The sequence below is a fragment of the Marinobacter aromaticivorans genome (assembly GCF_002806975.1).
GTDB lineage: Bacteria > Pseudomonadota > Gammaproteobacteria > Pseudomonadales > Oleiphilaceae > Marinobacter > Marinobacter aromaticivorans.
Window position 1 is genome coordinate 114572 of record NZ_NIHD01000007.1, and the last position, 57671, is coordinate 172242.

The following is a 57671-nucleotide window of genomic DNA, read 5'->3' on the forward strand; positions in this document are numbered from 1 at the left end:
GGCATCTGTTGTTGCAACAAGGCCAGCTACAAACTCCTACAAAGCAGTGACAACTGCACCTTGAATTTTGTAGGATGCTACGCTTTATTGTTGATCAATAATTTCCGCATCCAAACAGTCTGTTGTATGCAAGAACCAGCAGGGGAATACAGCCCAACCGCTTCCCTTACTGTTCGCAGCAAACTCCGGACCAGAAAGAGATTCCCAGGACCTGAATTATGCGCACTGCTTCCCGCTTCCTGATCGCAATCATTTTCCTTGGCGTAGTGCTTGGCGGCATCTTCGGCTACAAGTTTTACCAGTTTGGCCAGATGAAAGAAATGCTGTCGCAACCACAACCGCCTGCTGAAGTCTCCGCCACCGAGGCTCGCACCGAGAGCTGGACACCGTCTATCAAGGCCGTGGGCAGCATCAAGGCGGTTAACGGCATTGAAGTGGCCAACGAGGTGCCTGGCGTTATCGAGAGTATTAATTTCGAGTCCGGCGATACCGTCAAACAGGGCGATGTACTTATTCGCCTGAACACCTCAATCGATGAGGCCGCTGTGCGCACCCGCAGGGCAGAGGCACAGCTTGCGGAGCAGGAATTCAAGCGCATCTCCGATCTGCTGCCAAGACGTGCGGTTTCCCAGTCCCAGTATGACGAATCCAAGGCAAATTTTGACGCTGCCCAGGCCCGGGTTAACGAAGCCGAGGCTCAGTTGAACAAAAAAATAATCCGCGCGCCGTTCGACGGTACCCTCGGTATTCGTATGGTGGACCAGGGCGAATACCTTGCCACAGGCACACCGATTGTCGAGATCAACATGCTCGACCCGATCTACGTGGACTTCACACTGTCGGAAAAGAATCTGCAGAATGTTGCCCGTGACTACTCCGTGGTCACGACCGTTGCCGCTGTTCCTGAGCAGGAATTCAAGGGCAGGATCAGCGCCATCAACACCTCGGTCAATCCGGAAACCCGCACGGTGCGTGTGCGGGCAACGCTGAGCAACCCGGAGAACCTGCTGCGGCCAGGCATGTTTGCAACCATACAGACCCTGCAGCCCGAGGATAACGAAGTGGTTACGGTTCCCCGCACCGCAGTCTCCTACAACACTTACGGCGATTTTGTATTTGTCATCGAGGAGAACGAAGAAGGCGACCTGATTGTCAATCGGCGCAGCATCACCGCAGGCCAGACCCGTGACAAACGCGTTGCTGTTCTTTCAGGCCTTGAAAGTGGCGAGAAAGTGGTTTCCAAAGGACTGCTGAGACTCCGGGCCGGCCAGAAGGTCAAGATTCAGGATGAGAGCCCTGAGCAGAGCCAGGAAAAGCAGCCGCAGGAGGCATCTGAGTAATGCGATTCACCGACATATTCATTCATCGCCCCGTGCTGGCGACGGTGGTCAGCCTCCTGATCCTGCTGCTTGGTGCCCGGGCCGCCATGGAAATGGAAATACGGCAATATCCGGAGCTCGAAAGTACCACGGTAACGGTAACAACGGCCTACCCCGGCGCCAGCTCGGACCTTATCAAGGGCTTTATCACCACGCCGTTGCAACAGGCCATTGCTGAAGCCAGCGGTATTGACTACCTCACATCTACCAGCTCGCAGGGCAAGTCGACCATTGAAGCCAAGATGGTGCTGAACTACGACGCCAATGCTGCGCTGGCCGAAATACAGGCGAAGGTGGCCAGCCAGCGCAACGTTCTGCCGGCTGATGCCCAGGATCCGGTGATCACCTCCACCACCGGTGATTCCACCGCGCTTATGTACATTGCCTTCTACAGCTCGAACATGGCGGTTCCGCAGATTACCGACTATCTGACCCGGGTGGTGCAGCCCAGACTGCAGGCTTTACCCGGCGTTGGTAAGGCACAGTTGCTTGGCCGCAAGTTTGCCCTGCGGGTGTGGCTGGATCCGGAACGACTGGCAGCGGTGGATATGACCCCCACAGAAGTGGTGGCCAAGCTACGCGCCAACAACTATCAGGCGGCCGTCGGCAACACCAAGGGCGTCTATACCGAAATCAGCATGACCAGCGACACGGATGTGGCGGATCCGGACGAATTCCGAAATCTCGTGGTGAAGGAGGCGAATGGAACCCAGATCCGGCTGCAGGACATCGCCAGGGTTGAGCTCGGCTCTGAAACCTACGACGCACTGGCCCTCTATAAAGGCCAGCCGGCAACCTATGTAGCCATCGAGCTGGCCCCGGGTGCCAACCCCCTGACAGTAGCGGGCCTGGTTAAAGACGACCTTCCGGAAATCGAAAGCCAGCTCCCTGGGGACCTGGACGTGCGTCTGGCTTACGATGCATCAGACTTCATTGAAGATTCCATAAGCGAGGTTATTCGTACCCTGATTGAGGCTATGGGTATCGTTCTTGTGGTGGTGTTCCTTTGCCTTGGCTCAATCCGCGCTTCCATCGTACCGTCCGTTGCGGTTCCGCTGTCGCTGATTGGCGGCGCCTTCATCATGCTGATGTTCGGGTTCTCCCTGAACCTGCTTACGCTCTTGTCCATGGTTCTGGCTATCGGCCTGGTGGTAGACGATGCCATCATTATGGTAGAGAACGTGCACCGTCACATCGAAGCCGGCGAATCCCGGTTTGAAGCTGCGCTGAACGGTGCGCGGGAAATGGCGGTACCGATCATTGCCATGACAACCACTCTGGTTGCGGTTTATGCGCCTATCGGTTTTATGGGCGGCCTTGTTGGCTCGCTGTTTACCGAGTTCGCCTTTACGCTGGCCGGCACAGTGGTGATCTCTGGCATCGTTGCGCTCACTCTCTCCCCCATGCTTTCGGGCAAGGTACTCAAGCCGCACGGTAACCCCGGCAGGTTCGAAAGCCTGGTTGAGCGCACGTTCAACGGCATCTCATCAGGTTATAAAACAGCCCTCAGATCACTGATGCAAACCAAGTCCGTGGTCGTGTTTTTCGCGCTGGTGATACTCGCCTCCATTTACTTCATGGCGATGATGAGCCAGAACGAACTGGCTCCCACAGAAGACCAGGGCATTCTGTTCTACCAGGGCCTCGGCCCCCAGACAGCCACCCTGGATTACCTGCTCGAACACGGCCATGAAGTTCAGGACCACCTGGCGTCGGTACCCGGCTACGCCGAAGATTTCATGATTTTGGGTATCACGGCGCCCAACGCCGTATTTGGTGGTTTCAAGATGGAGCCCTGGAGTAAGCGGGACGTCACCCAGTTTGAGGTTCAACCCCAGCTTGATGCCAAACTCAAGAAAGTCACAGGCTTGCAAACAGCGGTATTCCCGCCGCCTGCGCTGCCTGGTTCAGGGGGCGGCTTGCCGTTCCAGTTCGTGATCACTACCGGCAGCAGCTATGAGCAGCTTGACCAGGTGGCTGATGACTTGCTGGGCAAGGCGATGGGCAGCGGCAACTTCATGTTCCTGCAGAAGTCCATCAACTTCGACCGCCCGGTTACCCGCATCAAAGTGGACCGCGACCGGGTTGCCGATCTCGGCCTTTCCATGCAGGACGTAGGGCAGTCGCTTTCCAGCATGCTTGGTGGCGGTTACATCAACCGCTTCAGCATGGAAGGCCGCTCCTATCAGGTAATCCCGCAGGTGGATCAGAAGTTCCGGCTGGATGAACAGGCGCTGAACGATTACTACATCCGCACGGGTACCGGCACTCTGGTGCCCCTGGGCAGTGTGGTGAGCTTTACCCGGGATGTGGAGCCTTCCAACCGCACACAGTTCAACCAGCAGAACTCCCTCACCCTGCAAGGTGTGGTCATGCCGGGTGTGGCTGCGGGTACCGCCATGGATTTCATGGAGCAAACGGCTGAAGAAGTGTTCCCGCAGGGCTTCACCTACGACTACACCGGCCAGACCCGGCAGCTGGCCAATCAGGGCAGCGCGCTGGTGGTCACCTTCTTCCTGTCGCTGCTGGTTATTTACCTGGTGCTTGCAGCGCAGTTCGAAAGCTGGCGCGATCCCTTTATTATTCTGGTTTCGGTTCCCATGTCGATTGCGGGTGCAATGGCGTTTATCGTGCTTGGTTTTGCAACCATGAACATCTACACGCAGGTGGGCCTGATTACGCTGATCGGGGTTGTTTCCAAGAACGGCATACTGATCGTGGAATTTGCCAACCTGCTGCAGAGAGACAGAGGCCTGAATAAAGTAGATGCGGTTATTGAGGCCGCCGCCATCCGTCTGCGGCCGATCATAATGACCTCTCTGGCGCTGATCTTTGCCATGGTGCCACTGCTGCTGGCGGCCGGGCCCGGCGCAGAAAGCCGCTTCGCCATCGGCCTGACCATCAGTGCCGGCCTGGGCATTGGCACCCTGTTCACCGTGTTCGTGCTGCCAGCGTTCTATATCCTGCTGGCTCGTGATCACAACGAGGCACGGGAAGAACAGGCCTAAGAGCAAAAGCCCGGCTAACCAAAAGGCTGGCCGGGCTTTTACGTTGTCAGCCCTGGATGGGCTCTTCGCAGAACACCCGGTCCGTCTCCACGCCGTGCAATAGGTCACACTCTCCTGGCCACATGTTGCAAACTACTCGGGAAACAAACGAAAAGTCTGAATTTTATTGATATGGATCAATTATTGTCTGTCGCGCCTGGCTCCATGGCTGAGGCCTGGCCATCAGGTACCCTTGCCCGCGCTCACACCCCAATTGGCGAAGCTGCTGATACTGGGCCTGGCTCTCTATGCCTTCAGCAACCACCTGTAGCTCCAGTGCCTCGGCGATCCCCAAAATGGCCGACACAATCCGCGAATCACGGTTTGTCGAGGCCACATAGCTGATAAACTGGCGATCGATCTTGAGCACCTGTACGGGTAGATTCTGCAAATAAGCCAGGGAGGAGTAGCCGGTTCCAAAGTCATCAATGGCGATCACCACGCCCTGGTCCCGGAATTCCCGGAGGCACGCGAGGCATTGGCTGGACAAGTGCATGATGTGAGTTTCGGTAATTTCGATTTCCGGCTGCCAACCTATCTCACGGATACGGGCAAACAGGGGACCAATGGCCGTGCGCAGGCGCGAATCTGTAATCTGGCGGGCGGATATATTGATCGCCAGCCGAAAACTGCCGGGCATATCGGGGGGATCGTCTCGCAAGTCGGCCAGAATTGCGCGCACCAGTTGCTGGGTCATTTCATGGATCTGTCCACGGCGTTCTGCAAGCGGCACAAAATCGCCGGGTGATACCGGGCCAAACTCCGGATGATTCCAGCGCAACAACGCCTCCATGCCCACAACCTGCCCCGAATCAAGATCATACTGGGGCTGATAGACCACATGAAACTCATCCGGTGAGGTTTTGAGCGATGCGGTCAAAGCTTCTGAGAGCTGCTGCTCCCGGCGCCCCTGTTCGTCGTCCGCTTCGCTGTATATGCGGTAACAGGAACGGCCCGCAAGCTTTGCCGAATACATGGCACGATCGGCTTTCTGCAAAAGTTCAGCACCACTTTGCCCATGTGAGGGATAAATCGCCGCCCCTATGGAAGCAGACAGAAAATGCTCCCGTTGGCCCACGATTACCGGAGCGCGGAATGCCTGGATCATGCGCTCACAGACCTCATGCAGATCACCAGGCCCCGACAGCTCAACAATGACAGCAAACTCGTCACCTGACAGCCGAGCCACCACATCATCCGCTCCTACCACGCTCTGAATGCACCGGGCGGCCTGCTGCAGCACCCCATCCCCAAACTCGTGCCCATGTAGATCGTTAACAGACTTGAAGAAATCCAGATCAACAAACAAAACGGCAAACCAGCCGTCGCCATGGGAACGCTGACTTACCCGGGCCTTCAGAAACTCCTGGAACAGGGAGCGGTTGGGGAGTTCAGTGAGCGGATCGTAGTATGCCAGAGAAGCAAGATGTTCATCTGCACCGGTTCTCTCCCCCATATCCATAAACATGCCCACATAGGCCTGCTGGTTCTCGTACTCCATGGGGTAAATGCTGAGCCACTGGGGGTAGATCTCACCACTTTTTTTCCGATTCCAGACCAGCCCTTCCCACCGACCGTCGCTGGTCAGAGATTGCCACATGGCCTGATAAAAGTCAGGTGAATGCAGTCCCGAGCTCAGAACCGAAGGTGGCTCGCCCATTACCTCATCGGGCTGGTAACCGGTAACGGCGCGGAACATACGGTTTACATAGGTGATTCTGGGTTCTTTGGTGGCAATCATGATGGCGCGTGGATACTGATCCACCAAAGCCCTGAAATCTTGTTGTTGTTCAAACTGCATGAATAACCTGCTCCCGATCTTCCCGTCTGTCAGCCTCCTCACGCATTATTAGCGTAGTGGGAAACCTGCGCCCATCTATCCACATTACGCAAAAGTGCGCGGTTCAGGTCGAATAATAATTAAATTTGAACATTAATTCACCAACTGCATTATATGGATATTCATTAAAGTGCTTTTCATACCAAACTGAGCGCCATCAGATGCGCTTGAGAGCGGCGCCTGCCTGCACATCACTATTACAACAAAAGAAGAGCAGGATGCGGTATGCGGAGAAACGAACCAGTCACCCAAAAAGAGCGAACTTACCCTGATGACTTCAACCTCATCACAACGACAGACCTGCAAGGCAGGATTACTGCAGCCAATGAAGCATTCGCAGAGGTCTCGGGTTATACCGAAGACGAGCTGATCGGGCAGCACCACAACTTAATACGACACCCCGACATGCCGGAGGGTGCGTTCGGGGATTTGTGGCAAACCATTAAGAATGGCGAATCGTGGCGTGGCATCGTCAAGAATCGCTGCAAAAATGGCGATCATTACTGGGTCGATGCTTTTGTAACCCCCATTTTTGATAACGGCAACATTGTTGAGTATCAGTCAGTGCGGGTACTGCCCCACAGAGACCAGATACAAAGAGCAGAAGCGGCCTACGCAGCCTGGAACCGGGGTAATATTCCCCGCCGGTTTCTGGCCACAAGCCCGGCATTACCCTGGAAACTGATTTGTCTTTACGCTGCGCTGGCGACTGGGCTCCTGGCCCTTGGCCTGACGACACTACCCGCTCAGAACATGGTAATCCTGCAGGGATTACTACTGGTGGCTTTTCTGACCCTGCAAGGGCTGACACAACCGATGGTTCGAAGCGCAAAAGCCGCCTGCCGGCACGCACACCCTGTTATGCCATGGATCTACACCGGCCGCCGGGATGAAAGCGCATGGATCGAGTTCGACCGGCAAAAACGCAACGCAGTCCTGCGCGCGGTATCGGCCCGCATGCACACCAATGTAGGGTACCTGCACGGCAGCAAACAACGCACGATTGATTGGGTTTCGCAGTCAGTTGCCAGCATTCGCAGCCAGCGTGAAGACATCCAGAGCATTACCCGGGCATTTGATGAACTGGCGCGCAGTGTCAAAGGCGTAAGCGAACTGACTAGCCGCACCCATGACGCAACCATGGATGCCAGTAAATCAGCCGGCCACTGCCAGCAACAAATGCAGGTCATGAACGACGATTTGTCCGGCCTGCATAACCAGCTTTCCGCCGCCAACGAGAGAATAACCGCACTGTCGGAAAAAAGTGATGCCATCGGTCTGGTGCTTGATGTCATTTCAGACATCGCGGAACAGACCAACCTGCTGGCGCTCAATGCAGCGATTGAGGCCGCAAGAGCGGGCGATGCCGGTCGCGGCTTTGCGGTGGTTGCGGATGAGGTCCGCGGGCTGGCCCGGCGTACTCACGAATCCACCCGCAAAATCGAAGAGATTATCGACGCCTTGCAGAATGAAACGCACAGCGTTGTTGATGTTATTAACCGCGGAGCCAGTGCCTGTGAGCAAACCACATTCATGGGAAATGAGGCCAGTAAAGCACTCGCCTCCACCCTCAGGGATATCGAAATTATTACCAGCTGCACCCATGAAGTGGCGAGTGCTACCAAAGAGCAATCCGCCCTCAGCCTGCAGGTACAGAAGCAGGTGGATCGATTGCTCGCGCTGGGTGACGAGTCAGTCCGCAGTAGCGAGAGTGTCCGACTGGAATCCGAGGATCTCGGTAACAGCGTGGACCAGGCTCAACTACTCACCAGCCACTTCCTGAAAATGCTTTCTGGCCGGTTAACGGCAGGCAAAGTCGGGGCAAAAGCACAGCCATAGCGATTCCCCAGGCTCCCACAATGCGGTAGTCTGACGACCTCACCCGGTATTCGTTGCGGAAAATCGTCACTATCATGTTGTTATCATGACTCTGGGAACTCTGTTCTGGCTGTTTGTTGCAGCCTTTGCCATCTGGTACTGGTGGCGCGCCAAGGCCATCAAGGACTCTGTCCTCCAGGCTGCCCACCGCTACTGCAAAACCATGGACGTCATGCTGCTCGATGACGCCATCTACCTGCGGGGCATCTGGTTCAAGCGCGACGAAAAAGGCCAGATCCGCGTGTGGCGCCGCTTCCTGTTCGATTTCACGGCCACCGGCGAGGAGCGCTATAGCGGTCGGGTTATCATGCTCGGACCGCGGATCCTGCACATGGAGCTGGACCCGCACAGGTTCCCCTGAGTTTCCCGCACACACGCCCCCCCCTCAACCACAGGCCTCGGCAATCACTTATGCGCGATTCCCCCAAAGATATGTTTGGGTTTTCTATACTGTCCGGGTCATTCTCAACCAACAGACCGGAACAATGGATATCCATCACGACCAGCGCTTTGCAATTAACCTGAACGTTCGCGGCATCCAGCCTTCAGCTACCCTGCGAATCAACGAACTGAGCAACCAGCTAAAATCCGAAGGCAGGAACATCATCAAGCTTGGCCTCGGGCAATCGCCTTTCCCGGTTCCTGAGCGTGTTGTGAGTGCACTCAGGGAACACGCCCATGAAAAGGACTACTTGCCGGTCAAGGGCCTCAGAGGCCTGCGCGAATCCATTGCCGGTTACATTAACCGCCGGGAGCGTATGCGGTGCACCTGGGAAGACGTGCTGATCGGCCCCGGCTCTAAAGAACTGCTGTTCATTCTGCAGCTGGCTTACTATGGCGATCTTCTGATTCCACGCCCGAGCTGGGTGTCCTATGCGCCCCAGGCCCGCATTATTGGTCGTTCCGTACACTGGCTGCCCACTCACGCAGAGAACAACTGGCAACTGACCGCCGAGGAACTGGACATCATTTGCCGGGACGACCCCTCGCGCCCACGTATCCTGATTCTCAACTATCCGTCCAACCCGACCGGCTGCAGTTACACCGACGACCAGCTTCTGGCCATCGCCAATGTCGCCCGCAAGTACAAACTGATCCTGCTTTCGGATGAAATTTACGGCGAAGTACACTTTGAAGGAAAGCACAAATCCATCGCCCGCTACTACCCGGAAGGCACTATTATCAGTACCGGTTTGAGCAAGTGGGCGGGTGCCGGTGGCTGGCGCCTGGGTACTTTCATATTCCCTAAAGAACTCCGCCCCCTGCAGGACGCCATGGCCATCATCGCCAGCGAAACCTACACCGCCACCAGTGCCCCCATACAGCATGCTGCAATCACTGCCTTTAACGGTGGCGACGATATAGATGAATATCTGAAACAGTCACGCCGTGTGCTGAAGGTGGTAGGTGAGTACATGCACCGGCGCCTGAGTGATATGGGTGCTGTGGTGCAGAAGCCTGAAGGCGCTTTCTACGTGTTCCCGAATTTCGAGAACTTCCGCGACCAGCTTGCCAGAAAGGACATCAAAACCAGCCAGGCCTTCTGCCAGTCGTTACTGGAAAGCACAGGCGTTGCCATTTTACCGGCCAGCGATTTCGGCTTTGTGCCGGATCATCTGGGTGCGCGCCTGGCGTTCGTGGATTTTGATGGTGCGGAAGCTCTTCAGTTGGCTGGCGGGGACTATGCCGATCGGGAGCTTGCTGATGATTTTGTCGACACAGCCTGCCCTCGTCTGGTGACAGCAATGGACAAGATGGAGGCCTGGCTGAACAGCCTCTGAGTTTGTCGTGTTAGACTGGTGCCTCTACTTTTCAAAGGCTATGACGGGGGCACCATGTCTGACTCTGTTTCCCTTCAGGGTATTACCGATTTTGCAGAGGATCTGGCCCGGAAGGCCGGAAAGCTGATCCGCAAAGAGCGTGACCACAGCACGCTGCGCACCGACTACAAGCAACACTCTGAGCTGGTCACCCACGCGGACATCGTTGCCGATGAATTTATCACCAGCGCCATTCGCAAACGCTTTCCTGATCACCGCATACTTTCTGAAGAAACCATGCCGGATCTCAGCCAGGCTGAGGAACTGGAAACGCCACTGTGGATCATTGATCCCATCGATGGCACGGTAAACTATGCGTACGGTCACCCGCAGGTTGCGGTGTCCATTGCCTACGCGGAAAATGGCCGTGTGCAGGCCGGTGTGGTGCACGCGCCCTTCCCGCGCCCGCGCGAAACCTTTCGCGCCACACTGGGCGATGGTGCCACGCTTAACGGCAAACCCATACGCCACAGCGGTGCCACGGTTCCAGGGGAGTCACTCTTTGCAACCGGTTTCCCTTACACCAAAGACAACCTCGCCCCACTGGTCAGCCGCCTGGACGCAATGATTCATCAGTGCCGCGATCTGCGGCGCATCGGTTCTGCGGCCCTGGATATCTGCTGGGTAGCCTGCGGCAGGCTGGATATCTACTATGAAAACGTCAGCCCCTGGGACTTCGCCGCCGCCCGCCTGATTGCCCTGGAAGCCGGCGCCACCGCCGGTCACTTCAGCGAGGTTCCCGAGGGCTACCCGGTCGACCTCTGGGGCCGCGACATCCTGATTTCGGCGCCGGCTATCTGGGAACCTGTTCGTCAGATTCTTCGGTCTGCTTCTGGGTATGAGTGAGCTTTGGTGCTCTTTTTCTTTGTAGCCTGTTGGTTTTGGGGGGTGGCACGGGCAGGAAGGCCCTGTCCCGGAACCGCTACAAGCACGTCCGTGTGCGCTTGACGTAGGCCATCCATGGCCTACGACATTCCGGGACAGGGCCTTCCTGCCCGTGCAACTAACTAAAGCGAAATCTCGTCAAAAAGACACACTGATATCTTTCCGATTGCTGCCACAAAATCTAACGCAAACCGAAGAAAAGTCAGATATATCTGAGTTGTCTGAAAGAGGTCGGTGGGATCGGTCTGCACAGAATGTTGGAGGCCATGGATGGCCGGAAACAAGCGCACATGGATGTGCTCGTAGCGGTTCTGTGCAGACCGATCCCGCCGGCCTCCTGCACCAAGACCATCAGGCTACAAAGAAAAAGAGCACCAATCTCAGCCCCAAACTGAATCAGCAACCAACCCCCAGCTCTCGTCAAAATCGGCTGTCGGCAACCGCGTAAAAGACGAGCGGATGAACCGCTGAATGCGGCCTTCCATAAACACCAGAACAAAATCCGCACTGCGCGTGGCACTGGTGCGTGGCCGTAAACCCTGGCGAATTTCGCCTTCTTTGAGGGTTTGCCGTACCTGGGTTTCCAGGCGCTCGAAAAACTGGGAAGCGCGCTTGCGTAAGGCCTCGTTTTCGCCCACCAGAGCATCACCGGTGAGCACACAACACAGCCCTGGATTGCGCTCGCCAAACACCAGAACCAGATGCACCAGCTGCTGCAAACGAACCCGCACATCCTCCTGCTCCTGCAGGATGACCTGACAGCGGGAGAACACAGCTTCTTCTGCAAACTCCAGAAGCGCTTCGAACATTTTCCGTTTGCTGGGAAAGTGACGGTACAGCGCCGCTTCCGTTACACCAACGGATCTGGCGAGAACAGAAGTGGTAATCCTGGCGCCCGGGTCTGTTTCCAGGAGTTCCAGAAGGGCGTGGAGAATCGCCTCCCGGCGACTGCTGGGTTTCTGATCGGTCATGGTAATACCGCAGCGCTCTCAGTAAGAATCTGTATCAGAAAAATGTGCCATCAAGAGGCGACGACGCGCTCGCGTAGAGCTTTTTGGGCATTCGCCCTGCAAGGTAGGCTTCACGACCGGCTTCGATGGCAAGGCGCATGGCATTGGCCATTTTGATGGGGTCTTTGGCCTGGGCGATGGCTGTATTCATCAGCACGCCGTCGCAGCCCAGCTCCATGGCTATGGTGGCGTCGGATGCTGTTCCTACGCCGGCATCCACTAACACCGGAACCTTTGAGTTTTCGACGATCAAGCGGATGTTGTAGCGATTCTGGATACCCAGACCGGAGCCAATGGGTGCGCCCAGAGGCATGATGGCGATGCAGCCCATTTCCTCAAGCCGCGTGGCCAGCAAGGGATCATCGGAGCAGTAGACCATGACTTTAAAGCCGTCTTTGATCAGCGCCTCCGCAGCCACCAGGGTTTCCGGCATATTCGGGTACAGGGTTTTGTGTTCACCCAGCACTTCCAGTTTCACCAGATCGCGGCCATCGAGCAGCTCGCGCGCCAGTTTGCAGGTACGTACTGCGTCTTTAGCGGTATAGCAGCCGGCTGTGTTGGGCAGGATGGTGTAATGTTCCGGGGAGATAACGTCCAGAAGATTGGGTTCATCCCTGTTCTGCCCCAGGTTGGTGCGGCGAACCGCTACGGTCACTATTTCGGCGCCGCTCATTTCAATGGCGTGGCCGGTCTCCATCAGGTCGCGGTATTTGCCCGTGCCAACCAGCAACCGTGACTGGTAAATACGGCCTGCAATTTCAAGCGGTTTGTCTTCGGGCAGTTGGATCTCTGGCGTTTCGGTCATAGTGTTTCCGGGTTGGTAAAACGTAATAATAAAAATTCCTGAAATCATGCATCAGGCTTAGGCCTGAACATGCGCGGTTTTAACCGCCGCCGATCGCATGCACCACTTCAACGCGATCGCCGTTACTCAAGGCAAATTCGGTGTGCTGGCTGCGCGGGACTATGTCCTCATTCACCTCTACCGCCAGCCGCTTGCCCGCCAGCGCCATTTTTTCCACCAGGGCGGCCACGGTGGCGCCCTCCGGCAGCTCCATGGTTTCACCATTTACCTGAACTTGCATATCACCCTTAACCTCTGCTTTTACTCACTTGCCGGCGGGCGCCGGCGGTCAGCAACAAGGCCCAGCCGATCATGAAACACACTCCACCCATGGGCGTAATCGGGCCAACCCAGCGTATGTCTGTCAGTACCAGTGTATACAGGCTGCCACTGAACAGAAGTATGCCGGCAAAAAAGAAGCCGCCGGCCAGCGCCAGTAGTCGCCGCGACAGGCCAAAACCCGACAGCAAGGCAACCAGCACCAGCGCGATGGCATGATACATCTGATAACTGGCCGCGGTCTGGAAGACTTCCAGGCTGCGCCCGCTTACAAGATTGCGCAGCCCGTGTGCGCCGAAAGCACCGGCCATTACCGCCGTAAGCGCGAAAAAAGCACCTGTTACCAGGGGCAGGCGCATGAAGCCGGGGCTCTGTGGCTTTACAGGTTCAGCAGTCACAGTGGATCTTCTCGCCGGTATCCAGATTCATCATTGTAAGTGCCCCTCCCCAGACACAGCCTGTATCCAGCGCGATAAACCGGTCACTACCAGTCTCGCCTTCAATAGCCGCCCAGTGCCCGAAGATCACGCGCAGGTTGTCAGGACGGGGGTATTCGAACCAGGGAGCAAAACCTTTGGGTGCGCTGCCAGCGTGCTCTTTTGTGGTGAGTTCCAGCCTGCCGTCCGGGGCAATAAAGCGCATCCGGGTGAAATAGTTGGTGATCACCCGCCAGCGATCCATGCCCGTCAGCTTTTCACTCCAGCCTTCCGGCTCGTTGCCGTACATCAGCCTGAAGTATTCCGGGGCGTCAGTGCCGCGAATAACGTCTTCCACTTCCCGGGCTCGCGCCAGGGCCTGCTCAACACTCCAGATATGGGGCACCCCGGCGTGGGCCATCATGATGTTGCGCTCGGGATCGTGCACGCACAGATTCTGCTGCCGCAGCCAGTTCACCAGTCCGTCGCGATCGGGCGCCTCCAGTATTTCGGCAAGGGTATCCTTGCGTTTTGGCGCGTGGCCGCCAAGCGCTACCGCCAGCAAATGCAGATCATGATTGCCCAGAACCACCACGGCAGTATCGCCCAGGTTTTCCATGTAACGCAGGGTTTTGAGGGAGGACGGACCCCGGTTAATCAGGTCGCCCGCCACCCACAGTCGATCCCGGGAAGGTGAGAAGCCCACCTTTTCCAGCACGTCCCGAAAGCGATCATAACAGCCCTGAATATCGCCTATGGCGTAATCAGTCATGGGTGTCTCCGCTCACGTCTTTTGCGCGACTCTCGTCTGCCTGGGCACTGCCTTGCCCGCTCTCTTTTTCGGCGGTTATCAGGTCTGCAATGCTCACGTAATCCGCCAGGCTGAGGTTTTCCGGCCGCAGGCCATCGTTGATGCCCAAAGCCAGCAACTGTTCAACCGTTACAACACCTGCCAGCGCCTTGCGCAGGGTTTTGCGGCGAGCGTTAAATGCTGTTCTGACCACGGCCTGCAGTGTGCCCAGATCCTTCGCCGGGTGTGGAAGTTCGGTATGGGGAACCAGCCGCACAATGGCTGAATCCACTTTTGGCGCAGGCCGGAATGCGCCGGGGCCCACCTCAAACAGGGGCTGAACCTTGCAGAAGTACTGGGTCATGATACCCAGTCGGCCATAGTTGTTGTCACCAGGTACAGCAGCCATGCGCTGCACCACTTCTTTCTGCAGCATGAAATGCATATCCTGCACTACGCCGGTCTGTGACAGCAGGTGGAAAATCAGTGGCGTGGAAATGTTATAGGGCAGGTTACCGATAATGCGCAGGGGCTTACCGTCTGTAAGCTGGCTGAAATCAAACGTCAGGGCGTCCCCTTCGTGGATACGAAAGTCGGGGTAGTTAAAAAACTTGGTGCGCAGCACCGGAATCAGATCGCGATCCAGCTCCACCACCTGTAGCTTCGGGTTTACTGCGAGAATCTCCTCGGTAATGGCTCCCAGTCCCGGGCCGATTTCAACAATGGCGTCGTCCGGCTTCGGGTGAATGGCGCGGATGATCCGCTCAATCACCCCGGGATCGTGAAGAAAATTCTGGCCGAACCGTTTCCTGGCCTGATGACCTGCTTTTTTGCTCACTCCGATTTCTCTTTACCGGTGACTTTGCAACTAGGGATGGCGTTACTGTTATTGGCCGATTTGCGCGAGCGCGCCATCTGCTCACCCACGCGAATAGCGGTGTGCAGGCTGCCCGCATCGGCCTTGCCAGTACCGGCAAGGTCCAGGGCCGTGCCGTGATCCACGGAGGTACGCACAATGGGTAGCCCAAGCGTGATATTCACCGCCCGGCCGAAACCCTGGAATTTGAGAACCGGCAAGCCCTGATCGTGGTACATGGCCAATGCCGCATCGGCTTCGTTCAGCCAATGCGGCGTAAACAGGGTATCCGCTGGCAAGGGCCCGATCAGTTGCATACCCTCCGCGCGAAGTTTCTCAAGGGTCGGCCCGATCACCTCGATTTCTTCCCGGCCCAGATGTCCGCCTTCTCCGGCATGGGGGTTCAGGCCGGCAACCAGGATCCTTGGCTGTGCAATTCCGAAAAACGTTTTCAGATCGGCGTTGAGAATGCGGGCAACCTGGGTCAGCCTTTCCGGCGTAATCGCGGCAGGAACGTCTTTGAGGGGTAAGTGCGTTGTTACCAATGCAACCCGTAACTCCTCGGTAGCCAGCATCATGACTACCCGGTCCACACCACACAGTTCCTGCAGAAACTCGGTGTGGCCGCTGAATTCAATACCCGCGTCGTTGATAACGCCTTTGTGTACCGGCGCCGTAACCATGCCGTCAAAGTCACCTTTCAGGCAACCTTTTGCCGCAAGGGTGAGGGTTTCCAGAAGATAACGGCTGTTACCGGTATTCAGTTTGCCCGGTTGAAAAGATGCACAGCCCTCAACGTGCAATACCGAGAGCTCACCCGCGCCCTTCGCTGGCGCCCTGCCGGGCTGCCAGGCATGCAGGGTTACATCCAGACCCAGCAATCTGGCCCTTTGTTCCAGCAATGGCTGGCTGGCGATAACCACCAGGCCGGCAGCACGCTGCTCCAGCGCCAGTTGCAGGCACAGCTCAGGCCCCACGCCGGCGGGCTCGCCCGCGGTCAGGGCCAGGACAATATCGTCAGTCATTATTCTGCGGATTCCTGAGCATCGTCGGGCTCGTCTTCAGCTTCCTGTGCATACTCGCCCTTGAACTCGACAAAGGCTTCATCCCGGATTTCCCGCAACCAGTTCTGCAGTTCGGTCTCAAACTTGCGACGGTAGATGGCCTGGCGTGCCTCGGCCTCTTTTACGTCACCACTGATGTCTTTCTGGCGGCGCTCCTCAACCTGAAGGATGTGCCATCCGAACTGGGAGCGAAACGGACCCTTGTACTCGCCAACGTCCGCCTCCTGCATGGCTTGCTCAAACGCCGGCACCATCTGGCCCGGGCTTACCCAACCAAGGTTTCCTCCGTCGGAACCGGATACCGGATCGTCTGAATACTCGCGAGCCAGTACGGCAAAATCGGCACCATCCTGCAACTGTTCATATATCTCCCGGATAGTGTTTTCTGCCTCCCTGTCCGTTACTGCTTCGGAGGGCCTGATCAGAATATGCCGGACACGGTTTTGCTGGATAACCTGTTGCTGTGAACCGCCACGCTTGTCCATCACCATCACCATATGGAAGCCACTGTTGTTCTCCAGCACCTCCGAAGGCTGCCCAACCTCCAGCTCCGGCACAACCGGCGCCACCAGCGATGGCAACTGGCTTTCGCTGCGCCATCCCATATCACCGCCCTCAAGGGCATTACTGGCATCGGATTCGGCAACCGCCACTTCCCGGAAATCCCGGCCATTCACGATGGCCGCCCGAAGCTCTTCCGCTTTTTGCCGGGTGGCGTCTACGGCAGCATCATCGGTGGGGTTGTCCAGTTCGATAAAGATATAGGCAAGCCGGTATTCCGCATCGTTACCACCGCCGGACTCCAGGGCCTGCAGATAGTTTTCAACTTCACGCTCGGTAACACGAATGCGGCTGCCCACCTGGCGCTGCTGCACCCGACCGATGATCATTTCCTGGCGAATCTGCTCTCTGGCCTGGCGATAACTGACCCCTTCAGCAGCAAGCTGATCCTCAAACTCGGGCAGGCTCATTCCATTACGCTCGGCGATATTAGCCAGGGTTTCGTTCAGTTCGTTATCGCTGATACGCATGCCCATCTTTTCCGCCATCTGCAGCTGAACGGATTCGGTAATGAGCTGTTCAAGGACACGTTGTTCAAGAAGACTGCGCGGTGGCAGCCCGGTACCCTGAGCGCTCAGGCGGCTGACAATCGTGTTGATACGCGCCTCCAGCTCCGTCTGCAGGATCACCTCGTCATCAACAATAGCAACCACCTGATCGAGTAGTTTGCGCTCAGCCTGGGCTGAAAAAGAAAGAGCCACTGCCAGCAGCATCAGCAGTGTCTGTAAACCCTGGCGAATCGTCGCCTTCATAATCACCTCTTAATGAAGATAGTAGCCTGCATACAGGGTACCGGAATGGCACCGCTGCCGTCAGGGGAATACAATGTGAAGCATCAATAAGCAGCGCCGGTCAGGGAGTTCCGAAACGGCGTCGCTCGCGCTCATCAAATCCATAAATGGCGTTGGAGATCGACGTGGACGCTCCTCCGCTGCCACCCAGGCCTTTTAACTGAACCTGGAACAGTATACGGCTGTCCAGCTCCTGGTCATCGGTCAGATAATTCTGGTGAACCAGCTGAACGCTCCAGCAACAGTTGTTGTACTCAATTCCGGCAAGGGAGCCAACCGTGCGGTCAAGCGTCGAATCGTAGACCCAGCGGCCAATCAGGCTAACACGGTCTGTTGCCGGCAGAACTGCCGCAATGTCCGACTGTTCCAGATTATCCTTGCTATAGGTGTGCCCGACGCTGGCCAGGTAACGGTAGTCCTGTGAGTGAAAAACAAGCTGGCTGCGCCCCTCTTCTGTTTCCCCGGTGTCCGGATCCCAGAGCCCGGACGATCGAATTTGCAGATTCTGCAGCGGGTTGAGTACCACCTCCCCTGCCAGCGGTGAACGACTGCGGGTTCCCCCACCTTCACCAAACAGAGTTACTTCGCGATCATCAAAATACTGCACCTGGCCAATACTGACGCGGGCCCGCTCGGCCCCGGTCAGCAGATCATTGAAGCGGCTGGTCAGGGCCACGGTCAACTGGTTGGCGTCGCCTACCCGGTCGCCGCCGACAAAACGATCCGGCTGGAACAATTGCTCAAAACGGAAGGTCTGCACGTCCGTATCAAACGATGGAATATAGTTCTGGTCTTCTTCCGCATCCGCCCAGGCATAATAAAGCCGGGGCTCAAGGGTCTGATTGTAGGGCACATCAAACAGGCTCGACTGGCGATCAAAATACAGGCCATTATCCCATTCCACCACAGGAACCGTGCGATCAAACGCACCGTCCCCGGCACTGTAGTCGTCCAGCTCGTAGCGGGTGTAATCCAGGCTGACCGAGGGGCGGCTGAAGCCCCAGAGTGCCCGCATGGGCAGAGCCAGCTCCGGGCGGGCACGAAAACGCTGACCATTGGCCCGGTCGAGCCCGGTCAGTGTTTCGTTATCCCGGTAGAACCAGGTGTACTGGCTCTCCAGCCCGGCCTCAAACCAGCCCGCCTCAGCAGTACCGGCATAAATCACTTCTGGCAGCTGGGCATAAGGCCTGTCCGCCTGGGCAATGCGGTCGCTGACGGTCTGGTAATCATTGATGTACACATCAAAATACTGGTTCGGCCCCTGATAACGCACACCGCCTTTACGCTGCAGATGTGTGGCCTGATTGATATCCAGGCTCCGGTTCAGATCGCCCAGGTAATCCTCATCACTGACTGAAGAAAAATCGCCGTAGCCGTTCCAGCCACTGCCCAACGCCGCCCGGGTGGAGGCATCCAGAGCCCAGCGCTGCCCGTTCTCACCGGGGTTTTCATCTTTGTAGGTGGAATCGTTGTCTATATAGCCAAGCTGCAATGTCGTTTGCCCGAGAGTGCTGAGATACCGGCCCTCAAGCTCATTGAACAAACCGCGGCCGTGGATGTATTGCGGTGTGAGCGTGGCATCGTAATGGGGGGCCAGGTTCAGATAATAGGGCACCGCGATAAACGCACCGCTGCCGGCGCTGGACGAACCAAACTGCGGATACAGGAAACCGGTTTTGCGACGGTCATCAATGGGGAAACTGGCGTAGGGCCAGTAAAATACCGGAACATCAAGAACCTCGAGGCGAACATGCTTTGCCGTGCCGAAGCCCTCGGCCTGATCCAGCTTGATATCGGAGGCTACAATTGCCCAGTCGTTTTGCTGCGGGCCACAGGTCGTCAGCATACCGTCACGGATTTCTACCAGCGAGTCATCGAACCGGGAGAGGCTTCCGGCCCTGCCCCGCATTTCCGGCCCGTGCAACAGAAACGTTGCGGTATTGATATCAAAACGACCGGACTCCACGCTGTACTTCGCGCGCTCGCCGGTCAGCACAAAGCCTTCACCACGGCTGACCAGAGGACCTTGAATCGAAACCAGGCCGATACTCTGATTGTAACGGGCTTCCGGGCCCGTCACCTGAAAACTTCCCTGGCTCAGTCTTACATCGCCCTGAAGATACAGCTCCTTGTCGATTTCATAACGAGCAGTCAGGCCACTGGCATGCAAGGGGACAGCTTCTCCATCACTGGCGGCGGCATCGCCGGATGCGATCAGGCCACCATCGCCGGTGCCCGATGGCAGGTAACCACCTTCGCAGAATACCGGCAGGGAATTCCGGACGGACTCCGGAAGCTGGCTTTTCCAGCGCCAGTCCAGCTCAGCGGCAGAGGGCGCCTCCTGGGCGGCTGAAAGTCCGGCTCCTGAAGCCATAAGAAACCCGGCCAGCAAGCCCGCAACCTGGCGCTGCAATGTGCCTTTCTGCGCCTGCAGATAACGCTCGGACACTGACACGATAGCTGGGTTCCTGTTCCGGGTGCATAAAAGGGACTGTGAATAGCGCGGCAGGGCACACATACACAACCGACAGCGGTGTAGTTTACACGTGGCCCCGAGGCTTGTTAACGGAAACAGGCCGCTAAACAAAACTCCGCTGCAAAACCGGCTTACCCTCTTTATACTCCGTACAGGGTGCCTGCTGAAAAATCCCGTTGTGGATCCGGTTCAGGGCCTGCCCGTTTCTGCTTCAAATGTATCACTTACGTCAGGATAACAACCCAAGCTATGGACAACCGCCTGCAGCAGCTGACCGTTTGGGTCAGACAGTTCCCCGGATTTGAGAATACCGAGGTCAGATCCGTCTCGGGCGACGCCAGTTTCCGGCGCTACTTCCGGGTCTGCAAAACCGATATGGACGGCCGCAAAACGCCGTTCATTGTTATGGACTCCCCGACGGAGCTGGAAGACTGCACACCCTTCGTTCTCATTGGCCGCCACTGGCGCCAGGCAGGAATCAACGTTCCACAAATTTTCGAAGCCGACCCGATGCACGGCTTTCTGTTGCTGGAAGACTTCGGTGACCAGCTGATGCTGGGACAGCTCGGGCCCACCACCGCAGACTCGCTGTACCAGGGCGCCCTGGACGAACTGGTTCTCATCCAGCAGCTGTCCTCCCCTTCCGACTACCCATTGCCGGTTTACGATGCAGCCCTGCTTAACCGCGAAATGGCACTGTTCCGCGACTGGTTGCTGGAAGGCTATCTTGAGCTGGAACTGGATAACATGGAGAAATCCATGCTCGATACCACCTTTGCGCTGCTTCGCGAGAGCGCACTGGCCCAGCCCACCGCCACCGTGCACCGGGATTACCACTCCCGGAACCTGCTGGTCCTCGATGAGCACCCCCGGCCTGGTGTTATTGATTTTCAGGACGCAGTAACCGGCCCGGTAACCTACGATGCGGTTTCACTGCTCAAAGACTGCTACATTCAATGGCCCGAGGACAGGATTTGTGAATGGCTGGAAAATTTCCGCCAGCAGACTCTGGAGGCGGGCCTGCACCATGCCGATGCCGATACCTTCCGCCAGTGGTTTGAACTTATGGGCATGCAGCGCCACCTGAAGGCGGCTGGCATTTTTGCCAGACTGGCCATGCGTGATGGAAAAACACGCTATCTGGAGGATATTCCCCGCACTGTAAGCTACCTTGTAACCGCAAGCAGCCGGCAACCGGCCCTGAGGCATTTTCATGATTGGCTGGAAGCGGTCGCTGTGCCCCGGATTGAAGAGCGGATCGGCCCACTTCCAGGTAAGGAGCAGGCGACATTGTGAAGGCGATGATTCTTGCTGCAGGCAGGGGGGAGCGTATGCGGCCACTTACGCTTACTACCCCGAAACCCCTGCTCATCGCAGGTGGCAAGCCCCTCATTGAGCACCACCTGGAACACCTGCGCAATGCAGGCTTTCAGGATGTGGTTATCAACCATGCGTGGCTTGGGGAACAGATTGAGTACACGCTGGGCGATGGCGGGCGCTTCGGGCTGGCACTGCATTACTCCCGGGAAGGCGAACCGCTGGAAACAGCCGGCGGCATTGTGCGCGCGCTGCCGTTACTCACGAGCCCCGAGACAGACTGGTTTGTGGTTATAAACGGTGATATCTGGGCAGATTTTGATCTGGCAAGACTGCAGCCACTGGCATCTGCCGGGCAGGCTCACATTGATGCGGTTCTGGTGATGGTGGACAACCCACCGCACCACCGCCACGGCGATTTCTGCCTGAATGACCAGGGCGTGATCTACGAAGACTGTGTGAACAAAGAAGGCGAAAAACTGACCTTTTCCGGTATCAGCCTGCTGCACCGCAGGCTGTTTGAGGGACTGACCGACCAGGCCGGGAAACTCGGCCCCGTCCTGCGCGACGCCATGAGTAAAGGCCGGGTAACCGGGCTGCACCATCGTGGTCTCTGGGTTGATGTGGGAACGCCGGAGCGGCTGCGCAATCTGGATCAGCAACTGGCGATCCGGGAGCCGTAGCGCCATGGCGACCCGCCCCGCACAACCGGCCTTGCCGCCAAGAATGGACGCAGTATTTTCCAGGCTGCTGCGCAAGCTTTCAAACTCTGGCCATCAGGCGCACGAATTGATTGCCCAGACCCGCCTGCCCCGGTGGTGTCGGCGCCCCCTGTTTTTCTTCCTGGGCTATATCGCAAAAGCAGAGGGGCGCGTATCGGAGCAGGACATACGTTTTGCAGAAAGCCTCATCACAGCGCTGGGGTTATCAAAGAGCCAGAGACACAAGGCCATACGCAGCTTTGAACAGGGCAAAACCTCCCAAAATCTGCCACCGCTTACCGGCCTCACACTAAGGCTCAGCCACCACCTCTGGCCCGCCCCGGCCCTGAAAATTGCCATTTGCCTGTGCCACGCCGCACAAGTAAGAGGCCGCCCGACAAAGCCCCGCCGATATCGCTGCGAAGACGCCATTGACCAGATTGGACTGCCGGTATCCGTCAGCGAGGACATTTTTGACAGCTATGCCGCCCGGGTGTGGGACGACATCAGCAGTACGCCGCTAAAACCCGCGAACCTGGAACAGGCATGCGCTCTTCTTGGCGTTACCCGAAGGGACCCGGTGGCCACGATCAAACGGGCATACCGGAAAAAAGTCTCCGAATACCACCCGGACAAACTGGCCCAGCAGCAGCTCAGCGACGCCGAGCGCGCACTGGCCAAGGAGCGCCTGCTGGTTTATCAGCAAGCCTGGGAGCTTATCCGGCGGCACTACTGACGAACGGTCCTGATGCAGCACCCATTGCCATGGCTATCCCTGCTCTCGAATTTTTCTGCTGTTAACGTGCATCCGGCTTTAACCAGGCCGATATTCTGCTCGCCAGGGCCTTCCCGTCTGGCGGTATGCTTGCAGAGCCTGGAGCCACGGGCTGCAAGCTGAAAGCTTCCATTCCCGCCCGTTGCAAACGGGCCTTGCGCCGCACCCGGTCTTCCGATGAAGACAACTCCAGAATGCGCGACACAGAAGCGCTTTCCAGCGCTTCCGCCAACCGATCGCTATCCCGGGGATAGAACGCGGGCTCAACCCAGATCAGTGCCGCAGGTGTTTTCAATCCTGCAACAAAAGGCACCACATGGTTGCTGCCACGACCTATCCCGACCACACCTGCAAGCTGGTACCCGCGCTGCTCAAGCAGCGTTTCAGCCGCTGACAGTTCGTTCCGGATTCGGGAGCGGTACACAGCTTCCATCTCCACCGGCGTTTCCGGTGCCATGACATCAATGGTTGCCGGACTGGCGGCCTTCCGGCCCGGCTCTGTGGCTTCTGTTCCGGGCGCAGAACCCGGACGCTCAAGAACCTGTTCAAGTGAAGCGGGCGGGGCTTCAAGGCCCAGCGAAAGTACCGCCAGCTTCCGGGTTGCCAACTCCCGGGCCAGTGCCCCTGCCAGGCCGGATGCGGCATTCTCGCCCTCGTCGGCCAAAATAATCAGGGCGCCTCTTGCCGGGGCCTCCGTTTCGGGCCAGAAAAGCGCCAGCGTGCGGGAACCGTCTTCCATATCCAGCCATAATGCGGAGTCCGGAAACCTCTGGCTGAGGCCCCACTCACCCAGGCCAGACGACACCACTCCCCGCACTTCGCCGATTGGAGACTTTGCTTCCTCCGCTGAGGGCTCTTCATTTTGCGCTGAAGGCTCTTCCTCCAGAGCAAATGCGGGCAGACTGTTGACTGCCAGCAGAATGGCCAGCATGCAACCACTTATGTTCCTGCCGCAGCTGCGTCGGCTTATTGCTCTGGATCGGTGCACAGTTCCTGCTCCTCTGGCTACGAAAAAACCCTTGTGTGCTGTTAGAATGTCACCCGTTTGCGGTTTGCCGCAAGATTACTGTCAATTACCGCCAATTGTTTGCGAGAAGCGTTATGAACCCTTACCTGATCGCCCCATCCATTCTGTCTGCCGACTTTGCCCGCTTGGGCGAAGAAGTGGATAACGTGCTGTCAGCCGGCGCAGACGTGGTGCATTTCGATGTCATGGACAACCATTATGTGCCCAACCTGACCATCGGGCCGATGGTGTGCGAAGCGCTGCGCAAGTATGGCGTTACTGCGCCTATCGATGTACACCTGATGGTAACGCCGGTGGACGATCTGATCCGCATGTTCATTGATGCCGGTGCCAGCTACATCACTTTCCACCCGGAAGCCACACAGCATATCGACCGTTCCCTGCAGCTGATTCGCGAGGGTGGCTGCAAAGCCGGCCTGGTGTTCAACCCGGCCACGCCGCTGCATTACATGGATCACGTGATGGACAAGCTCGATATGGTGCTGATGATGTCGGTAAACCCCGGTTTTGGTGGCCAGAAGTTCATTCCCGGCACCCTGGACAAGCTGCGGGAAGCCCGTAAGCGCATCGACGCCAGCAACTATAACATCCGGCTGGAAATCGACGGCGGCGTAAAAACCGACAACATCCGTGAAATTGCCGAGGCCGGCGCCGACACCTTTGTTGCAGGCTCGGCCATTTTCAACACAGACAATTACAAGGCCACCATTGATGCCATGCGCCTGGAACTGGAATACGCCCGCACCGCACTGGGCCAGAAGGTACTGAGCCAATGAGCCTGGCAGGTCTGTTCAATGCGCGCTGGCCCGGTGTTGCGCTGTTTGATCTCGACGGCACCCTGGTAGACAGTGCTCCGGATCTTGCTGCCGCGGTGGACCGCACCCTTGAACAGTTGGGACGCAAACCGGCGGGCCTTGAAAAAGTGCGCCAGTGGGTGGGCCACGGCTCCCCCATACTGATGCGGCGCGCCCTTGCTGGCAAAGCCGACTGGGAACCTGCGAGTGCGGCAGACGATGCCCTGTTTAACGATGCCCTGACGATGTTTTTCAACAACTACCGGCAGCTCAACGGCCAGCATGCCGTGGTTTTTCCCGGAGTTGAGCCCTGCCTTGAGGCATTAACCCGGCTCGGCTGCCGCATAGCCGTGGTAACCAACAAGCCGGAACAGTTTGTGGGCCCGCTGTTGAAACAACTGGGGCTGGAGGAGTATTTCCGGCTGGTGGTGGGGGGCGATACATTGAGTACCAAAAAGCCAGACCCCGGCCCGTTGCTCCATGCCATGGAAACACTGCAGGGCAGTCGTGGCACCACAGTGATGGTGGGTGATTCCGCGGCAGACGTCAGTGCGGCCCAGGCCGCCGGCATCCCCTGTGTGGCGGTCACCTACGGCTACAATTTTGGCCGCTCGGTGCAGGCACTGGGGGCAGACGCTGTGGTTGATTCCCTGAGCGAGCTTTTGTAATCTCTCAGATCTTGAACTTTTTTCTTATCAATTCGGGAGATTCCTGCCGTGCAGGGACTGAATCTGACTGCCGCGCGAGGCACTTTTAATACCCGCGCAACACGATGGTGGCGATGGCGTACCGGCTGAACACACTCAGCCCGGCGGAAAGCGAGCGCCTGCCCGTTTGACGCCACCACCCGGCAGGCCCCGGCCAGCATAGTGGCCTGCCTACCGGAACGCAGATCAGATCCCAGGAAACCCGAACATGAACGCCGAACAATTCCGCAAGCTGGCACAGGCCGGCTTCAATCGTATCCCCGTGTACCGTGAAGTGCTTGCGGACATGGACACCCCCTTGAGTACCTACCTCAAGCTCGCCAGCGGTCCCTACTCCTATCTGTTTGAATCCGTTCAGGGTGGTGAAAAATGGGGCCGTTACTCCATCATCGGCCTGCCCAGCCAGGAAGTGCTCAAGGTATATGATCACCGCATAGAGATTCGCCGCCACGGGGAGCTGGTTGAAAGCGCTGAAGTGGATGACCCGCTGGCGTTTGTGGCCAGTTATCAGGCACGCTTCAACGCGCCCGACCTGGAAGAACTGCCCCGCTTTAACGGCGGCCTGGTGGGTTATTTCGGCTACGACACAGTGCGCTACATTGAAAAGCGCCTGGCAAACAGCTGCCCCCCGGACCGCATTGGCACGCCGGACATACTGCTGATGGTGTCCAACGAGCTGGTGGTGTTTGACAACCTGCGGGGCAAGCTGCACCTGATTGTGCACGTGGATCCGGCGGATGAACGCGGTTACGAAGATGCGCAGTTACGGCTGGACGAGCTGGAACAGAAGCTGCACCGGCAAACCGCCAACGCCCCGCAAACTCCGGCACACCTGCGCGGCAAAACCGTGGACGAAAGCGAGTTCGTGTCCGGCTTCAGCCAGGAAAAGTTCGAAGCCGCAGTGGATACCATCAAGGATTACGTGCTGGACGGCGACGTGATGCAAACCGTCATTTCCCAGCGCATGTCGATCCCGTTTGAAGCGCCGCCGTTAAATTTGTACCGCTCACTGCGGGTATTGAACCCCTCGCCCTACATGTACTTCCTGGATCTGGACGACTTCCACATTGTGGGCTCGTCGCCGGAAATTCTGGCGCGCATGGAAGACCGTGAAGTCACCGTTCGCCCCATCGCCGGCACCCGCAAACGCGGCGCTACGGAAGCCGAGGATCGGGCCCTGGAAGCCGAACTGCTGGCCGACCCGAAAGAGATTGCCGAACACCTGATGCTGATCGACCTGGGCCGTAACGACGCCGGTCGTGTATCAGAAACCGGCACCGTAAAGCTTACTGAAAAAATGGCGGTGGAACGCTACTCCCACGTGATGCACATTGTGTCCAACGTGACCGGTCAGGTAAAAGACGGCACCAGTTGCCTCGACGTACTCAAGGCCACCCTGCCCGCAGGTACCCTGAGCGGCGCCCCGAAAACCCGGGCCATGGAAATCATCGACGAACTGGAACCGGTCAAACGGGGTGTTTACGGCGGCGCCGTGGGCTACCTCTCGTTCAATGGCAACATGGACACGGCCATCGCCATCCGCACTGCGGTGATCAAGGACAAGACCCTGCACATACAGGCCGGTGCCGGCATAGTGGCCGACTCCATACCCCGCCTTGAGTGGAAAGAAACCATGAACAAGGGCCGCGCCATTTTCCGCGCCGTGGCCATGACCTACAACGATTTCGACCACTGAGGCGAGGGACACATCATGCTGGTAATGATCGACAACTACGATTCCTTCACCTACAACGTGGTGCAGTACCTTGCAGAGCTGGGTGCCGAGGTGCAGGTACACCGCAACGACGAAATCACTGTGGAGCAGATCGAAGCGCTAAACCCGGAACAGCTGGTAATCTCCCCCGGTCCCTGCACACCCAATGAAGCGGGGGTTTCCATGGAAGCCATTCGCCACTTTGCCGGCAAAATTCCCATACTCGGCATCTGCCTGGGCCACCAGGCCATCGGCCAGGTATTCGGCGGCAAGATCATCCGCGCCGGGCGCGTGATGCATGGAAAAGTCTCCCCGGTGTTTCACAACAACACCGGCGTATTCCGTGGCCTTAACAACCCTGTGCAGGCTACCCGCTACCACAGCCTGGTGATCGAACAGGCCAGCCTGCCGGACTGTCTGGAAATGACTGCATGGACCCGCAACAGCGACGGCAGCGTGGAAGAAATCATGGGCGTGCGCCACAAGACCCTGGCCATCGAAGGGGTGCAGTTCCACCCGGAATCCATCATGAGCGAACAGGGCCACGAACTGCTGCGCAACTTCCTGCGAACCCAATAAAAAAGGCAAAACCAATGAACATGAAAGACGCACTGAACCGGGTGGCGGAAAACCTCGACATGTCCCGGGACGAAATGAAACAGGTGATGCGCATCGTCATGAACGGCGAAGCCACCGACGCCCAGATAGGCGCCCTGCTGATGGGACTGCGCATCAAAAGCGAAACCGTGGACGAAATCACCGGCGCCGTGGAAGTCATGCGCGAACTGGTCTCCGGCGTAACCATCAAGGCCGAGCCACTGGTGGACATAGTCGGCACCGGCGGCGACGGCGCCAACCTGTTCAACGTATCCTCCGCCTCCGCATTCGTTGTGGCTGCGGCAGGCGGCTTTGTCGCCAAACACGGCAACCGCGCCGTCTCCTCCAAAAGCGGCAGCGCCGATCTGATTGAACAGGCGGGCATCAACCTCAACCTTACACCGGAACAGGTCGCCCGCTGCGTGGAACAGATCGGCGTCGGCTTCATGTTCGCCCCGGCCCACCACGGCGCCATGAAACACGCCGTCGGCCCGCGCAGGGAAATGGGCTGCCGCACCCTGTTCAACATCCTCGGCCCCATGACCAACCCCGCGGGCGTCAAACACCAGCTAGTGGGGGTATTCAGCAAAGCCCTCTGCCGCCCCATGGCCGAAGTACTGCAAAAACTGGGCTCCGAGCACATCATGGTTGTGGCTTCCAAAGACGGCCTGGATGAAATCAGCCTGGCAAGCGTCACCCATGTGGCGGAACTGAAAAACGGCGAAATCATCGAATACGACATAACCCCGGAAGACCTCGGCGTAAAGAGTCAGAGCCTGGTAGGCCTGTCCGTTGACACTGCCGAAGAATCCCTGAAACTGATCAAGGCCGCCTTCGGACGGGGCCACGACGAAATGGCCGAAAAAGCCCGGGACCTGATCGCCCTCAACGCTGGCGCTGCCATCTACGTTGCCGGCCTGGCACCGACCGCTAAAATGGGTGTGGAAATGGCACTGGACGCCATGGGTTCCGGCCTGGCGGCTGGAAAACTGGCGGAACTGGCGGATTTTTCGCACTGTTTTTGACTTTCAGACCAAACAGGCTGAGCAAGCAGTGGAGCCTCCTGCCAGCGAGGCCAGCATCCAAATTCTGAGAGCCTGCCGGTAGCCGCCTCTCAAAACTGTCTGCAGCCAGGGATGGCTGCAGCCAAGCCCTACAGGGACGTATTCACGGGCGTGTTTTGAGAGGCGGCTGCCGGCAGGCTCAAACACGGAACCAGACAAAAATGGCCAAGCAAAACGACAAAACCCCCACCATCCTGCGCAAAATCGTAGAAAGAAAGTGGGAAGAAATCGACTCACGCAAGCGGCAAAAGAGCCTGGAAGACCTCAAGGCCCTATCCGGCGACCAGCCAGATACAAGAGGCTTCGCCAGCGCCCTGCGCCGACGCATCGAAGCCAGCACCCCTGCGGTTATCGCCGAAATCAAAAAGGCCTCCCCCAGCAAAGGCATACTCCGCGACCCCTTTGAGCCGGCCGAAATCGCCGAAAGCTACGAACGGGGGGGCGCTGCCTGCCTGTCCGTACTCACCGATCACGACTTCTTCAAAGGCCACGAAGACTACCTGATCGCCGCCCGCAACGCCTGCAGCCTGCCGGTTATCCGCAAAGACTTCATGGTTGCGCCCTACCAGGTGTACGAAGCCCGCACCATCGGTGCCGACTGCATACTCCTGATCGCCGCCTGCCTAACCAAAGACCAGATGCAGGAACTCGAAGGCATAGCCCATGAAACCGGCATGGACGTACTGGTAGAAGTGCACAACAGCGAAGAAATGGACGATGCACTCACCCTCAGCACGCCACTGGTGGGCATCAACAACCGCGACCTGCACAGCTTCGATGTGTCCCTGGACACCACCTTCAACCTGCACCAGCGCATAGGCCCGGAACGTATGGCCATCACCGAAAGCGGCATCATGACCCGGGCCGACGTGGAAGCCATGACCGGCCGGGGCATTTACGGATTTCTGGTGGGCGAATCCTTCATGCGCGCGGCCAGTCCGGGCAAGAAGCTGCAGGAACTGTTTTTCCCGGAATAGTCCAAAGAGGCCGGCGGATCATGCAGGGCCCGCCAGCGCCTCCTGCATCAACAACTGCAGATGCTCCGGCAACTTTGCCGATAATGCCAAAGCCCGCTCGTGGGCACGCTGCGACATTTTGCCCCAGGTGCGCCGCACAATCCTCAGCCACTTCTCCCGCTCGTATTCGGTGTTATCGGTATAGAACTGCGCAAAGTATTTTTCCAGAAACACCATGCAGGCAACGTCTTCCAGTAGCTGGGTGTCGGCGTCCTTACGCAATTCCCGCTTGGTCAGAATCACCTCAACCCGCTCACATTCGCTCTCCGGGTATCCACAACCGGCCATGATTTCCGCAGCCCGGCGCCCATGCATGCGACCACAGGCCTGGCGCCACTGGTAATAGGCTTTGCGGCCCTCCGGATAGTCACTGCGGGGCATTTTCCAGCGTTCGATATGCTGGGCGCGGCAGGCAATCTGCATCCGTTCGGAAGGCGAAGGTTCCAGCTCATGCAGCCAGCGGGTCATGTGCAAGCTGTAAGCATACTCCCGTGGCAGGGTTTCACCTGCCACCACCTCTTCATTGGGGTCGGCGCGATTTGCATTGTCAATCGCATCCAGAGCACACTTGAGGGATGCTCGCTCCATACTGTCTCCTTTTACGACATGACTGCTCCGCCGGGGCGTTGCGCCGGGCGCAGCATTAACTGATGATTAGAGCTACTGGCAGCCGGACTATGACGATGATGAGATTTTCAGGCCTCAAACCGCCATATGAAAAGGTACCACCCAAATGGCGTCCAGCCTATGAGGCCTATATAAGGACCGTGGAAGGGCAAGTAGCCGTTGTGGCCGCCTGGGTGCTTCTGATCACCGTGCTTTTCTACCAGTTTACCCATGAACTGCGCCTGGCCCACCGCCCGGATCTCTGGCTCACCGAGCTGGGCTTCCGGACACCGGTGCTGCTCACGGCTCTGCTTACACTGCTTTCCCACTACACCGGTAAACCCATGTGCCAAAGCCGCTATCTGCTCAGGGCCATGGGGGTTTCCGTTATGGTCATGATACTTGCGCTGTTCCTCATTCACTACAACGGGCCGTCTGCCGCTACTTATCAGATTACCAATGGAATCATCATCAGTTTTTTCGGCGTTGCCATACTGTCGGTCAGAGGGCCCAAAGAATGGTGGCTCATGTTCGTTCTGCCCCTGGTAATCTTTGTGTTCGCTGCCAGAATGCGCGGCCTGACCTTTACAGAGCTGCTGCCATACATGTTCGACCCCATGGTGATGATGGTGATTGGCATCGTTCTGAGTGCAGCCCTGAGGCAGCTGCGAGCAGGGGAATTCATAGCCAGGCAGGAGCTCCGGGACCAGGCAACAACCGACCTGCTGACCGGCCTGCTGAATCGCAGGGCCATGCATCAGCTGCTGGAGCAGGAACATGCCCGGGCCCAGCGCTCCGGAACCACTTACAGTCTTGTTCTGGGCGACCTGGATCACTTCAAGCGAGTAAACGACACCTACGGCCACAACGTTGGCGACATTGTGCTCCAGGAAACCGCGCGCAGAGTGGGTAGCCACATGCGTGCACAGGATGCCCTTTGCCGCTGGGGTGGTGAGGAAATTCTGATGCTGTTACCGGAAACCGGGCCGGACGGAGCCCGGCACGTGGCGGAGAAGGCGCGCCTGTCTCTTGCAAACGAACCCATGGTGGCCGGCGGGCACGACATCCACCAGACCATCAGCCTGGGCGTCACCAGTTGCCGTGGCAGCGATGATATCGAAAGCGCCATCAAGCGCGCTGATGACGCACTCTACCAGGCCAAGAAAAATGGCCGCAATCGCACAGAGGTCAGCACTCCGTCTAATTCCGGCCATGATCCTGCACCAGGACAGGACGCTTCAGACGCCACCGCATGCTGACTTCAGTTGGTACCCGGGCGCGTCAGACCTGCGCTGACGGGCGTGCCTTGATACGGTCATACCACGCCTGCAGGTGGGTTTGCCCGGGCTGAATACGGATATTTACCACCCGGGCGAAGGCCACCGTTGTGAAGGCATTGATATCGGCAGCGGTAAGCCGGTCACAACAGATGTATTCCTTGTTGGCAAGATGATTGTCGAGAAACTCCATAAACTTGCCAACACTCTTGCCGCAATCCTCTCCCCATTCCTTGATGGGGTTCATTCTGTCCTTGAAATAACCGCTGGTGTGCTGAAAGCACATGCCTGTGGGCATGAAGAAGTAGAATTCCACCCACCTTACCCACTGTTCAATCAACGCCTTTTCCAGAGGGGTGTCTCCCAGAAGCGTTGGGGTGTCCGGGTAGCTTTCCTCAAAATAACGGCAAATGGCCATGGTCTCGGCAATGCAGGTGCCGTCATCCAGCTCCATCACCGGCACTTTCTTCATGGGGTTACGCGCTACGTACTCCGGCGTCAGGTTTTCGCCCTTCTGCAAATCAATCTCAATGAATTCGGCTTTATCCAGCAAACCTTTCTCTGCCATGAACATGCGTACGCGGCGGGGATTCGGTGCCGTTTTCGTTTCAAAAATCTTCATTATTATCAACTCCGTTCCGGGTAAATCCGTGATTCCAGCATAAAGGTTACAGGTGAGATTGGCCCGAAAAAAGAGTTGCGTCAAGCAACTGACCAGAAGCCAGGGTCAAGGCAAGGATGCGTCTGGAAAAATGACGTATTTTTGTGAAAACCTTGTAACTGAGCGCAGGATCCTTATGCTTGTAGGTACGTGGTAACCGAGATGAGTCGTTTTGCCCTACTTTCAGTATTGCCAGAAAGCCGCACTCCAGGGAACCTCTTCCGGTTGCCTCTCCTCAGTAGTAGAACCCGTTAACACTCGATCTGACACCAACACAGGGAGCGTCAGAAAAGCGATAAAAACCGCTCCAATCGATTTTACAATCATCAGAACGGAGAAGTGACTATGCGAAAGCTTGCGTCTGCTGCACTGCTATGTGCGCTCTCAGTTCCCGCCATGGCACAGGCCAATTGTGGGGAAGTATCCATCACGGAAATGAACTGGGCCTCCAACACCGTGGTCACCAACGTAGCCAAATTCATCATGGAGCAAGGTTATGGCTGCGACGTAAAGGTTGTGCCTTCCGATACCGTACCTGCCGTAACGTCTGTTGCAGAAAACGGTGAGCCCGACATTGTGACCGAGCTCTGGCTGAACTCGGCTGGTGAGGCTTACCTGCGCCTTGAAAGAGAGGGCAAAATCGAAAGGCTCGGAAAAGTACTTGATCCTGGCGGCGTTGAGGGCTGGTGGATCCCCACGTACCTGGCTGAGGAGCACCCGGAACTGAAGACAATCGAAGGCGTGATGGCCAATCCTGAACTGGTGGGCGGGCGTTTCAACAACTGCCCCGACGGCTGGGGCTGCCGGATTGTCAGTGACAACCTGATCCGGGCGCTGGATCTGGAAAGCTCCGGCATAAAAGTTTTCAACCACGGGTCTGGCGAAACCCTGGCCTCCTCAATGGCCTCTGCTGTGCAGAATGAAGAACCCTGGCTGGGCTATTACTGGGGCCCGACAGTGCCTCTCGGCAAGTACGACATGACCCGGGTAAAACTGGGCGAGTACAACAAGGAGATCCATGAGAAGAATCAGAACCCCGACGCGGACAACCCGGGCGTTTCCGAGTTCCCGGCTGCACCGGTTCTGACATCGGTGACCACCGACTTCAAGGATAGGGAGCCGGAAGTAACTGAAATGCTGAGCAAAATGACGTTTAAAACGGACACCATGAGCGCATTGCTGGCGTGGATGGATGCCAACAACGCATCCGGCGAAGAAGCCGCTGTTTATTACCTGAGCAACAACCGTGATGAATGGTCTGGCTGGCTGAACGATGATGCCAGAAAGAAACTCGCCGCCATTCTTGAAAACTGATCGACCCGCCCTGGCCCGGGTGCAGCATTCTGACGAGCTGCCCCGGGCAAGCCTGAACGTAGTAGCAATTGATTATGAACGCATGGCTGCCCATGCGTAGAAGAGGCTGAACACGAATGGCAACCTACGACTCCCTGTTCTCAGCGCTGGGGCTAGAAGACTGGTGCGCAAAAGGAAAAGACGATGGCCCCATGTCCATGGCTGACCTGCTTGCAAAAACCAAAGGCAAGGACGCAGAACCCCCATCCCTGTGGGACCTCCCGTTTCCGTCCATGGATGCACTCAACGAATCCTGCGCCGCCTTCCCCCAGTCACGAGAACTTACCAAGGGCCTGGAACAGGGGTTTTTGGACATCAAAGACAGTCTCAGCCTGGTGCTTGACCCCCTGACCCAACCCCTGAGCTGGTTTCTGGACAGCGCACTTTACGGCATGCTGAACACCCCCTGGTGGATTATCATCCCTGTTATGCTCGCCGTTGTGTTCGTGGTGACCAAATCCTGGAAACTGGTTATGTTTGTTGCCGGCAGCATTTGCCTGCTGGCATTCATCGATTACTACGAATACGCCATGCAGACGCTGGCCATTATTTTTGTCTGCGCCTTCCTCTGCGTGCTCTTTGGCGTGCCTATAGGCATCGCCATGTCTAGAAGCGATACCATGCAACGGCTGACCATTCCGGTGCTGGATATGCTGCAGACCCTGCCACCGTTTGTGTACCTGATCCCGCTGATCTTCCTGTTCAGCGTGACCGAATCCAAACTCTACGGTATCGCCATTATTCTCTACGCCATAGTGCCCGTGGTGCGGCTGACGAACCTGGGGATACGGCTGGTGGATAAAGACGTGATTGAAGCCGCGGATGCCTTCGGCATGACACCGAGACAGAAGCTGTTCAAGGTTCAGATCCCGCTGGCTCTGCCCAACATCATGGCCGGTGTCAACCAGACCATCATGATGAGCCTTGCCATGGTCGTTATCGCATCTCTGGTTTCAGCGCCCGGTCTCGGCGTGCTGGTGCTTCGCGGCATTCGCAACCTGGAGCTTGGGGTTGGCCTGGTTTCCGGCCTCGGTATTGTCATCCTGGCAGTCATTCTGGACCGGGTGACCAAGGCTTCTCTGGCGCGTATCAATGCCAGCCAAAAGCAGTGAGGACAGAACGTGGCAAATGATATAAAGATTTCCATCAGAAACCTCTACAAGATATTCGGGCCAACGCCGGATGTGGCTCTGGAATATGTAAAGCGGGGCATGAACAAGGCCGATCTGCTGGACCAGCAAAACCATGTTCTGGGGCTCAGGGATATCAATGTGGATATCCTCGACGGCAAGATTACCGTGATCATGGGGCTTTCGGGTTCCGGAAAATCCACGCTGATCCGTCATCTCAACCGCCTGATAGAACCCACCGCCGGAGAAATCCACCTCGATGGGGAAAATGTTCTGGACCTGAACGAAGAACAATTACGCCAGCTGCGGCGGGAACAGATGTCCATGGTGTTCCAGAAGTTCGCCCTGCTGCCGCACAAGACCGTGCTTGAGAACGCCGGCATGGCCCTGAACATTCGCGGTTACACCGTCGCAGATTTCGAAAGCGAAGCGGTAAAATGGCTGGCCAGGGTTGGTCTTGAGGGCAATGAAAACCAGTACCCGCATCAGTTATCGGGTGGTATGCAGCAGCGGGTTGGCATTGCCCGTGCGCTGGTATCCAACTCCCCCATCATGCTGATGGACGAGGCCTTCTCCGCCCTGGACCCCCTTATCCGGTCAGACATGCAGGATCTGCTACTGGAGCTGCAGAGCGAGCTTCAGAAAACCATCGTGTTCATCACCCACGATCTGGACGAAGCGCTGAAACTCTCCGAGCATCTGGTCATTCTCAAGGATGGTGAAGTGGTTCAGCAGGGTGATCCACAGGAAATTCTGCTTAACCCCAACGATCCCTATATCGTCGACTTTATCAGTGACATCAACCGCGCGCGTGTGCTTCGGGTGCGTTCTGTTATGGATACGGACTTCGACAGGGATGCGGACTATGCGGGGGATATTTCCGAGAAAGACAATCTTGAGGCAGTGCTGAGTCGCTCCGGGGGCGATACAGACAAGATCTTCAGGGTTGTCCGGGATGGAGAGATGGTGGGCAGCCTGAGCATGAAAGCCCTCACCCGCGCACTGGTTCCCACCGATGCAGCCACCGAGCGCGGTCTACGCAAGAACTGATCTGCCAGAAGCCAGTAAGCCTGAGCACTCGCCGGCTTACTGGCCAGTTGTCAGCACAGATCCTTTATTGGCCCCCGGTAGTTTCTGTTGACTTGAAGGCGGTAATTATTTCACCCTCGGATGTTGTCAGGAGCAACTCTCCGTTGCGGCCTATCGATGCTCGTTTCACGCGCGAAAGCAGCTCCAGAAAGCGGTCTTCCTGGTTCATCAGGGCCGGCGCACACGCCATTTTGGTCGCGTACATGGAACTGAAACTGATGCCTTCACCTGTGAGTTCGTATTGACCTCCGTAGCGGTTACAGGAAGCGCGCCCGGCGACACGGTTGTCATCAAAGAACTCGATTGTCATGCGGGAGCGATCAATAATGCCGGTGCCTGCCAGATCGTCAACCACCCACTGCGCACCACGGAAAAGGCGCTCGGGATCACCGCCACAGCCTTTAAAAACCTCCCCGTTCAGCTCCAGCCGAACCTGAGCCGGAAACTGGGCACCCGACATGGTGTCCTCACACAGTTGGCGAGCTACCTTCAATGTCAGCTCCTGCCCGTCCAGCTCACCACGAAATTCCCGCCCATGGCGGTTTGCAACGGTGGTTTCCAGCGCTATTTTCTCAGGGCCTGAAGACTCATAAGGTCGATTGAACAGCAACGTGTCGCCCTGTATCCGGACGTGCCAGAAAGGCTCGTTGCCAGTGGCCTCAAACGGCATTTCCAGCGCGCCTGCCCGCAGGCATTCCGGGTATGCCTGCCCTCTTACGGTGAACCATGCCCGGTCACCCTTGATCCAGAAACTGGTCTCATCGTCCCCGGGGGCCACGTAACGCTCCCCGGAAGCGCTTACTTGCTGTTTAAGCAGCTGGCGTTTGCCCTGGTAAGCCACACTCAGCATGTCGCCCTCACCCGATGCGGTAACGGCAACCTCAAGCTGGCCGCACTCATAGGTACCCAATGCTCTGGCAGTATCCGGCCCGGTATCCGTGGCACAGGCGCCGAGAAACAGGCTGGCACCTGCAATGGCGGAGATCATAAAAAGCCGCTTCGAGTACATAGACACGTCCTCTGGTCAGATCATGAGTCAATGCTGGCATCTTAATGACTCGCCCGCCTGAAAACCAATGGCAAAGGCGTGATGGCTGTTAAAAACACGCAACCCGGAGCCGCCACTGCTTTTTATCTCCCCGGTGCAACGCTATGCTGAGAGCCTTTACCCAGGAGGCTGCCCATGGCACTCAGGCTCTACCAGTTCGCCATATCCCACTACTGCGAGAAAATCCGCTGGGCACTGGATTACAAAAAACTCAATTATGAAACCACGAACCTGCTGCCAGGGCAGCACGCAAAAACCGTGCAGAAGCTCACCAGGGGCGCGGGCACTTCTGTACCAGTGCTGGAGCATAATGGTGACGTTATTCAGGGCTCATCACACATACTGGACTACCTCGACAAAACCTTCCCCGACATACCACTCACACCGGTGGATGAAGCTGCGAAATCACTGGCACTGGCATGGGAGACACGCCTGGATGACGAGGCCGGGCCGGCCGTTCGTTGTTATTCCTATCATCATTTCCTGCAGCGCCCGAAAATTGTGGTGCCGATGCTGGCCGCGGGCACGCCTTTCTACAACCGCATCCTGCTCAGCCTGGCCTTCAGCCGGGTAAACGAAATAATGCGAAAGTGGATGAAAATAAACGAAAATACTGCCGAAAAGTCCCGGCAAACCATGGAAACCCTGCTCACAGAACTGGCAGAAACCTACAGCCGGCAGCCCTTTCTGGCGGGCGACACCTTCTCGCGCGCCGATCTGACAGCCGCAGCCCTTTTTGCTCCGCTGTTTCAGCCGCAGGCCTATCTGGTTCCCTGGCCAAAGCCTGCGCGAATCCCCAGGGAGATAAAAGCCTGGCTTGATCAGTGGCAGCCGCAACTGCAGGTACTAAAAAAAATTTACTCGGACTATCGGTAGCGTTTTACACAGGTGAATATAAGGAGACCTGCTCATGCCCCTGCCCCGAACAGACTATAGCCAACGGCTGTCGCTATGCCTCGGACTCATCCTGTTTCTGACGTTCGGCAGTCATGCCCGGGCCGCTGATGTTCGCATTGCTGTGGCCGCCAACTTCACCGACACTACCCGCAACCTGATTGCAGCATTCGGTGAAGAAACCAGCCTGCAAGCAGAGGCGAGCTACGGCTCCACCGGCAAATTGTATGCACAGATTGATAACGGTGCGCCGTTTGATGTATTTCTGGCCGCTGACCGTCGCCGCCCGGAACTGCTTGAAGAGAACGGCCAGGGGGTGCCTGGCACCCGGTTCACCTATGCCCGGGGCAAACTGGTGCTGTGGAGCCCGGTACCCGACACCTTTGACGACCCGAAAGACTGGCTGGAATCCGGAGCTTTTGCCCGACTGGCGATAGCAAACCCCAAAACCGCACCTTACGGCCTTGCCGCCCGGGAAGTGCTGACCGAAATGGGCCTTTGGGACTCATTGCAAAGCCGCCTTGTACGCGGTGATTCCATTGCCCAGACGTTTCAGTTTGTCGCCACCACCAACGCCCAGTCAGGTTTTGTCGCCCTCTCACAGGTTCGCGCCTGGGATCATAAAGACGGCTCACTCTGGCTGATCCCGCAAAGTTACTACTCCCCAATCAATCAACAGGCTATTCTTTTAACCCGCAGTGAGAAAAATGACGCCGCTCGCCAGTGGCTTGATTTCCTGCGCAGCGACAAAGCCAGGCGTATCATTGAAGCCGCCGGCTACGAAACCGAACTCTGAGCAGTTACCCGGCCAACACCATGGATATATATTGGGAGCCCGTCTGGCTCACCCTGAAGCTTGCAGGCCTGACTACCGCCCTGCTTTTGTTAGTGGGAACACCCATCGCCTGGTGGCTGGCCCGCAGCAACCATTGGCTCAGACAGCCCATTTCGGCCATTGTTGCGCTGCCTCTGGTGCTGCCGCCCACGGTTCTGGGTTTTTACCTGCTGGTATTGATGGGGCCCAAAGGCGTGGTTGGGCAGATCACCGAACAGCTGGGGCTTGGTCTGCTTCCTTTCACTTTTGAAGGGCTGGTGATTGCATCGGTTATCTATTCGCTGCCGTTTACCGTTCAGCCGCTGCAGAACGCCTTTGGCTCAATCAACCGGCAACTATTGGAGGTGGCCTCCACGCTCCGGGCCTCACCCCGGGACCGATTCTTTTCCGTTGTCGTGCCTTTGGCCCGGCCCGGCTTTCTCACCGCCAGCGTACTCACCTTCGCCCATACCATCGGTGAATTCGGCGTTGTGTTGATGATTGGCGGCAACATTCCCGGTGAAACCAAGGTGCTCTCCGTCGCTATCTACGACCACGTGGAATCCCTGGAATACACACAGGCCCACTGGCTCTCTGCCGGCATGGTGGTGTTCTCCTTCGTGGTACTGGTAACGCTCTACTCCCTCAACGGCCGGATGCAGTCCGGGCTGGTGAAGTAATGGCGGCAGCAGGAATACAGGCACGCTTCGCCTGCAGTGTCGGTAACTTTGCACTTGACGTGGATCTGGATCTCCCGGGTAGCGGGCTCACCGCCCTGTTCGGGCACTCGGGTTGCGGAAAAACCACCTTGTTGCGCTGCATGGCGGGTCTTCAGAGCGCAGATGGCATCATGCGCGTTAACGGTGACCAATGGCAGAGTGGAACTGACAGCCGTCCTGTTCACCAAAGGCCTCTTGCTTATGTGTTTCAGGAAACCAGCCTGTTCCCCCACCTCTCGGTGAAGCGCAACCTGATGTACGGGTACAGGCGAATTCCCGAAAGTGAACGCCGGATATCGTTTGACCAGGCTGTTCAATGGCTGGGCCTCTCGCGCCTGCTTGGCCGGATGCCTGAAAAGTTATCAGGGGGGGAGCGCCAGCGTGTGGCGATCGCCCGGGCACTGCTCACCAGCCCAAAGCTTCTGCTGATGGATGAGCCTCTGTCTGCCCTCGATCAGGCCAGCAAAAGGGAGATCATGCCCTATCTGGAGGCCTTGCGGGACAACCTCGCTATCCCCATGCTCTATGTCTCCCACTCCACCGCAGAGGTTGCGCGATTGGCGGATCACATTGTGATGATGGATGGAGGCCGGGTAGTTGCCGAGGGCCCGCTGCAAACAATCATGGCACGCACAGATCAGCCCTTTGGGCTTGAGGAAGATTCGGGGGTAATTCTGGATGCCACAGTGTCAGAACACGACGAGCATTGGCATCTGTGCCGGGCCGATTTTGCAGGAGGCCACCTCTGGCTGCGTGCCGATGGACACCTGGCAATCGGGCAAAGGATTCGCTTGCAGGTGCTGGCAAGGGATATCAGCCTGGCCAGAAGCCGACAGACTGATCAGAGCATTCAAAACCTGCTGCCCGCCATGGTTGATGAAGTCGCCTCGGACGTACGCCCGGGAACATCCATGGTCAGACTGCTGGCAGGGCAAACTCCGTTTCTCTCGCGCCTGACCACACGAGCGGTACATACTCTTGCGATTGAACCCGGCCAGAAAGTCTGGATGCAGATCAAATCTGTAGCCATAGTTGATTGATCTGCCGGACCGGTTTCTGGCCCATTTGGCCACAGCCGTTCCAGCCCCCGGCAAGTAAGCTCCCAAGCGTAAACCGTTCAATTGCAGATGACGGGAACCGCAATGACCTCCAGAACACACCGCGTTGCCAGCGGCAAACTATCACTCCACGCCGTAACCCAGGGAAATCCGGAAGCTACGCCGCTGATGATGGTTCACGGGTACCCGGACAATCACCATATCTGGGACAAAGTGGCGGATGCGCTGGCAGACGATTTCTTTGTGGTTCGATACGATGTCCGTGGCGCCGGCCTTTCCGACAAACCCGAACGCACACGGGATTACCGGCTATCCTTGCTGGCCGGGGATCTCAGGGCCGTTGTTGAGCAACTATTGCCGGGCCGCCGGTTTCACCTGCTCGCCCACGACTGGGGCTCGATACAGAGTTGGGAATCTGTGGGCTCCGGCCCGCTGCAGGAGCGGATTCTTTCCTATACGACCCTTTCCGGCCCCTGCCTTGACCATGTCGCAGCCTGGCTCAGAGCCGAAGCCCTGGATCTTACCGGCGGAGGTTCTGGCAGAGTTGCCAGGCAGTTGCTGCGATCCTGGTATGTTTTCCTCTTTCAGCTCCCTGTTGTACCGGAAACCCTCTGGCGCATGGGGCTGGACAGGAAGTGGCCGGCTCTGTTGCAGCGGGAAGGCGTTACGGATGCCTGTTTCAGCACGCTGCAAAAGGCCGATGGACGCTTTGGAGTAAAGCTTTACCGGGCCAACTTCCTGCCGCGGCTGCTGAAACCGCGACCAAGATTCGCCACCTGCCCGGTGCAACTGATCATTCTGGACAGGGACAAATATGTTGGCGAGGACCTTTTCCGCCAGCAAAACCATTGGGCTGCCAGACTTACCTGCAGGCGGCTGGATGCAACACACTGGGCACCTCTCACTGAACCGGAGGCAATTGCCAGTGCAGTGCGCAGTTTTATCCGGCCTTAACGGGTCCCGTAAACCACCATGGTTTTGCCTTTGACCATTACCAGCCCCTGCTCTTCCAGGGTCTTGAGTACCCGGCCAACCATTTCGCGGGAGCAGCCTACAATACGGCCAATTTCCTGGCGGGTGATCTTGATCTGCATGCCATCCGGGTGTGTCATGGCATCCGGCTCCTTGCACAGATCCAGCAAAGTGCGGGCAACGCGACCGGTTACGTCCAGAAACGCCAGGTCGCCAACCTTGCGCGTGGTCTGGCGCAGACGTGACGCCATCTGTTCACCAATAAAATAGAGAACCCGCGGATCCTGCTGGGCAATTTCACGGAATTTGGTGTAGCTGATTTCAGCCACTTCACACTCGGTTTTGGCTTTTACCCAGGCGCTGCGGGAATCCATGTTATCGAACAACCCCATCTCGCCAAAAAAGTCCCCGGCGTTGAGGTAGGCCATGATCATCTCGCGGCCGTCGTCGTCTTCGATGATAACCGTTACGGAACCCTTGACTATGTAAAACAGGGAATCGCTTTTGTCGCCGGCGTAAATAATGGTGCTCTTGGCCGGATAACGGCGGCGATGACATTGCGAAAGAAAATAATCGAGATGCTTGGTTTTCTGCTCAACCGGCTTGACGATAGTGGCCATGGTGCGAGTCGTGCCTCCTCAAATACTGGCGGGTTCCGATGTTTGTTGTTCACCCGACTTTCCCTGCGGGTTCATTTATTTTTCGTACAGATCAGAGCAACTTATAACAAGAAGGCCTGCTCCGGGCAACCGGAAAGAGTATACAGGATGTATCTGGAAACGGTGTCACCAGTCGCCAGCCCCTGCCCGCAAACCCGGGTTGTGCTAGCATCCTGTCCCAGTCGTTTATCCCGGGCCGGCGCACGCCTGCCCTTGTCTAACAGGAGATTACCCGTCATGAAAGCAACCATCGACTGGACAGGCAACACCAGCTTCCGGGCCACCAGTGGCTCCGGACACTCCGTGCAACTGGACGGGCCACCCGATCACGGCGGCGAAAATCTGGGGCCCCGCCCCATGGAAATGCTGCTGATGGGCCTTGGAGGCTGTTCGTCATTTGATGTCATGAGCATTCTGAAAAAAAGCCGGCAGGATGTCACTGCCTGCCATACCGAACTGGAAGCCGAGCGGGCAGACGCCGTGCCTGCAGTCTTCACCAGGATCCATCTTCATTTCGTGGTGACCGGTCGAAACCTCAGGGAAAACCAGGTAAAACGGGCTGTGAGCCTGTCCGCAGAGAAGTATTGTTCTGCCTCTATCATGCTTGAAAAAGCAGGCGTGGAAATCACTCACAGCTACGAAATACGTACCACTGAATAGACCCTGCTCGCGGCACTATTCAATACCTGGCGGGGCGTGCATAATACCGCCCTTTCTCCGCCGGTCTGCGCAAAAGGTGTACTACCTGGTCAGTAGTCGGTGGCGGCCTGTGCAGAGCATGCAATTGCCGCTCTGTCGTCATTCATCTCCATAATCCGGAGGGGCTGAGTATGGAACCCAAACTCCAGTTACACGGTTTCAACAACCTGACCAAATCCCTGAGCTTCAATATCTACGACATCTGTTACGCGCAGACCGAAGAACAACGCGCAGGCTACATTGATTACATTGACGAGATGTACAATGCGGAACGTCTCACCCAGATCCTGACCGACGTGGTCAAGATCATCGGCGCCAATATTCTCAACATCGCCCGCCAGGATTACGAACCCCACGGTGCCTCGGTCACCATGCTTATTGCCGAGCACGAACTGTCCAGCGGAGAAGAACCTGACAATGAAGAATCGCCCGGCCCGCTGCCCGACACCATCGTGGCGCATCTGGACAAAAGCCATGTAACCGTCCACACCTACCCGGAAAGCCACCCCCACGAGGGGATCAGCACCTTCCGGGCAGACATCGACGTGTCTACCTGCGGCCTGATCTCACCTTTGAAAGTGCTGAACTATCTGATCCACAGTTTCGATTCCGATGTGGTAACCGTTGACTACCGTGTGCGCGGGTTTACCCGTGATGTGGACGGCACCAAGCATTACATTGATCACGACATCAACTCGATCCAGAACTATCTGACGGAAGATACCCAGAAAGCCTACCAGATGATCGATGTAAACGTTTATCAGGAAAACCTCTTCCACACCAAGATGATGCTGAAAGAGTTCCATCTGGATAACCACGTGTTCGGCGAAAATGCCGATGAACTGGACCCGGAGGTAGCCAGGTCTATCGAGGACAGGCTTCGCCGCGAAAAGCTGGAGATTTTCTACTCCCGCAACATGGAAGAGTAGCGCCCGCCGGCAAAGTCAGGCAAACGCTTTCTGGGCAATCAGGCGCTGCACCATGGGCCTCACAATCAGGTCCATGGCCAGCGCCATTTTTGTACCCGGGATAACCAATGTGTCATGGCGTGACAGGATGCTGTTCTGTATTGCCTGCAACAGGTAGGAAAAATCCACCTCGGAAGCATCCCGGAATCGGATCACCAGCATGCTCTCATCCTCCGTGGGCACATCCCGGACCACAAAAGGGTTGGAGGTGTCTACCAGGGGAATACGCTGGAAGTTGATATGGGTGTGGGAAAACTGAGGCACTATGTCGTGGACATAGTCATCCATACGGTTGATGATCGTTGTAACGACGGCTTCCTGGCTGTAACCACGCTGATGGGTATCCCGGTGTATTTTCTGTATCCACTCCAGGTTTACGATGGGCACCACCCCGATAAGCAGGTCCACATACTGGGCAATGTTAAATGCCTCACTCACCACCGCCCCGTGCAGCCCCTCGTAGAATAACAGATCGGTGTCCGGCGCAAGGGAGCCCCAGGGCGTAAACGTGCCCGCTTTGTGGCCTTCGGCCTGCAGTTCGCGATCCTCATCATGAACATACTGGCGGTAACGGCCATTGCCTGTCTGGCCGTAATCGTAAAACAGCGCTTCCAGCTTATCGATGTGGTTGGCTGCGAGAGCAAAATGGTTACGCTCACCAAACTGGCCTTTGGCGGCCAGCCGTGCCATTTGCTCCCGGTTATAGCGGTGAAAGCTGTCACCACTGACCATGGCCGCTTTCAACCCTTCACTGGCAAACATGCGCCGGAAAATCTGGCCGGTGGTGCTGGTACCAGCGCCAGACGAGCCTGTGACTGCGATAACAGGATGCCGCTTTGACATGGTCAGGTAAGACTGTCCAGGGAACAGGGTTTCTCGATCACAAAGCCCTGGGCATAATCCACACCCAGTTGCCGCAGCGTTTCGAGAACATCGCGGGATTCAACCTGCCCGGCAATCACTTCGCGATCCATATAATGCGCCATATCCACCATGGACTTCACCATGGCACGATCGGTTTCACTGGTGTTGAGCTGGCCGGTGAACGCACTGTCTATCTTGATCAGATCAACCGGAAGCGAGCGCATGAATTCGAATGAACTGGGGCCGCTGCCAAAGTTACCGAGGCAGAACCGGCAGCCCAGCTCTTTCATCTCGATGATAAAATCCGCGACCGCCTCTACGTCGTTAATGGCTGATGCTTCAGTAACCTCAAACCAGAGACGCTCAATGGGCGCGTCCTTTTCGCTCAGTTTTTCGTAAATGTATTCCAGCAAGGACTGGTCATTCAGTGAATAGCCCGAGAGGTTGATGCACACTCCTCCGAAATGCCGGGGGTCCGGCGCCTGCACCCTCAGCCAGTCAAGCATGTGCCCCACCACCCAGCGATCGACCGCCTGCATGCGTTCATACCGCTCTGCCATACGCACGAAGTCCCGGCCAGTGATAAGTACGCCAGCATCGTCGTACATGCTGATCAGCACTTCATACTGGGCCGCCATCCTGGTGCGACTGTGCAGAGGAATGATCTTCTGGCAGCGCAACAGCATACGCTCTTCGTCCAGATCGCCCAGGCTGGCAACCTTGGCTGCTATCTGCTCCTGGCGGGACTGGTCATCCGCATCCAGCGTGTATTCCGCTATCTTACCGTGACCTTTTTGCCTGGCGGCTGCCAGAGCCTGTTCCGAGGCCCTCAGCCAGCGCTCCGCGCTCACCAGCCCTGGCAGCTCAGGTACAACACCGACACTGGCCGACAACCGGTAACTGCGACCATGGTAAATGAACTCGGTTTCCTCCACCGCAGCAATCAGCTTGCGGGCTGAATCCTCTGCATCCTCAGACGGCACCAGCATGCCGAACTCATTACCTGCGAGCCTGGCCAGCGGCATTCCGTCCCCGACATGATCCCGCAACAGGTCGGCAATGCGCTTGAGGGTGTCATCGCCGGCCTGATAGCCGGCGGTATCGTTCAGCAGGCGGAACTTGCGCAAATCCAGCCGCAGCAGGGAACGCTCGTCTTCGCGCCGGGCCAGTTGCTGGTCAAGCATGCGCTCAAATTCCCGGCGCGCCAGAAGCCCGGTCAGTTCGTCGTGGGTAGAGGCCCAGGACAACTGGTCATACACCTTGCGCACCATGCGATCGATACTTTCATCCACCAGGGGTCGTTCGTACTGGCTATCCGGCACAATAATGCCCTTGCGCATCTGGCGTGCCAGAGCCTCAAGCTCCAGCTCCACAACCCGCATGCCCTGATGATTCACGAAAACGAACCGGCTGAAACCGCGAGCCACCCAGACCAGCCGGATATACTGGGGCTCATCGGGTTTTTCCTGATCCCGCAGCCAGTCACCGGTCCGTAACTTCTGGGCGCGGTTTATCCAACGCTGCAAACTGCGCCGCTCGCGCTCTGAGAGGGACTGTTTGAGATCACTGGCAGGCTGGACCCTGGGCACTTCCACCATTTCCGGAGCGCTTTCCGGGCTGCGCACCAGGAACTGCTTCAGTTCGTCACGAATCTGCGAGGATGGCAGATGGTTACTGGAAATGGACGCCAGCCCATCCTGGATAACCCGGAGCAATTCCGGCAGATTCACCGTGCTGTCGCGATCATCAGCAAACGCCAGCAGTGAATCAACAACAGACAGGTAGTCCTGCCAGATCTGGCTGTCCGGCCCCTGGCGGATCCAGGTCAGTGACAGCAGGTCGCGCCAGCCACCATCCAGCAGGCTGAGAACGGCTTTGGGAATTTTGCGCCCGGCCAGCCTGCGGTTTAACACCTCGGCCACGGCGGCCTTGGACTCGGTAACTTTCTGGGCACCTTCCGCCGCTGCGGTTACCCGCTCGACGTTGCGACGATAAACCAGGTTCTGGCGGTCAATCAGGCCATCCAGTTCCTGGACCGTCTGTTCAAATACCCCGGTATCCTGTTCGAACTCGGCAGTAATGCGCTGTATAAGCTCATCAACCCGACGCTGGACCACCGGGTTAAGGCGCCCCCCCTTGACCCCAAGCTGCGCCAACCGGTTCATCACACCCCGGACCGGGCTGTTCTTGTCATCAAAGAAGGCGGGGTCACGCATCACCACTTTCAGGACCGGCACCTCCAGCTGACGCATGCGCTCCTGGGCATACTCGCTGAGTTTCGGGCTTTCAATAACAGAGCGGAAAAAACGATCCACAACATCCAGCGTATCCTGCTGCTCGTCGTCCAGCTTTTTGCTACCCGTCTCCAGGATTTTCCCGACGACCCGTTCCCGCAGAGGCACAACATTCCCTGCAGACTCCACCGGCTCCGTTTGCAGCTGCTGAAGCTCGCGATGCAATTCGCCGGACGACAGGGGCTGAGCATTCGCCGGAAAAGGGGGCGGTTCAATGTCGCCCCGTGTTGCACGGCTGGCGGCAAGTGTTCCCAACAGGCTTCGCACCGTAGCAAAGGCTGTTTGTGCGGCCTGGGCATAACCGCGAAACTCCTTACCCAGGCGCGACGCCCCGGCTTTGTTGTCAGGGCCAGCCAGAGGCTCCGCCGCGGCTTCAGCCGTGCTGGTCTGTGGCGCAGGTCGCTCTGGCTCTGCTGCAGATTGGCCGGGCAGTTTTTCCTCTGCGGCAGATTTGCCCGCAGGGGTGCTGGTGGCCTGCTCACTCAGGTATTTGCTCAGGTCCAGTTCCGGCAATACACCATGGCGGATCAGAATATTGTTCAGCTCCGTATAAAGCGGGCCAAGATGGTGCAATACCGACTGTTCAAAAACCTTCAGGCAAATCTTCTCCACTTCCCGGGGGGCCTTGAGCTGACTCAGCCCGGCGTGGAAGGACTCGCACACAAGCGAGGGCCCAAGGGGGTTGTGATGCCCGGTGGCGTTGGCAATGCCCAGCTTGTCCAGGCGAAGCTTGAGCTGCAGCAGGTCTTTGCGATACTGGGTATCGGCCTTGGTCACCATCACCCGGATGGTCAGCCAGTCTTCGAACTCGCCTTTGTCCACCACAGACAGCTCGGAACCGGGGAAACCCTTGGGTGCAGGCTTGAGTGGCGATTCAAGGCTGCGCGCCATCTGGTGCCAGATCACCCGCTGCCGGGCCTGAACCTGGCCGGAAAAGTCCATCAGTTCATTTGCCTGCTGATCGTTCGTGGCTTTCTGGGCCGATTCCTTCAAAGCTGCAGCCATTTGCACAAAGCAGGCGTCCATGAGCGGCTCTATGTGCTGGATAATCGCGCGCGCAGACTGGTGGAGTACAAACTGGACGCGCTCACTGGGGGCTCGCAAGGAGGCCCGGTTCTGGCCACTGGAGCCGCCACATTGCCGCAACATGGAGGCAACGGCCTCCGGATTGGTACGGGTGAAATTAACGCCCATAGCGCCTTCGATGCGCCGCACTATACTGACGTGAAGATCGTGCCTGCGCTTCCCATCGGGGTCCCGGAAACGCACCACAAGCTCAGAGGGCGTGCCCGAGGCAAAAGCCCGGTCAAGCTTGCGGGAAGTCTCGCTGGAATAGCGAACAAAAAGCCCTTCTGCGCAGAAATCCGCGATCTGGCACGGCAAGGGGGTACCCGTGCCAAGATCCAGCTGGGCAGCAAGTTTGATCGGTTTACGGGGGCTGCTTCGACGTTCTCTCGAATCCATGAACTACCTGATATTGCACATAGCCGGAGGGGGCTGCGTATTTGCCCGCTAGCGACTGGCGTCCCTGAAAAGTGGCCGCTGCCACCTTCTTTTATGAATAAACTGATGGTACTTATAGCTGCTTTTATATGAGTGTACTATAGCGATCCATTAGGGGCACATAAACCATTCAGCGATTATAACGCAACCTATGAAGCAGCCTGGCCAGCTCTCAACACTTTTACTACTGGTTGCACTACTGAGTGGTTGCAACACCATTGGTTACTATACCCAGGCTATCCGCGGTCACCTGGCTCTGACCATGGCCGGCGAGCCGGTTGATCGCGTCATAGCCAGTGAAGACACACCTCCTGAACTCCGCTCCAAGCTTCTGGTGTCGCGCCAGGCCCGGCGTTTTGCCAATGACCGCCTGAAACTGGACCCCGGAGACACCTACACGGATTATGTCGCCCTGGGCCGGCCCTGGGTCGTGGTAAACCTGGTAGCGGTACCCGAGTTTTCCCTGCAGCCACACCAGTGGTGCTACCCGGTTCTGGGCTGCCAGGCCTACCGTGGCTATTTCCATCTTGCAGATGCCCGGGCCGAAGAGCAGCGCTTCCGGGCCAAAGGCTACGATACCTTTATTGGCGGTGTAACGGCGTACTCAACACTGGGCTGGTTCGACGACCCCCTGCATTCCGGTTTTACCAGCCTTGACGATGACCGGATGGTGGCTCTGATGTTTCATGAACTGGCCCATCGTGTGGTTTACATCAAGGGGGATACAACGCTCAACGAAAGCTTTGCCACCGCTGTGGAACTGGAGGGCCTGAAACTCTGGCTCGCCCACAAGGGCAATCCCACAGCCTTCAACCAGGCCCTCACGCGGCTTGAACTGCGCAACCAGACCCACGCGCTGGTCAAAGCCGCCAGCACACAACTGGAGCAGCTTTACCGGCAGCAGGGCGTGCTTTCCGTGGATGCCCTGCGCCAGCGCAAGCAATTGATTTTCTCCGAACTGGAAACCGCCTACGAACACCTGCTGGCCAAGAGGGGCGAGAACGAAGCGGGGCCATTCGGCGCCCCGCCCGTGGCCTTTAACAATGCCCGGATTGCCCTGTTTGCGCAATACAACCAGCATGTGCCTGCCTTTCGGCAGCTACTGAAGCAAACCGGTTACGACTTCCCCGCGTTTTACCACGCGGTGGAGAATCTCTCACAACAACCCGAAGAGCAGCGCCAGCAGGCACTGCGGGATCTGTCAGAGCGGTTTGAAGAAAACTTTTGAGTTGCGTTGTGTATTGTAAGCAGCGAGTTTTGGCCCGGGCAAAGCCTGAACGGTGCTGGGCAAGAACCCGCGCTCACGAAACCAGTGCTCGGTTTGCGTGGTGAGCACGAACAGCTTCTGAATGCCCTGGCTGCGAGCGTGTTTTTCCACCGTCAGCAAAATCTCGTCGCCACGGCCAGCACGGCGATAGGCGGAATCCACTGCAAAGCAGGAGAGTTCGCCCGCGCCCTCATCCGGGTAGTTGTGCAGAGCCGCACAGCCGACAATGGTGCCGTCACGCTCCGCAACAATAAAGTTTTCAATGTCGGTCTCCAGCATTTCCCGCGACCGTCGTACCAGGATGCCCTGTTCTTCCAGTGGTTCAATCAACCCCAGAATACCGCCGATATCCTCGGCCCGGGCCTGCCGGATCTGTTCATAATGATCACCGCTGACCAGCGTACCCGTCCCATCCCGGGTGAACAGCTCTTCCAGCAGGGCGCCATCGTTCACGTAACTGATAAAGTGCGCCCGCCGGACACCCTTAACGCAGGCGTCACAGGCGGCCCGCAGAAGGTCTGCATCGTGCCCCGTGACCGTTCCATCCGCCAGCCGCTCGGGCGCCTGCCGGGCTGAAAGCTCACGAATCAGGGAGCCGTCCTGCTCAAGCAAGCCCACGTCATCAATAAATACGATGAGTTTTTCTGCCTGCAGGGCCGCCGCGACCTGACTGCCCACATCTTCGTAGGACAGATTGAAGGCATCCCCGGTGGGCGAATAACCCATAGGGGGAAGTAAAACGATATGGCCTTGTTCCAGCAGCTTCTCAATGCCCGCCACATCAACACGCCGCACCTTGCCGGTGTAACCGAAATCAAGGCCATCCAGCACACCGACCGGTTTCGCGGTTACATAGTTGCCACTGCTGACCCGGATACGGGCATTGTGCATGGGAGAATTCACCAACCCCATGGACAACTGGCTTTCAAGGTAAGCCCGCAAGCCTCCGGTTGCTTCCATTACCAGCGGCAAATGGTCTTCCGGGGTGATACGCAGGTTACGGGAAAACGACGATTCCAGACCGGCCTCATCCAGGCGACGCTGAATCTGCGGGCGCGCCCCGAAGGCAACAACCAATCGCACACCGAGACTGCTCAACAACGCGATGTCATGAACGATGTTGATAAAATTTTCATGTACAATCGCATCGCCCGGGAGGGTAAGTACGACCGTGCGACCACGATGGGTATTTATATAAGGCGATGAATGGCGAAAAGAATGCAGCCAGCCGTTGGATTTCAAGTAGTGTTCTCCCGTTCATACATTGTTGCGCGCGCCGGAGACTTTGGTGCAAGAGCGCTGCCGGTGGCTCCCTCCAAAACACGCCCGTAAAGACGTCCCTGTAGGGCTCAGTCGCGCCATCCCTCGTGCTCCACGGTTTTGGAGGGAGCCACCGGCAGCACTCAGATTCTTAGGTTAACGTGCCTGATAAATTAAAGGCAAAACTGCCGGATGAGCCCCTTCAGGATTTTCACCGTCGGTTCCAGCTGTGACATTTCTATGAACTCATCAGGCTGGTGAGCCTGATCTATCGAGCCCGGGCCAAGAACCAGGGTTTCCATACCAAGTTTCTGCAGCCACGGAGCCTCCGTGGCAAAGGCCACCGCATGGGCGGTATGGCCGGTAAGCTTTTCACAGGCCTTCACCAGCGCGGCATCTGCCGGAGTTTCAAACGGCGGCACACCATCAAACAGAGGCTCGAATTCCATCGCCAGCTCACGTCGCTCAGCCAAAGGCTGAAGCCGGTGCAAGATATCCTGGCGCAGGTTTTCCATGCTCATCCCGGGCAGTGGTCGCAAATCAAAGTGCAACTCGCAACGGGCGCATATGCGGTTCGGGTTATCGCCACCGTGGATGCAGCCAAGGTTAAGCGTTGGCACCTGAACGTCAAAGTTCGTGTTGCGATACTGTTGCTGCCAGTCTGCCCGCAGGGCCAGCAGTTCGCCAAGGGCTTCATGCATGCCTTCCAGAGCATTGCGGCCCAGCGCCGGGTCTGACGAGTGGCCAGACTGCCCTTCAAAGGTGAGCCGCTCCATCATGATGCCTTTGTGCATACGCACCGGCCTGAGGCTGGTGGGTTCACCGATAACCGCATAACGTGCTTTCGGTTTACCGGCTTCGGCGAGCGCACGGGCGCCGTTCATGGAAGTTTCCTCGTCCGCCGTGGCGAGGATAATCAAAGGCTGTTTCAGTTCGGCGGAGGCAAACTCTCTGGCCGCTTCGATCGCCAGGGGAAAGAAGCCTTTCATATCGCAGGTGCCCAGGCCGTACCAGCGGTTATCACGCTCTGTCAGGGTAAAGGGGTCACTTTTCCAGCGTTTGTCGTCAAACGGCACGGTATCTGTATGGCCGGCAAGCACCAGGCCACCGGAGCCACTGCCCAGTGTGCCAATCAGGTTGTATTTTCCGGGCGCATCCGGCAGTGGCAGTAACTCAACCGAAAAACCCAGTGCCTCCAGCCACTCACCCAGTGTTCGCACCACAGGTTCATTGCTGTGGTCCCACTCTGCCGAGGCGCTGCTGATAGATGGCAGCGAGATCAGTGTCGCCAACATCTCTTGCACACCAGGAACCGTGTCGGCTCTGTTGATCATTGCATCTCCTCGCTCCGGCTCGGGCCTTATTGTGCCTGGCCGAGCTTCCATACCTCAAACGCTGTGATTGCGCGGGTAACTATGGGGTAGGCCACCTCGCCACCAGCCACTTTGCGGGCAATTTCCAGTTCCTGTTCAGTAACACTGGCAAGGCGCCCCTGCACCAGATTACCGTTTGTGAGCGTCACACGTACAGTGCGACCAACCCAGGCAGATGCTGTTTCGAGATTCTCGGCATACCAGCGGTTTACGACCGGATTATCCCGCGGCGTTGCGGGCTCCTGTGTTTCTTCGGGCAGTTCCGGTGCAGCTGGCCTGGTTTTGCGCAGGAACACATCCGGCACCCTGGCACCGTTATAGGTTACAGTCCAGGCCCGGCTTGCCTCCGCGGGCTCACTCCCGGGATTCTCTCCGGGGCGCACGGGAATGCCGAGCGCCTCGGAAGCAGGTAAAACAGATGCCGTTATTTCTCCACCCTCAAGCAACCACTGGCGGTAGAGTGCCAGCAACTGATCGCTGGCACTCCAGCCTCGCGCCCTGAGCCCGTTTTCGAATGTTTCCAGTGCGCGCCCTGCCCATTGCGATGCGTCCATACCTGTCTCCCGGGAACAGTAAGCGGCCACACGGCGCATAAGGCCACCATCCCTGAGGGTAAGCTCCAGGGGCTGGTTCGAGCTGGACAATGTTGCCTCAGGGGATACCAGGCTGATTCTGGCGCCGGGCCAGTTCAACTCCAGGCTGCCTGTATTTGCCGAGTTCAGCTCCAGGTGAAGGCGCTCGAGTGTCTGCTGCACAATAAGTTCGCCGGTGAGCCGGGTAATACCCATGCGCAGCAAATCACCACTGCCCAGTTGCTGTCGCGGATCCGGTGCACAGGGTAAGGAAAACAGGGCAGCCTGCTCAGGCCCACTGGTGCCGTCGGCGGTTACCCAGTTACGGAACATGGTTGCCTCAAGCACCAGTGCCATCCCTTCCGCCTGCAGCGACCAGCTGGCGGGCAAATCAGAAGGGTCCGCCAGCGCCTTCAGCAAGGCAGCGGGGGAACCGGTCTGAAACTCTGCCCGGGCAATAACCAGTGGCTGGGTCAGCTCGAAATCCTGCCAGGAGGCTCCGGAGAGAGTCAGACTGCCCTCAATGCCGGAACCAATCTTGCCACGCTCCAGGACACCGGTTTCACTCAGCGCCTGGCGTGCTTCCGCCAGGCGCTGATCGGTCAGCCACCACACAGCGGATTTGAATGCGGCAAAACCGAGCAAGGCAGCCAGGATCAGCGTTGTGAGCAGGCGTTTCATCCGGAAAATCCTCAGGCAGTGCCGTCAGTTACGGGAAATGAGTGTACCGACACCCTCATCGGTAAAGATTTCCAGAAGACAGGCGTGCGCCACCCTGCCATCGATAATATGGGAGGTGCGGACACCATTCTCCACTGCGCTCAAGGCACAGCGGATCTTCGGCAGCATGCCGCCATAAATGGTGCCATCTTCAATCAGGTCATTAACCTGCTGTGCGGTCAGGCCGGTGAGTACCTTGCCTTCCTTGCTCTTGAGCCCTGACACGTTGGTCAGCAGCATGAGCTTTTCCGCCTTCATGGCCTCGGCCACCTTGCCGGCCACCAGATCGGCGTTAATATTGTAGGAGGCCCCATCCGGCCCAACGCCTATGGGCGCGATCACGGGGATGACATCACTGCGGGTCAGCATGTCGATTACATTCACGTTAACCCCGGCCACTTCACCCACGTGGCCGATATCAATGATCTCCGCACGCTCATGCTCCGGCGAGCGATCCACCACCTCCAGTTTACGGGCGCGGATCAGGTTGCCATCTTTCCCGGTCAGGCCTATAGCGGTACCGCCGTGGGCGTTGATCAGGGAAACAATTTCCTTGTTGACCTGGCCGCCCAGAACCATTTCCACCACATCCATGGTTTCTGCATCGGTAACACGCATGCCGTTCACAAAGCGGGACTGGATGTTCAGGCGCTGCAGCAATTCACCAATCTGCGGGCCACCACCATGAACGACAATCGGGTTAATACCCACCAGTTTCATCAGCACCACATCGCGGGCAAAACTGCTCTTCAACTCTTCATTTTCCATGGCGTTGCCGCCATATTTGATAACGACTGTTTTTCCGGTAAACCTCTGAATATACGGCAAGGCGCGGCTCAGAACGGTCGCCACCTGCATTGCTGTTTCACGATCCAGCGTCATTTGATTGCCTTAATAAATCAGTATTGAAAACGCGCAAGCCCCGGGGCCGGAAGCCGGCCTCAGAAATCCGCCACAAGATCCGGTGCTACTTTTTTCAGCTGGCTGCGGAAAACGTCTTTGATCCGCTCCAGCGCTTCTTCCGTTTCAGCCTCAAAGCGCAAAACCAGTACCGGCGTGGTATTGGAAGCTCTGCAAAGCCCCCAGCCATCGGCATAATCTACCCGGATCCCATCTATTTTGCTGATATTACCATCGCCAAAGTTACCCTCCTGGCCCAGCTTTTCGATTATGGTGAACTTGCTGCTTTCCGTCACTGCCACATTCAGCTCCGGGGTGCTTATATCCTCGGGAAAGTCTTCAAACACTTCGTCACTGTGGCGATCCTCAATACCGAGTATTTCCAGAAGCCTGGCAGCGGAATAGAGCCCGTCGTCAAAACCGTACCAGCGTTCGGCAAAGAAGATATGGCCGCTCATCTCACCGGCCAGCAGGGCGCCGGTTTCTTTCATTTTTGCTTTCATCAGGGAGTGCCCGGTTTTCCACATGATGGGGCGCCCACCCGCTTCAGAAATCACACCCGCAAGACGGCGGCTGCATTTGACATCGTAAAGCACATCCGTGCCCGGGTTCCGCGACACCACATCCCGGGCAAAGAGCATCATCAGCCGGTCCGGCCAGATAATCTTGCCGGTGTTGGTGACCAGGCCCAGGCGGTCGCCGTCACCGTCAAACGCCACGCCGAGGTCTGCACCTTCGGCTTTGACCGTTTCAATCAGGTCTGCAAGGTTCTCTGGTTTACCGGGATCCGGGTGATGATTCGGGAAGTCGCCGTCCACTTCACAATACAGCGGGATCACCTCGCACCCAAGCTCTTCTATCAGCATAGGGCCCAACTCACCTGCAATGCCGTTGCCGGCATCAACCACAACCTTGAGTGGCGCTGCCACCGCAATATCATCTGTAATGCGGTCAAGATAGGCCCTGCGCACATCTTCCGAGGACTGGGTGCCACGGCCCGCCGCAAGATCACCGGTCTGCACACGCCGGTAAAGTGCCTGTATCGCCTCACCGGAGAGTGTTTCACCCCCCAGCATGATCTTCAGGCCGTTGTAGTTAGCCGGGTTATGGCTGCCAGTCACCATAACGCCGGAACCGTTTTCAAGATGATGGGTGGCAAAATAGAGCACCGGCGTTGGTACAGCGCCAATATGAATGACGTTGCACCCTGCGGCCATCACACCACGTGCAAGGGCGTCCGCCAGTTCGGGGCTTGAGTGACGGCCGTCATAGCCAATGCATAACGAGGGCAGGCCGCGGCTGATGGCTTCGGAGCCGATGGCAACTCCGATTCTTTCAACAATGGCCGGAGACAGGGTCTCGCCGACAATGCCCCGGATGTCATAGGCCCGGAAAATATCCGGTGATATTTCAACAGCCGGATCATCCGCCTCTTCAACATCCGGCATTTTCCCACCGGTGAAAAACGAGCTGTCACCGTTGCCGCTGCCAAAACCCAGAACATCTTCATCACCGTCCAGCATATCGATGTCCGGCAGTTCCTTGTCCTGGAACAATGGCTCGGCATCTTCTGCCGCTGGCGCGGTGGCACTTTTCGCGGGTTTTGGCTTGGCGCTTTCCGCCACCTTTGCCAGACGCTTGTCCACCACCTGGGACAACCTGTAAAGCACCTCACCCGCAGAGGCGACCATGTCCCACTGAAACGTAGGCAGCTTCTGTCGCTCGCCACTGAAAACCTTGTGAGCCCATTGAATAAGATTGGTTACATCGTGACGCAGCCCTTTCTGGGCACGGACCAGAATGACCCAGACCAGGATGGCGGCTACCAGCGCCGGAACGCCTACCAGTAATGCAACCAGCAGAATGTTGACTGGCGGCTCCGGCAGGGAACCTGGTTTGTAACTGACGGACCAGTCCGGATTGGCAAGTGACCGGGTTTCTGCCGCGCCGGGATTCGAGCTGCTCCCTTTGCTGACAAAGGTCCGGGAGGACCCGGCAACGGTTTGTACAAGCGCCAGTTCTCCGCCAAGCCGGGGGTTAACTACGGACAGCAGCGGTTGCAGCTGGGCGGCGTCAAACACCACGAGCAAGCTGCCAACAACCGCTTTGCTTGCCGGGTTGCGCACCGGTGCGGCTATCTGGATATACCAGTGGTTATCCCGGGGAAATGCATCCGGATGCAGAGGCTGGCTGTTTTCCGCACGGCGTGCCAGTTCAAGGCCCGCAAAACCCAGCAGGCCGTTTTCGTTGCCGGTTCTCGGAATCTGCCGATAGGGGAAGAGGAATGCTGCCTGAGCGCCAGGCAGGGCTGTCGCCAGCTTCTGCTCAACAGCTGCCGGATCGACACGTTCCATCAGGGTGTCCACGACATGAGGCTGGGTAGCCAGGCCGTTCACGCTCTGCTGCATCAACGCAAGGTAGCCATTGATACGCTGGGCCGCTGCGTCGGCTTCAACAGCTTTCCAGACGCTGAGCTGCTTGTCTGCGACCGGCTGCAATACAAGGAAATGCACCAGAACCACTGCCGCCACCCCGGCCAGTACAACCAGAAGGGCCTGCCTGATGGCTGTCGAACCAAGGTGTTTCAGTCTTGAACCAGCGGAAGCCCGGGGTTTCGGTTTTTTTTCAGCCTTGGCCGCCGGCTGGTCATCAACAGGCGCCTCGGAAGCTTTCTTCTTACCCAGTTTCATAATACATCCTGCAATTATCTTTTTTGTCCCGGACAAGCGCTTACCGGCAAAGTATAGACGCCGCAACAGGCTTCTGCGCGAGGCCTTTCGGGTTACCGGGTTCCGGTGGAGCCGAAACCGCCTTCACCCCGGTTACTCACATCAAACTCGGAAACCACTTCAAAATCTGCCTGCACAACAGGCACCAGTACCAACTGGGCGATCCGCTCACCAACGTTCACGGTAAAGGCGGAGCGACCCCGGTTCCAGCAGGACACCATCAGCTCGCCCTGGTAGTCGGAGTCGATCAACCCCACCAGATTACCCAGCACAATGCCGTGTTTGTGCCCGAGACCACTTCTGGGCAGAATCATGGCTGCCAGAGACGGGTCGGCAATGTGGACGGACAGCCCGGTGCGGATTAACTGTGTATCTCCGGGCTCCAGCGTTAAAGGCTCGTCCATGCAAGCTCTCAGATCCAGGCCGGCGGAGCCCTCTGTGGCGTATTCGGGAAAAGCAATCTGGCTGCCAATCCGGTCATCAAGAATACGTACCTGCAATTTTTTTCTGCTCATATCATTCCTGTTCAAGATGATTACCGATCAGTGTTACGAGGCGTACCGCAATCGCAGTCTTGGAGGCCGGCCCTATGCT

The 57671-nt window shown here is 57.4% G+C and carries 51 protein-coding genes (1 of these 51 cut by a window edge); 27 read left to right on the plus strand and 24 right to left on the minus strand.

Annotated features, from left to right (window positions below; genetic code table 11):
- Nucleotides 1-218 precede the first annotated feature (218 nt).
- Both CDH48_RS11785 and CDH48_RS11790 read left to right on the plus strand, forming a co-directional pair.
- On the plus strand, nt 219-1340 hold the full coding sequence (locus CDH48_RS11785) for an efflux RND transporter periplasmic adaptor subunit (RefSeq protein WP_100688941.1): 1122 nt from the start codon (nt 219-221) through the stop codon (nt 1338-1340).
- Entirely contained in the window at nt 1340-4387 is a 3048-nt protein-coding gene (locus CDH48_RS11790; protein WP_100688942.1) for an efflux RND transporter permease subunit, read from the plus strand. The genes CDH48_RS11785 and CDH48_RS11790 overlap by 1 nt, the downstream gene beginning before the upstream one ends.
- A gap of 163 nt (nt 4388-4550) precedes the next feature.
- Here the strand turns inward: CDH48_RS11790 and CDH48_RS11795 are convergent, their stop codons facing one another.
- Nucleotides 4551-6227: a putative bifunctional diguanylate cyclase/phosphodiesterase gene (locus CDH48_RS11795; RefSeq protein ID WP_100688943.1), complete on the minus strand. Its 1677-nt coding sequence runs from the start codon at nt 6225-6227 to the stop codon at nt 4551-4553.
- A 264-nt stretch (nt 6228-6491) separates the two neighbouring features.
- Between CDH48_RS11795 and CDH48_RS11800 the strand changes: the two genes are divergently transcribed.
- The 4 genes from CDH48_RS11800 to CDH48_RS11815 all read left to right on the plus strand — a co-directional run bounded on the left by CDH48_RS11800 (nt 6492) and on the right by CDH48_RS11815 (nt 10810).
- Entirely contained in the window at nt 6492-8105 is a 1614-nt protein-coding gene (locus tag CDH48_RS11800; protein ID WP_100688944.1) for a methyl-accepting chemotaxis protein, read from the plus strand.
- Nucleotides 8106-8190: 85 nt separating this feature from the next.
- Nucleotides 8191-8505, plus strand: coding sequence for a DUF3301 domain-containing protein (locus CDH48_RS11805; protein ID WP_100688945.1), 315 nt, complete (start codon nt 8191-8193; stop codon nt 8503-8505).
- A 124-nt stretch (nt 8506-8629) separates the two neighbouring features.
- Nucleotides 8630-9925: a pyridoxal phosphate-dependent aminotransferase gene (locus CDH48_RS11810; RefSeq protein ID WP_100688946.1), complete on the plus strand. Its 1296-nt coding sequence runs from the start codon at nt 8630-8632 to the stop codon at nt 9923-9925.
- 54 nt (nt 9926-9979) lie between these two features.
- A complete protein-coding gene (locus CDH48_RS11815; protein WP_100688947.1) occupies nt 9980-10810 on the plus strand; it encodes an inositol monophosphatase family protein in 831 nt (276 codons plus the stop codon).
- Nucleotides 10811-11229: 419 nt separating this feature from the next.
- Here CDH48_RS11815 and slmA read toward each other — a convergent pair whose 3' ends face one another.
- The 9 genes from slmA to CDH48_RS11860 all read right to left on the minus strand — a co-directional run bounded on the left by slmA (nt 11230) and on the right by CDH48_RS11860 (nt 19834).
- Entirely contained in the window at nt 11230-11820 is a 591-nt protein-coding gene (gene slmA, locus CDH48_RS11820; protein WP_100688948.1) for a nucleoid occlusion factor SlmA, read from the minus strand.
- Between the two features lie 34 nt (nt 11821-11854).
- Nucleotides 11855-12664, minus strand: coding sequence for a thiazole synthase (locus CDH48_RS11825; protein WP_100688949.1), 810 nt, complete (start codon nt 12662-12664; stop codon nt 11855-11857).
- Between the two features lie 79 nt (nt 12665-12743).
- Nucleotides 12744-12944: a sulfur carrier protein ThiS gene (thiS, locus tag CDH48_RS11830; RefSeq protein ID WP_100688950.1), complete on the minus strand. Its 201-nt coding sequence runs from the start codon at nt 12942-12944 to the stop codon at nt 12744-12746.
- 7 nt (nt 12945-12951) lie between these two features.
- Nucleotides 12952-13341, minus strand: a complete 390-nt coding sequence (locus CDH48_RS11835; protein ID WP_100688951.1) for a DUF423 domain-containing protein — start codon at nt 13339-13341, stop codon at nt 12952-12954.
- A 28-nt stretch (nt 13342-13369) separates the two neighbouring features.
- Entirely contained in the window at nt 13370-14170 is an 801-nt protein-coding gene (locus tag CDH48_RS11840) for a symmetrical bis(5'-nucleosyl)-tetraphosphatase (RefSeq protein WP_100688952.1), read from the minus strand.
- Nucleotides 14163-15026, minus strand: coding sequence for a 16S rRNA (adenine(1518)-N(6)/adenine(1519)-N(6))-dimethyltransferase RsmA (rsmA, locus tag CDH48_RS11845; protein ID WP_100688953.1), 864 nt, complete (start codon nt 15024-15026; stop codon nt 14163-14165). Before rsmA ends, CDH48_RS11840 begins: the two co-directional genes overlap by 8 nt.
- Nucleotides 15023-16069, minus strand: a complete 1047-nt coding sequence (gene pdxA / locus CDH48_RS11850; protein WP_100688954.1) for a 4-hydroxythreonine-4-phosphate dehydrogenase PdxA — start codon at nt 16067-16069, stop codon at nt 15023-15025. Before pdxA ends, rsmA begins: the two co-directional genes overlap by 4 nt.
- Nucleotides 16069-17421 carry a peptidylprolyl isomerase gene (locus tag CDH48_RS11855; RefSeq protein WP_100688955.1) on the minus strand — a complete coding sequence of 451 codons (1353 nt, stop codon included), beginning with the start codon at nt 17419-17421 and terminating at the stop codon, nt 16069-16071. The genes pdxA and CDH48_RS11855 overlap by 1 nt, the downstream gene beginning before the upstream one ends.
- A gap of 100 nt (nt 17422-17521) precedes the next feature.
- Nucleotides 17522-19834, minus strand: a complete 2313-nt coding sequence (locus CDH48_RS11860) for an LPS-assembly protein LptD (RefSeq protein ID WP_100689062.1) — start codon at nt 19832-19834, stop codon at nt 17522-17524.
- Between the two features lie 351 nt (nt 19835-20185).
- On the opposite strand from CDH48_RS11860, the gene CDH48_RS11865 reads away from it, so the two are divergent.
- The 3 genes from CDH48_RS11865 to CDH48_RS11875 are packed head-to-tail and all read left to right on the plus strand — an operon-like array spanning nt 20186 to nt 22690.
- On the plus strand, nt 20186-21232 hold the full coding sequence (locus CDH48_RS11865; protein ID WP_100688956.1) for an aminoglycoside phosphotransferase family protein: 1047 nt from the start codon (nt 20186-20188) through the stop codon (nt 21230-21232).
- Nucleotides 21229-21936 carry an N-acetylmuramate alpha-1-phosphate uridylyltransferase MurU gene (gene murU / locus CDH48_RS11870; protein WP_100688957.1) on the plus strand — a complete coding sequence of 236 codons (708 nt, stop codon included), beginning with the start codon at nt 21229-21231 and terminating at the stop codon, nt 21934-21936. The genes CDH48_RS11865 and murU overlap by 4 nt, the downstream gene beginning before the upstream one ends.
- A gap of 4 nt (nt 21937-21940) precedes the next feature.
- Complete coding sequence (locus tag CDH48_RS11875) at nt 21941-22690, plus strand: DnaJ domain-containing protein (RefSeq protein WP_100688958.1); 750 nt, start codon at nt 21941-21943, stop codon at nt 22688-22690.
- Between the two features lie 61 nt (nt 22691-22751).
- Here CDH48_RS11875 and CDH48_RS11880 read toward each other — a convergent pair whose 3' ends face one another.
- Entirely contained in the window at nt 22752-23660 is a 909-nt protein-coding gene (locus CDH48_RS11880) for a DUF3530 family protein (protein WP_100688959.1), read from the minus strand.
- Between the two features lie 170 nt (nt 23661-23830).
- Between CDH48_RS11880 and rpe the strand changes: the two genes are divergently transcribed.
- From rpe to trpC, 6 genes are all read left to right on the plus strand, one after another.
- Entirely contained in the window at nt 23831-24532 is a 702-nt protein-coding gene (gene rpe, locus CDH48_RS11885) for a ribulose-phosphate 3-epimerase (RefSeq protein ID WP_100688960.1), read from the plus strand.
- Entirely contained in the window at nt 24529-25218 is a 690-nt protein-coding gene (locus CDH48_RS11890) for a phosphoglycolate phosphatase (RefSeq protein ID WP_100688961.1), read from the plus strand. Before rpe ends, CDH48_RS11890 begins: the two co-directional genes overlap by 4 nt.
- 247 nt (nt 25219-25465) lie before the next feature.
- The gene (gene trpE / locus CDH48_RS11895) at nt 25466-26953 is read left to right on the plus strand and encodes an anthranilate synthase component I (RefSeq protein WP_100688962.1); all 1488 of its coding nucleotides are present in this window, start codon (nt 25466-25468) and stop codon (nt 26951-26953) included.
- Nucleotides 26954-26968: 15 nt separating this feature from the next.
- The gene (locus CDH48_RS11900) at nt 26969-27550 is read left to right on the plus strand and encodes an anthranilate synthase component II (RefSeq protein WP_100688963.1); all 582 of its coding nucleotides are present in this window, start codon (nt 26969-26971) and stop codon (nt 27548-27550) included.
- 14 nt (nt 27551-27564) lie between these two features.
- Nucleotides 27565-28593 carry an anthranilate phosphoribosyltransferase gene (trpD, locus tag CDH48_RS11905; protein WP_100688964.1) on the plus strand — a complete coding sequence of 343 codons (1029 nt, stop codon included), beginning with the start codon at nt 27565-27567 and terminating at the stop codon, nt 28591-28593.
- A 200-nt stretch (nt 28594-28793) separates the two neighbouring features.
- Nucleotides 28794-29609 (plus strand): indole-3-glycerol phosphate synthase TrpC, encoded by an 816-nt coding sequence (trpC, locus tag CDH48_RS11910; RefSeq protein WP_100688965.1) that lies wholly within the window; start codon nt 28794-28796, stop codon nt 29607-29609.
- An 18-nt stretch (nt 29610-29627) separates the two neighbouring features.
- Here trpC and CDH48_RS11915 read toward each other — a convergent pair whose 3' ends face one another.
- On the minus strand, nt 29628-30236 hold the full coding sequence (locus CDH48_RS11915) for a DUF4202 domain-containing protein (protein WP_100688966.1): 609 nt from the start codon (nt 30234-30236) through the stop codon (nt 29628-29630).
- 95 nt (nt 30237-30331) lie between these two features.
- Between CDH48_RS11915 and CDH48_RS11920 the strand changes: the two genes are divergently transcribed.
- The gene (locus tag CDH48_RS11920; protein ID WP_227521065.1) at nt 30332-31513 is read left to right on the plus strand and encodes a sensor domain-containing diguanylate cyclase; all 1182 of its coding nucleotides are present in this window, start codon (nt 30332-30334) and stop codon (nt 31511-31513) included.
- Between the two features lie 22 nt (nt 31514-31535).
- Here the strand turns inward: CDH48_RS11920 and CDH48_RS11925 are convergent, their stop codons facing one another.
- Entirely contained in the window at nt 31536-32153 is a 618-nt protein-coding gene (locus CDH48_RS11925) for a glutathione S-transferase family protein (protein ID WP_100688967.1), read from the minus strand.
- A 384-nt stretch (nt 32154-32537) separates the two neighbouring features.
- Between CDH48_RS11925 and CDH48_RS11930 the strand changes: the two genes are divergently transcribed.
- From CDH48_RS11930 to CDH48_RS11940, 3 genes are all read left to right on the plus strand, one after another.
- Nucleotides 32538-33506 carry an ABC transporter substrate-binding protein gene (locus CDH48_RS11930; protein WP_100688968.1) on the plus strand — a complete coding sequence of 323 codons (969 nt, stop codon included), beginning with the start codon at nt 32538-32540 and terminating at the stop codon, nt 33504-33506.
- 116 nt (nt 33507-33622) lie between these two features.
- The gene (locus tag CDH48_RS11935) at nt 33623-34657 is read left to right on the plus strand and encodes an ABC transporter permease (protein ID WP_100688969.1); all 1035 of its coding nucleotides are present in this window, start codon (nt 33623-33625) and stop codon (nt 34655-34657) included.
- A 9-nt stretch (nt 34658-34666) separates the two neighbouring features.
- Nucleotides 34667-35725, plus strand: coding sequence for a betaine/proline/choline family ABC transporter ATP-binding protein (locus CDH48_RS11940; protein ID WP_100688970.1), 1059 nt, complete (start codon nt 34667-34669; stop codon nt 35723-35725).
- Between the two features lie 64 nt (nt 35726-35789).
- Here the strand turns inward: CDH48_RS11940 and CDH48_RS11945 are convergent, their stop codons facing one another.
- Nucleotides 35790-36773, minus strand: a complete 984-nt coding sequence (locus CDH48_RS11945; protein WP_227521066.1) for an META domain-containing protein — start codon at nt 36771-36773, stop codon at nt 35790-35792.
- Between the two features lie 174 nt (nt 36774-36947).
- On the opposite strand from CDH48_RS11945, the gene CDH48_RS11950 reads away from it, so the two are divergent.
- From CDH48_RS11950 to CDH48_RS11970, 5 genes are all read left to right on the plus strand, one after another.
- Nucleotides 36948-37688, plus strand: a complete 741-nt coding sequence (locus CDH48_RS11950; protein ID WP_100688971.1) for a glutathione S-transferase family protein — start codon at nt 36948-36950, stop codon at nt 37686-37688.
- Between the two features lie 34 nt (nt 37689-37722).
- On the plus strand, nt 37723-38502 hold the full coding sequence (modA, locus tag CDH48_RS11955) for a molybdate ABC transporter substrate-binding protein (protein ID WP_100688972.1): 780 nt from the start codon (nt 37723-37725) through the stop codon (nt 38500-38502).
- 20 nt (nt 38503-38522) lie between these two features.
- Nucleotides 38523-39200 carry a molybdate ABC transporter permease subunit gene (gene modB / locus CDH48_RS11960; RefSeq protein WP_100688973.1) on the plus strand — a complete coding sequence of 226 codons (678 nt, stop codon included), beginning with the start codon at nt 38523-38525 and terminating at the stop codon, nt 39198-39200.
- Nucleotides 39200-40279, plus strand: coding sequence for a molybdenum ABC transporter ATP-binding protein (modC, locus tag CDH48_RS11965; RefSeq protein WP_100688974.1), 1080 nt, complete (start codon nt 39200-39202; stop codon nt 40277-40279). The genes modB and modC overlap by 1 nt, the downstream gene beginning before the upstream one ends.
- A 102-nt stretch (nt 40280-40381) precedes the next feature.
- Nucleotides 40382-41251: an alpha/beta fold hydrolase gene (locus CDH48_RS11970; RefSeq protein WP_100688975.1), complete on the plus strand. Its 870-nt coding sequence runs from the start codon at nt 40382-40384 to the stop codon at nt 41249-41251.
- Here the strand turns inward: CDH48_RS11970 and crp are convergent.
- Entirely contained in the window at nt 41248-41889 is a 642-nt protein-coding gene (gene crp / locus CDH48_RS11975) for a cAMP-activated global transcriptional regulator CRP (RefSeq protein ID WP_100688976.1), read from the minus strand. The genes CDH48_RS11970 and crp overlap by 4 nt on opposite strands.
- 276 nt (nt 41890-42165) lie before the next feature.
- Between crp and CDH48_RS11980 the strand changes: the two genes are divergently transcribed.
- Together CDH48_RS11980 and speD are read left to right on the plus strand one after the other, a co-directional pair.
- Nucleotides 42166-42588 (plus strand): OsmC family protein, encoded by a 423-nt coding sequence (locus CDH48_RS11980; protein WP_100688977.1) that lies wholly within the window; start codon nt 42166-42168, stop codon nt 42586-42588.
- A gap of 170 nt (nt 42589-42758) precedes the next feature.
- On the plus strand, nt 42759-43556 hold the full coding sequence (speD, locus tag CDH48_RS11985; RefSeq protein ID WP_100688978.1) for an adenosylmethionine decarboxylase: 798 nt from the start codon (nt 42759-42761) through the stop codon (nt 43554-43556).
- 15 nt (nt 43557-43571) lie between these two features.
- On the opposite strand, the gene CDH48_RS11990 is transcribed toward speD, so the two are convergent.
- Both CDH48_RS11990 and CDH48_RS11995 read right to left on the minus strand, forming a co-directional pair.
- The gene (locus CDH48_RS11990) at nt 43572-44438 is read right to left on the minus strand and encodes a phosphoribulokinase (RefSeq protein WP_100688979.1); all 867 of its coding nucleotides are present in this window, start codon (nt 44436-44438) and stop codon (nt 43572-43574) included.
- A 2-nt stretch (nt 44439-44440) separates the two neighbouring features.
- Nucleotides 44441-48217, minus strand: a complete 3777-nt coding sequence (locus CDH48_RS11995) for a DUF1631 family protein (protein WP_100688980.1) — start codon at nt 48215-48217, stop codon at nt 44441-44443.
- A 190-nt stretch (nt 48218-48407) separates the two neighbouring features.
- Between CDH48_RS11995 and CDH48_RS12000 the strand changes: the two genes are divergently transcribed.
- A complete protein-coding gene (locus tag CDH48_RS12000; RefSeq protein ID WP_100688981.1) occupies nt 48408-49484 on the plus strand; it encodes an aminopeptidase in 1077 nt (358 codons plus the stop codon).
- On the opposite strand, the gene argA is transcribed toward CDH48_RS12000, so the two are convergent.
- The 7 genes from argA to coaBC all read right to left on the minus strand — a co-directional run.
- Nucleotides 49458-50765, minus strand: a complete 1308-nt coding sequence (gene argA / locus CDH48_RS12005) for an amino-acid N-acetyltransferase (protein WP_100688982.1) — start codon at nt 50763-50765, stop codon at nt 49458-49460. The genes CDH48_RS12000 and argA overlap by 27 nt on opposite strands.
- Before the next feature lie 191 nt (nt 50766-50956).
- Nucleotides 50957-52117, minus strand: coding sequence for an acetylornithine deacetylase (gene argE, locus CDH48_RS12010; RefSeq protein WP_188437582.1), 1161 nt, complete (start codon nt 52115-52117; stop codon nt 50957-50959).
- 26 nt (nt 52118-52143) lie between these two features.
- The gene (locus CDH48_RS12015) at nt 52144-53409 is read right to left on the minus strand and encodes an acetylornithine deacetylase (RefSeq protein WP_100688983.1); all 1266 of its coding nucleotides are present in this window, start codon (nt 53407-53409) and stop codon (nt 52144-52146) included.
- A 24-nt stretch (nt 53410-53433) separates the two neighbouring features.
- Entirely contained in the window at nt 53434-54330 is an 897-nt protein-coding gene (argB, locus tag CDH48_RS12020; RefSeq protein ID WP_100688984.1) for an acetylglutamate kinase, read from the minus strand.
- Nucleotides 54331-54389: 59 nt separating this feature from the next.
- Nucleotides 54390-57038: a phosphomannomutase/phosphoglucomutase gene (locus CDH48_RS19670; protein ID WP_100688985.1), complete on the minus strand. Its 2649-nt coding sequence runs from the start codon at nt 57036-57038 to the stop codon at nt 54390-54392.
- Nucleotides 57039-57130: 92 nt separating this feature from the next.
- Nucleotides 57131-57592 (minus strand): dUTP diphosphatase, encoded by a 462-nt coding sequence (dut, locus tag CDH48_RS12030; RefSeq protein ID WP_100688986.1) that lies wholly within the window; start codon nt 57590-57592, stop codon nt 57131-57133.
- Nucleotide 57593: 1 nt separating this feature from the next.
- Nucleotides 57594-57671, minus strand: partial view of a bifunctional phosphopantothenoylcysteine decarboxylase/phosphopantothenate--cysteine ligase CoaBC gene (gene coaBC / locus CDH48_RS12035; protein ID WP_100688987.1) — the end only. 1119 nt of this gene lie beyond the right edge of the window; 78 of the gene's 1197 nt are visible here — the last part of the coding sequence; its start codon lies off the right edge, out of view — the gene reads right to left on this strand; its stop codon occupies nt 57594-57596.

Bases quoted from the DNA above. Each gene is read 5' to 3' on its own strand.
- CDH48_RS11785 (WP_100688941.1), top strand. From the start codon at position 219: ATGCGCACTGCTTCCCGCTTCCTGATCGCAATCATTTTCCTTGGCGTA.
- CDH48_RS11790 (WP_100688942.1), top strand. From the start codon at position 1,340: ATGCGATTCACCGACATATTCATTCATCGCCCCGTGCTGGCGACGGTG.
- CDH48_RS11795 (WP_100688943.1), bottom strand. From the start codon at position 6,227: ATGCAGTTTGAACAACAACAAGATTTCAGGGCTTTGGTGGATCAGTAT.
- CDH48_RS11800 (WP_100688944.1), top strand. From the start codon at position 6,492: ATGCGGAGAAACGAACCAGTCACCCAAAAAGAGCGAACTTACCCTGAT.
- CDH48_RS11805 (WP_100688945.1), top strand. From the start codon at position 8,191: ATGACTCTGGGAACTCTGTTCTGGCTGTTTGTTGCAGCCTTTGCCATC.
- CDH48_RS11810 (WP_100688946.1), top strand. From the start codon at position 8,630: ATGGATATCCATCACGACCAGCGCTTTGCAATTAACCTGAACGTTCGC.
- CDH48_RS11815 (WP_100688947.1), top strand. From the start codon at position 9,980: ATGTCTGACTCTGTTTCCCTTCAGGGTATTACCGATTTTGCAGAGGAT.
- slmA (WP_100688948.1), bottom strand. From the start codon at position 11,820: ATGACCGATCAGAAACCCAGCAGTCGCCGGGAGGCGATTCTCCACGCC.
- CDH48_RS11825 (WP_100688949.1), bottom strand. From the start codon at position 12,664: ATGACCGAAACGCCAGAGATCCAACTGCCCGAAGACAAACCGCTTGAA.
- thiS (WP_100688950.1), bottom strand. From the start codon at position 12,944: ATGCAAGTTCAGGTAAATGGTGAAACCATGGAGCTGCCGGAGGGCGCC.
- CDH48_RS11835 (WP_100688951.1), bottom strand. From the start codon at position 13,341: ATGCGCCTGCCCCTGGTAACAGGTGCTTTTTTCGCGCTTACGGCGGTA.
- CDH48_RS11840 (WP_100688952.1), bottom strand. From the start codon at position 14,170: ATGACTGATTACGCCATAGGCGATATTCAGGGCTGTTATGATCGCTTT.
- pdxA (WP_100688954.1), bottom strand. From the start codon at position 16,069: ATGACTGACGATATTGTCCTGGCCCTGACCGCGGGCGAGCCCGCCGGC.
- CDH48_RS11855 (WP_100688955.1), bottom strand. From the start codon at position 17,421: ATGAAGGCGACGATTCGCCAGGGTTTACAGACACTGCTGATGCTGCTG.
- CDH48_RS11860 (WP_100689062.1), bottom strand. From the start codon at position 19,834: ATGGCTTCAGGAGCCGGACTTTCAGCCGCCCAGGAGGCGCCCTCTGCC.
- CDH48_RS11865 (WP_100688956.1), top strand. From the start codon at position 20,186: ATGGACAACCGCCTGCAGCAGCTGACCGTTTGGGTCAGACAGTTCCCC.
- CDH48_RS11875 (WP_100688958.1), top strand. From the start codon at position 21,941: ATGGCGACCCGCCCCGCACAACCGGCCTTGCCGCCAAGAATGGACGCA.
- CDH48_RS11880 (WP_100688959.1), bottom strand. From the start codon at position 23,660: ATGCTGGCCATTCTGCTGGCAGTCAACAGTCTGCCCGCATTTGCTCTG.
- rpe (WP_100688960.1), top strand. From the start codon at position 23,831: ATGAACCCTTACCTGATCGCCCCATCCATTCTGTCTGCCGACTTTGCC.
- CDH48_RS11890 (WP_100688961.1), top strand. From the start codon at position 24,529: ATGAGCCTGGCAGGTCTGTTCAATGCGCGCTGGCCCGGTGTTGCGCTG.
- trpE (WP_100688962.1), top strand. From the start codon at position 25,466: ATGAACGCCGAACAATTCCGCAAGCTGGCACAGGCCGGCTTCAATCGT.
- CDH48_RS11900 (WP_100688963.1), top strand. From the start codon at position 26,969: ATGCTGGTAATGATCGACAACTACGATTCCTTCACCTACAACGTGGTG.
- trpD (WP_100688964.1), top strand. From the start codon at position 27,565: ATGAACATGAAAGACGCACTGAACCGGGTGGCGGAAAACCTCGACATG.
- trpC (WP_100688965.1), top strand. From the start codon at position 28,794: ATGGCCAAGCAAAACGACAAAACCCCCACCATCCTGCGCAAAATCGTA.
- CDH48_RS11915 (WP_100688966.1), bottom strand. From the start codon at position 30,236: ATGGAGCGAGCATCCCTCAAGTGTGCTCTGGATGCGATTGACAATGCA.
- CDH48_RS11920 (WP_227521065.1), top strand. From the start codon at position 30,332: ATGATGAGATTTTCAGGCCTCAAACCGCCATATGAAAAGGTACCACCC.
- CDH48_RS11925 (WP_100688967.1), bottom strand. From the start codon at position 32,153: ATGAAGATTTTTGAAACGAAAACGGCACCGAATCCCCGCCGCGTACGC.
- CDH48_RS11930 (WP_100688968.1), top strand. From the start codon at position 32,538: ATGCGAAAGCTTGCGTCTGCTGCACTGCTATGTGCGCTCTCAGTTCCC.
- CDH48_RS11935 (WP_100688969.1), top strand. From the start codon at position 33,623: ATGGCAACCTACGACTCCCTGTTCTCAGCGCTGGGGCTAGAAGACTGG.
- CDH48_RS11945 (WP_227521066.1), bottom strand. From the start codon at position 36,773: ATGTACTCGAAGCGGCTTTTTATGATCTCCGCCATTGCAGGTGCCAGC.
- CDH48_RS11950 (WP_100688971.1), top strand. From the start codon at position 36,948: ATGGCACTCAGGCTCTACCAGTTCGCCATATCCCACTACTGCGAGAAA.
- modA (WP_100688972.1), top strand. From the start codon at position 37,723: ATGCCCCTGCCCCGAACAGACTATAGCCAACGGCTGTCGCTATGCCTC.
- modB (WP_100688973.1), top strand. From the start codon at position 38,523: ATGGATATATATTGGGAGCCCGTCTGGCTCACCCTGAAGCTTGCAGGC.
- modC (WP_100688974.1), top strand. From the start codon at position 39,200: ATGGCGGCAGCAGGAATACAGGCACGCTTCGCCTGCAGTGTCGGTAAC.
- CDH48_RS11970 (WP_100688975.1), top strand. From the start codon at position 40,382: ATGACCTCCAGAACACACCGCGTTGCCAGCGGCAAACTATCACTCCAC.
- crp (WP_100688976.1), bottom strand. From the start codon at position 41,889: ATGGCCACTATCGTCAAGCCGGTTGAGCAGAAAACCAAGCATCTCGAT.
- CDH48_RS11980 (WP_100688977.1), top strand. From the start codon at position 42,166: ATGAAAGCAACCATCGACTGGACAGGCAACACCAGCTTCCGGGCCACC.
- speD (WP_100688978.1), top strand. From the start codon at position 42,759: ATGGAACCCAAACTCCAGTTACACGGTTTCAACAACCTGACCAAATCC.
- CDH48_RS11990 (WP_100688979.1), bottom strand. From the start codon at position 44,438: ATGTCAAAGCGGCATCCTGTTATCGCAGTCACAGGCTCGTCTGGCGCT.
- CDH48_RS11995 (WP_100688980.1), bottom strand. From the start codon at position 48,217: ATGGATTCGAGAGAACGTCGAAGCAGCCCCCGTAAACCGATCAAACTT.
- CDH48_RS12000 (WP_100688981.1), top strand. From the start codon at position 48,408: ATGAAGCAGCCTGGCCAGCTCTCAACACTTTTACTACTGGTTGCACTA.
- argE (WP_188437582.1), bottom strand. From the start codon at position 52,117: ATGATCAACAGAGCCGACACGGTTCCTGGTGTGCAAGAGATGTTGGCG.
- CDH48_RS12015 (WP_100688983.1), bottom strand. From the start codon at position 53,409: ATGAAACGCCTGCTCACAACGCTGATCCTGGCTGCCTTGCTCGGTTTT.
- argB (WP_100688984.1), bottom strand. From the start codon at position 54,330: ATGACGCTGGATCGTGAAACAGCAATGCAGGTGGCGACCGTTCTGAGC.
- CDH48_RS19670 (WP_100688985.1), bottom strand. From the start codon at position 57,038: ATGAAACTGGGTAAGAAGAAAGCTTCCGAGGCGCCTGTTGATGACCAG.
- dut (WP_100688986.1), bottom strand. From the start codon at position 57,592: ATGAGCAGAAAAAAATTGCAGGTACGTATTCTTGATGACCGGATTGGC.